This is a genomic window from Acidimicrobiales bacterium (assembly GCA_035536915.1).
Taxonomy (GTDB): domain Bacteria; phylum Actinomycetota; class Acidimicrobiia; order Acidimicrobiales; family JAHWLA01; genus JAHWLA01.
In genome coordinates, this window is the sequence record DATLNE010000047.1 from 1 (window position 1) to 57,671 (window position 57,671).

General features: G+C 70.3%; 43 protein-coding genes (1 of these 43 running past the window's edge). 27 read left to right on the forward strand and 16 right to left on the reverse strand.

Going from position 1 to position 57,671, the window contains the following annotated elements:
- The first annotated feature begins 11 nt into the window (after positions 1–11).
- Both VM938_14310 and VM938_14315 read left to right on the forward strand, forming a co-directional pair.
- Positions 12–8,750, forward strand: a complete 8,739-nt coding sequence (locus VM938_14310; GenBank protein ID HVF76207.1) for an RHS repeat-associated core domain-containing protein — start codon at positions 12–14, stop codon at positions 8,748–8,750.
- Positions 8,751–8,758: 8 nt separating this feature from the next.
- Positions 8,759–9,118: a hypothetical protein gene (locus tag VM938_14315; protein ID HVF76208.1), complete on the forward strand. Its 360-nt coding sequence runs from the start codon at positions 8,759–8,761 to the stop codon at positions 9,116–9,118.
- A gap of 11 nt (positions 9,119–9,129) precedes the next feature.
- Here the strand turns inward: VM938_14315 and VM938_14320 are convergent, their stop codons facing one another.
- Both VM938_14320 and VM938_14325 read right to left on the reverse strand, forming a co-directional pair.
- On the reverse strand, positions 9,130–9,705 hold the full coding sequence (locus tag VM938_14320; protein ID HVF76209.1) for an IS110 family transposase: 576 nt from the start codon (positions 9,703–9,705) through the stop codon (positions 9,130–9,132).
- Between the two features lie 127 nt (positions 9,706–9,832).
- Complete coding sequence (locus VM938_14325) at positions 9,833–10,000, reverse strand: hypothetical protein (GenBank protein HVF76210.1); 168 nt, start codon at positions 9,998–10,000, stop codon at positions 9,833–9,835.
- 172 nt (positions 10,001–10,172) lie between these two features.
- On the opposite strand from VM938_14325, the gene VM938_14330 reads away from it, so the two are divergent.
- A complete protein-coding gene (locus VM938_14330; GenBank protein ID HVF76211.1) occupies positions 10,173–10,637 on the forward strand; it encodes an SUKH-3 domain-containing protein in 465 nt (154 codons plus the stop codon).
- A gap of 757 nt (positions 10,638–11,394) precedes the next feature.
- Here the strand turns inward: VM938_14330 and glgP are convergent.
- Both glgP and VM938_14340 read right to left on the reverse strand, forming a co-directional pair.
- Complete coding sequence (glgP, locus tag VM938_14335) at positions 11,395–13,929, reverse strand: alpha-glucan family phosphorylase (GenBank protein HVF76212.1); 2,535 nt, start codon at positions 13,927–13,929, stop codon at positions 11,395–11,397.
- A gap of 19 nt (positions 13,930–13,948) precedes the next feature.
- Positions 13,949–14,515 carry a hypothetical protein gene (locus VM938_14340; protein HVF76213.1) on the reverse strand — a complete coding sequence of 189 codons (567 nt, stop codon included), beginning with the start codon at positions 14,513–14,515 and terminating at the stop codon, positions 13,949–13,951.
- A gap of 95 nt (positions 14,516–14,610) precedes the next feature.
- Here VM938_14340 and VM938_14345 point away from each other — a divergent pair, with 95 nt between their 5' ends.
- The 5 genes from VM938_14345 to VM938_14365 all read left to right on the forward strand — a co-directional run bounded on the left by VM938_14345 (position 14,611) and on the right by VM938_14365 (position 22,786).
- Complete coding sequence (locus tag VM938_14345; GenBank protein ID HVF76214.1) at positions 14,611–15,228, forward strand: hypothetical protein; 618 nt, start codon at positions 14,611–14,613, stop codon at positions 15,226–15,228.
- Positions 15,229–15,273: 45 nt separating this feature from the next.
- Positions 15,274–16,932 (forward strand): maltose alpha-D-glucosyltransferase, encoded by a 1,659-nt coding sequence (gene treS / locus VM938_14350; GenBank protein ID HVF76215.1) that lies wholly within the window; start codon positions 15,274–15,276, stop codon positions 16,930–16,932.
- Positions 16,929–18,212 carry a hypothetical protein gene (locus VM938_14355; GenBank protein HVF76216.1) on the forward strand — a complete coding sequence of 428 codons (1,284 nt, stop codon included), beginning with the start codon at positions 16,929–16,931 and terminating at the stop codon, positions 18,210–18,212. The genes treS and VM938_14355 overlap by 4 nt, the downstream gene beginning before the upstream one ends.
- A gap of 14 nt (positions 18,213–18,226) precedes the next feature.
- Positions 18,227–20,410: a 1,4-alpha-glucan branching protein GlgB gene (gene glgB, locus VM938_14360; protein HVF76217.1), complete on the forward strand. Its 2,184-nt coding sequence runs from the start codon at positions 18,227–18,229 to the stop codon at positions 20,408–20,410.
- 90 nt (positions 20,411–20,500) lie between these two features.
- Positions 20,501–22,786, forward strand: coding sequence for a DUF3536 domain-containing protein (locus VM938_14365; GenBank protein ID HVF76218.1), 2,286 nt, complete (start codon positions 20,501–20,503; stop codon positions 22,784–22,786).
- A gap of 1 nt (position 22,787) precedes the next feature.
- Here VM938_14365 and VM938_14370 read toward each other — a convergent pair whose 3' ends face one another.
- The gene (locus tag VM938_14370) at positions 22,788–23,207 is read right to left on the reverse strand and encodes an SRPBCC family protein (GenBank protein HVF76219.1); all 420 of its coding nucleotides are present in this window, start codon (positions 23,205–23,207) and stop codon (positions 22,788–22,790) included.
- Positions 23,207–24,190, reverse strand: coding sequence for an HIT domain-containing protein (locus tag VM938_14375; GenBank protein ID HVF76220.1), 984 nt, complete (start codon positions 24,188–24,190; stop codon positions 23,207–23,209). Before VM938_14375 ends, VM938_14370 begins: the two co-directional genes overlap by 1 nt.
- Positions 24,191–24,451: 261 nt before the next feature.
- Between VM938_14375 and VM938_14380 the strand changes: the two genes are divergently transcribed.
- Both VM938_14380 and VM938_14385 read left to right on the forward strand, forming a co-directional pair.
- A complete protein-coding gene (locus VM938_14380; GenBank protein HVF76221.1) occupies positions 24,452–25,669 on the forward strand; it encodes a helix-turn-helix domain-containing protein in 1,218 nt (405 codons plus the stop codon).
- Between the two features lie 182 nt (positions 25,670–25,851).
- On the forward strand, positions 25,852–28,416 hold the full coding sequence (locus VM938_14385) for a hypothetical protein (GenBank protein HVF76222.1): 2,565 nt from the start codon (positions 25,852–25,854) through the stop codon (positions 28,414–28,416).
- 226 nt (positions 28,417–28,642) lie between these two features.
- Here VM938_14385 and VM938_14390 read toward each other — a convergent pair whose 3' ends face one another.
- The 3 genes from VM938_14390 to VM938_14400 all read right to left on the reverse strand — a co-directional run bounded on the left by VM938_14390 (position 28,643) and on the right by VM938_14400 (position 31,818).
- Positions 28,643–29,086 (reverse strand): hypothetical protein, encoded by a 444-nt coding sequence (locus VM938_14390; GenBank protein HVF76223.1) that lies wholly within the window; start codon positions 29,084–29,086, stop codon positions 28,643–28,645.
- Positions 29,087–29,574: 488 nt separating this feature from the next.
- Complete coding sequence (locus tag VM938_14395) at positions 29,575–30,639, reverse strand: sigma-70 family RNA polymerase sigma factor (protein ID HVF76224.1); 1,065 nt, start codon at positions 30,637–30,639, stop codon at positions 29,575–29,577.
- 132 nt (positions 30,640–30,771) lie between these two features.
- Positions 30,772–31,818 (reverse strand): sigma-70 family RNA polymerase sigma factor, encoded by a 1,047-nt coding sequence (locus VM938_14400; protein HVF76225.1) that lies wholly within the window; start codon positions 31,816–31,818, stop codon positions 30,772–30,774.
- Positions 31,819–32,030: 212 nt separating this feature from the next.
- Between VM938_14400 and VM938_14405 the strand changes: the two genes are divergently transcribed.
- Positions 32,031–33,107 carry a cysteine desulfurase family protein gene (locus VM938_14405; GenBank protein HVF76226.1) on the forward strand — a complete coding sequence of 359 codons (1,077 nt, stop codon included), beginning with the start codon at positions 32,031–32,033 and terminating at the stop codon, positions 33,105–33,107.
- Positions 33,104–34,138, forward strand: coding sequence for a tRNA 2-thiouridine(34) synthase MnmA (mnmA, locus tag VM938_14410; GenBank protein HVF76227.1), 1,035 nt, complete (start codon positions 33,104–33,106; stop codon positions 34,136–34,138). The genes VM938_14405 and mnmA overlap by 4 nt, the downstream gene beginning before the upstream one ends.
- 186 nt (positions 34,139–34,324) lie before the next feature.
- Here mnmA and VM938_14415 read toward each other — a convergent pair whose 3' ends face one another.
- Complete coding sequence (locus tag VM938_14415) at positions 34,325–35,164, reverse strand: hypothetical protein (protein HVF76228.1); 840 nt, start codon at positions 35,162–35,164, stop codon at positions 34,325–34,327.
- Between the two features lie 93 nt (positions 35,165–35,257).
- Here VM938_14415 and VM938_14420 point away from each other — a divergent pair, with 93 nt between their 5' ends.
- Both VM938_14420 and ligA read left to right on the forward strand, forming a co-directional pair.
- On the forward strand, positions 35,258–36,295 hold the full coding sequence (locus VM938_14420) for a hypothetical protein (GenBank protein ID HVF76229.1): 1,038 nt from the start codon (positions 35,258–35,260) through the stop codon (positions 36,293–36,295).
- A gap of 15 nt (positions 36,296–36,310) precedes the next feature.
- Positions 36,311–38,329, forward strand: a complete 2,019-nt coding sequence (gene ligA / locus VM938_14425; GenBank protein HVF76230.1) for an NAD-dependent DNA ligase LigA — start codon at positions 36,311–36,313, stop codon at positions 38,327–38,329.
- A gap of 6 nt (positions 38,330–38,335) precedes the next feature.
- Here ligA and VM938_14430 read toward each other — a convergent pair whose 3' ends face one another.
- Genes VM938_14430 through VM938_14440 form a run of 3 tightly spaced genes read right to left on the reverse strand, consistent with a single transcriptional unit; the run spans position 38,336 to position 39,442 of the window.
- Positions 38,336–38,767 carry a hypothetical protein gene (locus VM938_14430; GenBank protein ID HVF76231.1) on the reverse strand — a complete coding sequence of 144 codons (432 nt, stop codon included), beginning with the start codon at positions 38,765–38,767 and terminating at the stop codon, positions 38,336–38,338.
- Complete coding sequence (locus VM938_14435; protein HVF76232.1) at positions 38,757–39,107, reverse strand: hypothetical protein; 351 nt, start codon at positions 39,105–39,107, stop codon at positions 38,757–38,759. The genes VM938_14430 and VM938_14435 overlap by 11 nt, the downstream gene beginning before the upstream one ends.
- Positions 39,104–39,442 (reverse strand): hypothetical protein, encoded by a 339-nt coding sequence (locus VM938_14440; protein ID HVF76233.1) that lies wholly within the window; start codon positions 39,440–39,442, stop codon positions 39,104–39,106. Before VM938_14440 ends, VM938_14435 begins: the two co-directional genes overlap by 4 nt.
- Positions 39,443–39,504: 62 nt before the next feature.
- On the opposite strand from VM938_14440, the gene VM938_14445 reads away from it, so the two are divergent.
- From VM938_14445 to VM938_14465, 5 genes are all read left to right on the forward strand, one after another.
- Entirely contained in the window at positions 39,505–39,909 is a 405-nt protein-coding gene (locus tag VM938_14445) for an antitoxin Xre/MbcA/ParS toxin-binding domain-containing protein (protein ID HVF76234.1), read from the forward strand.
- 71 nt (positions 39,910–39,980) lie between these two features.
- Positions 39,981–40,472 (forward strand): RES domain-containing protein, encoded by a 492-nt coding sequence (locus VM938_14450; GenBank protein HVF76235.1) that lies wholly within the window; start codon positions 39,981–39,983, stop codon positions 40,470–40,472.
- Between the two features lie 9 nt (positions 40,473–40,481).
- Positions 40,482–42,341 (forward strand): PASTA domain-containing protein, encoded by a 1,860-nt coding sequence (locus VM938_14455; protein ID HVF76236.1) that lies wholly within the window; start codon positions 40,482–40,484, stop codon positions 42,339–42,341.
- Positions 42,342–42,357: 16 nt separating this feature from the next.
- Positions 42,358–43,266, forward strand: a complete 909-nt coding sequence (locus VM938_14460) for an SDR family oxidoreductase (protein ID HVF76237.1) — start codon at positions 42,358–42,360, stop codon at positions 43,264–43,266.
- A 175-nt stretch (positions 43,267–43,441) separates the two neighbouring features.
- A complete protein-coding gene (locus tag VM938_14465) occupies positions 43,442–44,971 on the forward strand; it encodes an MFS transporter (protein HVF76238.1) in 1,530 nt (509 codons plus the stop codon).
- Here VM938_14465 and VM938_14470 read toward each other — a convergent pair.
- Genes VM938_14470 through VM938_14480 form a run of 3 tightly spaced genes read right to left on the reverse strand, consistent with a single transcriptional unit; the run spans position 44,961 to position 47,273 of the window.
- Complete coding sequence (locus tag VM938_14470) at positions 44,961–45,371, reverse strand: SCP2 sterol-binding domain-containing protein (GenBank protein HVF76239.1); 411 nt, start codon at positions 45,369–45,371, stop codon at positions 44,961–44,963. The two genes, VM938_14465 and VM938_14470, sit on opposite strands and share 11 nt — an antisense overlap.
- Positions 45,372–45,381: 10 nt before the next feature.
- Positions 45,382–45,930 (reverse strand): hypothetical protein, encoded by a 549-nt coding sequence (locus VM938_14475; GenBank protein ID HVF76240.1) that lies wholly within the window; start codon positions 45,928–45,930, stop codon positions 45,382–45,384.
- Positions 45,927–47,273: an MFS transporter gene (locus VM938_14480; GenBank protein ID HVF76241.1), complete on the reverse strand. Its 1,347-nt coding sequence runs from the start codon at positions 47,271–47,273 to the stop codon at positions 45,927–45,929. The genes VM938_14475 and VM938_14480 overlap by 4 nt, the downstream gene beginning before the upstream one ends.
- 146 nt (positions 47,274–47,419) lie before the next feature.
- On the opposite strand from VM938_14480, the gene VM938_14485 reads away from it, so the two are divergent.
- The 8 genes from VM938_14485 to VM938_14520 form a co-directional block, all read left to right on the forward strand.
- Positions 47,420–47,731, forward strand: coding sequence for a 4Fe-4S ferredoxin (locus VM938_14485; GenBank protein ID HVF76242.1), 312 nt, complete (start codon positions 47,420–47,422; stop codon positions 47,729–47,731).
- Complete coding sequence (locus VM938_14490) at positions 47,724–48,488, forward strand: alpha/beta fold hydrolase (GenBank protein HVF76243.1); 765 nt, start codon at positions 47,724–47,726, stop codon at positions 48,486–48,488. Before VM938_14485 ends, VM938_14490 begins: the two co-directional genes overlap by 8 nt.
- A gap of 82 nt (positions 48,489–48,570) precedes the next feature.
- The gene (locus VM938_14495) at positions 48,571–49,509 is read left to right on the forward strand and encodes a type IV toxin-antitoxin system AbiEi family antitoxin domain-containing protein (protein ID HVF76244.1); all 939 of its coding nucleotides are present in this window, start codon (positions 48,571–48,573) and stop codon (positions 49,507–49,509) included.
- A gap of 11 nt (positions 49,510–49,520) precedes the next feature.
- On the forward strand, positions 49,521–49,826 hold the full coding sequence (gatC, locus tag VM938_14500; protein ID HVF76245.1) for an Asp-tRNA(Asn)/Glu-tRNA(Gln) amidotransferase subunit GatC: 306 nt from the start codon (positions 49,521–49,523) through the stop codon (positions 49,824–49,826).
- Positions 49,823–51,238, forward strand: a complete 1,416-nt coding sequence (gene gatA, locus VM938_14505; GenBank protein HVF76246.1) for an Asp-tRNA(Asn)/Glu-tRNA(Gln) amidotransferase subunit GatA — start codon at positions 49,823–49,825, stop codon at positions 51,236–51,238. Before gatC ends, gatA begins: the two co-directional genes overlap by 4 nt.
- Complete coding sequence (gatB, locus tag VM938_14510) at positions 51,235–52,650, forward strand: Asp-tRNA(Asn)/Glu-tRNA(Gln) amidotransferase subunit GatB (GenBank protein HVF76247.1); 1,416 nt, start codon at positions 51,235–51,237, stop codon at positions 52,648–52,650. The genes gatA and gatB overlap by 4 nt, the downstream gene beginning before the upstream one ends.
- A 131-nt stretch (positions 52,651–52,781) precedes the next feature.
- On the forward strand, positions 52,782–57,392 hold the full coding sequence (locus tag VM938_14515; GenBank protein HVF76248.1) for a PKD domain-containing protein: 4,611 nt from the start codon (positions 52,782–52,784) through the stop codon (positions 57,390–57,392).
- A gap of 10 nt (positions 57,393–57,402) precedes the next feature.
- Positions 57,403–57,671, forward strand: partial view of a hypothetical protein gene (locus VM938_14520; protein HVF76249.1) — the 5' portion only. 574 nt of this gene lie beyond the right edge of the window; only the first 269 of its 843 coding nucleotides appear in the window; its start codon is at positions 57,403–57,405; its stop codon lies beyond the right edge, outside the window.

Consider the following 57,671-nt stretch of genomic DNA (forward strand, 5'->3'; position numbering starts at 1 on the left):
CGTGGGCCGCGGTGGCGGGCAACACCGTCACCGGCGCCTATGCCGACGGGGTCGAGTTCGACGCCTGGTTCAACCAGCCCAAGGGCATCGCGTCGGACGGCACCGCCCTGTTCGTGACCGACGAAAACCGCCGCCTGCGCAAGCTGGTCCCGGCGGCGCCGCCGGCGCGCACGCTGCCCACAGGCACGACGACGGTCGAGCTCAACCCGGCGGCCACGACCACGGTGGCCGGCAACAGCACTTCGGCCAACACCGACGGCACCGGCACCGGGGCGTCGTTCCACGGCTACATGGGCGGCGTGGCCATCCACGGCGGCAACGCCTACGTGGCCACCACCGGCCACCTGCGCAAGGTCGAGCTGGCCACGGGGGCCACCACCACCGTGGCGGGCTCGACGACCACGGGCTGCTCCGACGGCGCCACGGGCGCCGCCTCGCGCTTCGCGCTGTCCCCCGGCCAGATCGCCACCGACGGCGTGCACATCTACAGCATCTGCTACGAATCGTCGGTCAACACATACCTCCGGCGGACCTCGATCGCCACCGGGGCGACGGCGACGCTGCCGGGCGCCGGCACCGGCCTGGTGCTGGCCTCTGACGGCTTCCTCTACACCACAAGGAACGCCGTGGTGTACCGGGTCAGCCCCCAGACCGGTGCAGTAACCACCTTCGCCACCGCACCGAGCGGCCTCGGCTTGGGGAACCTGGCCGCCGACGATCAGGCCCTCTACATCGTCGCCGGAGCATCATCCAACCATGATCAAGTGCTGCGGGTGTCGCTGGCCGACGGCACGGTTGACACGCTCCTCCCGAGCTCGGCCGGGATCACCAACATCAACGAGATCACGTCGGCGGGCGCCTTCGTCTACGTGACCGCGTCGAACCAGCACCGAGTGGTGCGCATCGCCAAGGCCAACGGCGCGTGGGCGGCGGTGGCAGGCAACACCTCCAACGGCGCCTATGCCGACGGCGTGGAGTTCGACGCCTGGTTCAACCAGCCCAAGGGCATCGCGTCGGACGGGACTGCCTTGTTCGTGATGGACGAGAACCGCCGCCTGCGCAAGCTGGTCCCGGCGGCGGCGCCGACCCGCACGCTGCCCACAGGCACGACGACGGTCGAGCTCAACCCGGCGGCGACGACGACGGTGGCGGGCAACAGCGGGTCGACGAACACCGACGGCACCGGTACTGCCGCGTCGTTCCACGGTTACATGGGCGGCGTCGCCGTCCACAGCGGCAACGCCTACGTGGCCACCACCGGCCACCTGCGCAAGGTCGAGCTGGCCACGGGCGCCACCACCACCGTGGCGGGTTCGCCGACCACCGGGTGCAACGACGGGGCGACGGGCGCCACCTCGCGCTTCGCGCTGTCCCCCGGCCAGATCGCTACCGACGGCGTGCACATCTACAGCATCTGCTACGAATCGGCGGTCAACACATACCTCCGGCGGACCTCGATCGCCACCGGCGCGACGGCGACCCTGCCGGGTGCGGGCACGGGCCTCGTGCTGGCCTCTGACGGCTTCCTCTACACCACAAGGAACGCCGTGGTGTACCGGGTCAGCCCCCAGACCGGTGCGGTGACGACGTTCGCCACCGTGCCGTCGGCCGAGGCGTCGTCGATTTCGAGCCTCGCCGCCGACGACCAGGCCCTCTACCTCGTCGCCGGCGCGTCGTCGAACAACGATCGAGTGTTGCGCATGTCGCTGGCCGACGGCACCGTCAACACGCTCCTCCCGAGCTCGGCCGGGATCACCAACATCAACCACGTCGCGTCAGCCGGCGCCTTCGTCTACGTGACGACGTCCACCCAGCACGGAGTCGTCCGCCTGTCCAAGGCCACCGGCGCCTGGGGCGTGGTGGCGGGCAACACGTGGCAAGGCGCCTACGCCGACGGGGTCGAGTTCGAGGCCTGGTTCAACCAGCCCAAGGGCATCGCGTCGGACGGCAGCGCCCTGTTCGTCATCGACGAGAACCGGCGCCTGCGCAAGCTGACCCCGGCCCCGCCCGTTACCCGCACACTGCCGATTTCGTCACTTGTCGACCTCAACGTCGACACCGGCTACGTGCTCACGTACGCCGGCAACGGGGACTCCACTCATGTCGACGGCAACACAATCGACTCGTCGTTCCACGGCTACATCAACGGCATCACCATGGCGGGCACGTCGTTGTACGTGGCGGAGACGGGGTACCTCCGTCACGTCGACCTGCTTTCCGGGGCGGTGACGACGCTGGCGGGCTCGACAAACTACGGCTGCAACGACGGTTCCGCCTCGAATGCGAGGTTCGGGCTGTCGCCTGGGCAGCTCGCCAACGACGGTGCGTACATCTACAGCACCTGTCAGGCGGACACGTGGACGTCATACATCCGGCGCACCTCGCGCGCCACCGGCGCCACCATAACGTTGTCGGGCGGCGGCGGTGCCGGGCTGGTGCTCGCGCCCGACGGTTACCTCTACAGCAGCGGGCGCACGACAGTGCAGCGCATCGACCCGCACACCGGTGCGACCACGGCCTTCGCCACCTTGCCTACTGAACTGGGGTCGTCGTTCGGCGTGCTGGCCGCGGACATCGACGCCCTTTGGGTCATTGCCTCGGGAGCGACCAACGGAGACCGCGTGCTGCGAATCTCACTCGCCGACGGTTCCATCTCCACGCTGTTGGTGGCGGGGGCCGGCGGGTGGCCGACAATGCAGGGGATCACCTCGGCCGGTGCGTTCCTCTACGCCACCACGGGGAGCGAGCCCCACGGCGTGCTGCGAATCGACAAGGCGACAGGTGGAGTGACGCACATCGCCGGTTCATCGCCGCCGCCCGACATGCCGAGCTACCGCTACAGCGACGGCCATGTGGACGCCGCCAAGTTCTATTCGCCGACCGGCATCCTGTCGGACGGTGCGAACCTCTGGATCGCCGACCAACAGAACCGTCGTCTGCGTGTGCTCACCTCCGACGGCTCCATCGTCGGTGGCGTGAACTACGCAGCCCCCGATGCCTACGCCGGCTCCGACGGCGACGTGAACACCGGGGCAGGCGCATTCACCACCACCCATGACGATCTGAAAGTCGCCGGCGCCGGCCCCGACCTGGACCTGACACGCTCGTACGGCAGCAGGGATACCCGTACCGGGCCGTTCGGTGTCGGGTGGCATCACACGTTCGGCGGTAGTTGGCGAAAGGTCGGCGACACGGCGATCTCCGTCACCTACGGGAACGGACGCACCGAGGTCCACAGCCGCCGAGCGGACGGCACGTACGCCACGGCGAACGGGTACCACTCGACATTGACGGCCGTCGGCCAAGGGTTCGTCCTCGAGACCCGGGACCGGGCCCGGTACCACTACGCGGGCGACGGCAAGCTCACTGCGATCACCGACCCGAACAACAGGCAGTTGACGCTCACCTACAACGGGTCCGGCCGGCTCGTGACAGTCGCCGCAGCCGGCGGGCGAGCGCTGACGTTCGCATGGGAGGGCTCGCACATTGTGTCTGCCTCGACCAATGCCGTCAGCGCCCATGGGGGACCGCTCACGTGGCGGTACTACTACGCCGGTGACAACCTCGTGAAAGCGTGCGATCCGCGGGACAACGCCGCCACCGGTTCGTGCATCGTCTACACGTACACCGGCGGCAAGATCACCAAGGTGGCTCGGCCGAAGGGCAACGTCGAGGCCGAGGCCGGCTATCGAGCCGACGGCCGCATCGACTGGCGACAGGACGGCGTGGGTGACCGGACGCGCTACGAGTATCCGTCGCCGCAGGTCACCCGGGTCGTCGACGCTCGCACCAACGTCACCGTCCAGGAGTTCGACGTCTTCTACCGGCTGGTCAAGGAGACCGACCCAGCAGGCAAGGTCACCACGTACAGCTACGACGGCGGAGGCAACCAGTCGCACGTCGTGAAGCCGAACGGCGCAACGACGGTCATGGGCTACGACAGCGCCGGCAACCCGACGTCGGTCAGCGACGGCCTCGGGAACACGACATACAGCAGCTACGACGCGGCCGGGAACCTGCTCGCCCGTCGTGACGCGCGGTCGACCAGCAGCGGCGACGACCGGTACAAGACCGCCTACACCTACGACAGCGCCGGCAACCGCTTGACGGAAACCGGGCCTCCGACCGCCGACTTCCCGGCGGGCGTCGGCCGCCGGTGGACGTACACCACCGCGGGCGAACCCGCGGTGGGCGGGGGCACGACCCCGGCCGGCCTCCTTCGCACGGAGACCGACGCACGCGGCAAGACGACGTCCTACCGCTACAACTCGGTCGGAGACGTCGTCGAAAAAGTCCAGCCTGAAGGACTTCGGACGACGTGGTCCTACGACGAGCTCGGTCGACGGACGGCCGAGACGGTGTTCAGCGACGCCGTCCCCTCGGGAGCGGCCACGACGTTCGCCTACGACCGGATGGGCAGCCTGGTCGAGCGGCTGGAGCCCTCGACCACGAACCCGGTGATTGGGACAGCGGCGCAGCGTCGCACCCGGGTGGAGTACGACGCCAACGGCAACCAGGTGAAGGTGACGGTCGACGACACCCAGCAACCCGGATCGGAACGGGTCACTACCCATGCCTACGACAACGCCGATCGCGAGCTGTCGGCCACCGATGCTCAGGGCGGCACCGTTTCCCGCACCTACGACCCGGCCGGGAACGTCGCCACCGTCACCGACCAGGAAGGCAGGGTCGTCCAGGCGACGTACGACAACCGCAACCTGCGGACGGCGATGGTCCTCAAGAACTTCGTCGACGACCCGGACGTCCCCACTGCGCCCCGCGACGTCACGCTGGCCACGTTCGCCTACGACGAGAACAAGCGTCGGGTCGACGAGACGGACGCGCTCGGTCGTACGACTCGAACCCAGTTCGACAAGGCCGACCGGGTCCTCTCGCGCACGCTCCTCGACTTCGACGACAGGACGGGAGGCACGAGCAACATCACGCTGGAGACGTACGGCTACGACGGGATTGGAGGCGTTGTCAACGAGACCCGGCCCGGTCGGTCGACGACACACACGTACGACCAGGCAGGGCGCAGGACGCTGACCGTGGTGGACCCGGCTGGTGTGAACCGACGGACCACGTTCAACTACGACGAGGCAGGAAACCTGGTCCGGGCGGTGTTGTCGGAAGGTTCTCGGGTGGAGGAGCGCCGCTTCTCCTACGACAACGAGAACCACCGCACGTCGGAGACGGTAGAGAACGGTACGACAGACCTTACGACGACGACCGCGTTCGACGAGCGCGGTTTCGAGGTGCGCCGGACAAGCCCGCGAGGCAACCTCGCAGGAGCCGACGCAGCGCGGTTCACGACCGAGGTCTCCCGTGACGCCTTCGGGCGGGTGACCCAAACCGTCGCCCCCCTCGCCGAGCTCAGTGAGGACGGGACCTCGACGACGACTGGTCGTCCTACGACGGTGCGCGGCTACGACGCCTTCGGCAACGCTACGCACGACAGGGATGCCCGAAACGCGCTCGTTGTCACGTCGTACGACAAGCTCGATCGGCGAACCACGGTGCAGCACCCGTCGTACACCCGAGCCGACGGCGGCACACTGTCGCCCGCCGAGCACTTCACCTACGACAAGGTGGGCAACCTGCTCACCTCCACCGATCGTCGCGGCAGCACGACGACGTACCGCTTCGACAAGCGCAACCGCTCGTACCTGAAGCTGGACCCGCTACTCCCCGGAGAGGCGGCCCAGGGCACCACGCGCACCGAGTTCGACGCGGTGGGAAACCCCACGAAGGTCACAGACCCTCGCGGTGCCACCGTCGAGCGGACGTTCGACGATCGCAACCAACTGCGCACGGAAACCGAGGTCGTCCGTCAAGCAGGCGGAGCGACGGCCCGGCACACCACCACGTTCGACTACGACGACCGCGGCAACCCGACGTACGTGCGCTCGCCGCTCGGCCACGAGCGCCGGAGTGAGTTCTCGCCGCTCGACGAGCTCGTCAAGGCGATCGACGCGCTGGGTAAGGAGACGCACAGCCGCTACGTCGCCGGGCGAGTTGTCGAGGTGACGGACCCCCTGGGCCATCGGGTCGTTCGTGACTACGACCTTGCCGGTCGGCCGACCAGCGAGAGCCGGTTCGCCGCCGGGTCCTCGACGCCGTTGGTGACGGCAGGGACCTCGTACGACGCGGACGGCAACGTGGCCTCCACGTCCAGCGCCGAAGGTCGCACGACGACGCTGTCGCACGACGGGCTCGGACGTCTGAGCAGCGTGACCGAGACAGGTGCGGCCGGCGTTCCCATGACGACCGCCTACACGTACGACGCCAACGGGAACCCGACGCGCACGACCAACGGCCGCGGCGCGGTGACCACGGCGCACTACAGCGCCTGGAACCAGATCGAGCACTACACCGAGCCCGCCACGTCGGCCCATCCCGATGTCGCCGACCGCCGCTACACCACGCTGTACGACAATGGCGGGCTGCCCGTCGAGCAGCGGCAACCGGGCGGCATCTCGATCGCCCGTTCCTACGACGTGCTCGGCCTGCTGCGCACGGAGACGGGCACGGGCCCCGGCACTCCTTCGGCCGTGCGCACCTTCGGCTACGACCGAGGGGGCCTGCGGACGACGGCGAGCCATCCCAACGGGACGATCACCCTGGCATGGGACGACCGCCGGCTGCTCCAGTCGGTGGGTGGGCCTGCCGGTTCGAGCTCGTATGTCTACGACGCCGACGAACGCTTGGTGCACCGCGACGACCCCGCCGGCGGCCACGACTTCACCTGGACGTCTCGCAGCGAGCTGTCCACGGCGACCGACCCGCTGACGGGGACCACGAGGTCCTACCAGTGGGACGACGCGGGCCGCCTCGCTGCGGTCGCCTACGGGCCCGACGGTGCGCCGCGCCCGCAGCGGACCCTGGCCTGGGACGCCCTCAACCGGCTCACGGCCGACACGCTCGTCGACGTCGGCGGAGCGCAGCAGGCCCGGCATGCCTATACCTACGACGACGACGGCAACGTGCTCACGCAGTCGGTGGACTTCGCCGCCGGCGCCGCCAATGCCGAGGAGGGCACGCACCAGTACCGCTACGACGGTGCGGGCCGCCTGGCCGGATGGACGCGGCCCAACGGCGCCGATGTCGCCTACGGCTACGACGCCGCGGGCAACCGCACCTCGGCGGGAGCCGACACGTTCGCCTACGACGAACGCAACCGGTTGGTGAGCGGGCCCCAGGGCGCCTACACGTGGACGCCGCGTGGCACCCTCGCCTCGGTCACCAGCGGCACGACCACGACGACACACACGTTCGACGCTCTCAACCGGGCCGTCGCCGCAGGGTCGACGGCCTACGAATACGACGCGCTCGACCGCATCGCCAGTCGCGACGGCCTGGCCTTCGGCTATGCAGGCCTCGACCTCGACCCGACCCACGACGGCTCGCAGACCTACAGCCACGCTCCCTCGGGTGATCTGCTGGCGTGGTCGGACGGCTCGGCCGCCCGGCTCGTGGGGGAGAACCGCCACGGCGACCTGGCGTACCTGTTCGGCACGACGGGCACCGTCGAGGCCAGTCGGGTCTTCGAGCCCTACGGCAAGGTCGTCGGCGAGGCCGGGACGCTGGAGCCGTCGCGTGCCTTCCAGTCCGACTGGACCGACCCCGCCAGCGGCGAGGTGTGGATGGGGGCGCGCTGGTACGACCCCGACGACGCCGTGTTCACCGCCCGTGACACCTACGCCGGCGCGGCGCGCACCCCGGTCTCGCTCAATCGCTACACCTACGCCAACGGCGACCCCATGGAGTACTTCGACCCGGACGGCCGCAAGTCGAAGAAGAAGCAGCAGGGCGACATCTCCGACGCCGAGGCCGACTATTGGCTGTCCATGTCGCCCGAACAACGCGACGCCGAGGCACGCCTTGCCAACGTGACACTGCTCAAGGGCGTCGGCCTCCCCAAGCCGCCGCAGTGGGACGGGTGGTCCTCCAACGAGCGCAAGCGGTGGATGGACAGGAACTGGGCCGAGCGTGCCGTCCCCATCCAGGACTGCTCCTACGCCTGCGAGTTCAAGAAGAACACCGTCAAGACGTTCAAGACGGTGGCCAAGGTGGGGCTGTCCGTAGCGGCGGGGGCCGCCTGCACCGCGGTCGCGGGCGTGGCCGCCGGGGCGGTGTGCGCGGGCATGGCCTACCGGGCGGCCGACAACGCCATGAACGGCAGGCCGATTATGCAGGGCGTCTTCAGCGCCAAGGCCATCGTCCGCGACGCCGTGATCGGCATCGGCACGGCAGGGCTCGGCCGCCTGGCGGCACCTGCGTTCGCTCGCCTCGGCGCCCGCCTCGGCATCGGCAAGGGCGGTACGATCGGCCATGCAGGAGGTTCCCGACTCCGTGCCGGTTCGTCCCCGAAGGGCGGGGCAAGTACGACTCACCGGTCAACGCCAGCCCCAAACACGGCACGGGGGCCGGACTTCGTGGCAGGCCCGATCGGGAGCGCGCCTCCGGTCCCGATCAGCCAGAGCCGTATGGCGGCGGGCCTCGACGACGCGGGCTTCCCCCGGCAGCCGACCACCTCGCCCGGGATGGACTACACGCTTCCGGACGGTTCCCACGTGCGCTTGATGGATCCGGCGGGCACGGCAGGAAGGCGTGCGTCGTTCACTAACGCCAACGGGCAGCCGATCAACCCGTTCACTGGCAAGCCGGTCCAACCCCCACCCGGGCTGACTCCGGCCGAGCGGCTCGAGTACGTCCGTGTCCGAACCCACGTGGAGCAGGGTCTGTGAGGAGCTCGATGGCTACACAGATCGCTTCACGGCTGCCGTTGCACATCGACGAGGCCGAGTTCAGCGATCCCACGCTGGTGGTGAGCGGAGAGAACTGGGCACTGGCAGTTACGTGCCCCTGGCGCATCACGAGCAGATCCGTCGTTGAGGTGTCGTGGACATCGAAGGACGCCGTCGACCGAGTTTGGGACCTCATCGGGCAGACGATCGTGGCGATCCGGGACGAGGGCCGCGATCCCATATTCGACCTGTCCGGGGGCGCGCAGCTCGAGATCTTCAGTGACACCGACACCGACCCTTGGGTGTTGCGCTTCGAGGGCCAGACGTTCGTGGGTCCATTGCGAGTGCGAGACGACGAGCAGTCGTGAGTAGCCCTATGTCAAGCGGTGCCCGCCAACAGCCGCTGGGAAGCGCCGTGCCGGGCGGGGTCGTAGGGCACGCCGTCCTGCCAGCAGCGCCAGATCACGTGGAGCCAGGCGCGGGCCAGGACCCGCTCGGCGTGCGGGTGGCGCTTGCCCTCGGCGCGCAGCCGCCGGTAGCGCTCGGCGGCCCACTCGCTGCCCCTCATGCTGTCGCCGGCGAAGTCCATCACCGCATCGCGCAGCTTCTTGTCGCAGGCCCAGCGGAAGGTCACGACGCGGTGTCTCCCCGACTCACGCGTCGAGGGCGTGGCCCCGGCCAGGCAGGCGAGGGACTCGGGCGTGGGGAAGCGGGCGCGGCAGTCGCCGATCTCTGCCAGGAGCGTGGCGGCTCGCACCGTGCCCGAGCGCGGCAGCGACCGGAAGACCGGCCCGTCGGGGTGGGCGTCGAGCAGCTCGGCGATGCGGGCGTCGAGCTCGTCGATCTGGGCGCGCACCGACTCCAGCACGGCGACGAAGGCGACGGTGACCGAGCCCATGGCGTCGCCGCCGTCGCCGAGGAGGCCCCGAGGTGCGCCGTCGAGGCGCGCCCACATCTCGGCGGGGGTGCGACGGCCGCAGTAGCCGTTGGCCCGCAGCCACGACCCGAGCCGGCGCTCCGAGAGCCAGGCGGCGCGCGCCGCGGACGGGAAGCGGCGCAGGAACCGCAGGCTGACCGGGCTGTCACCCTCGCTGTCTCCGCACGCTCGACATGATCGGCCTGCCGTTCATGGCGTTGTCGGCCGCCCGGTAGGCCATGCCCGCACACGCGGCCCCGCCGGCCACGCCTGCGACCATCGTGCAGGCGGCCCCTGCCACGAAGGACGCCCCCACCTTGACCACCGTCTTCAACGTCCTGTTCTTCCCGAGCTCGCAGGCGTAGGATCTCGATGCAGGAGACGACGTGGCGGGCGAGGACGATCTCGACCGCCCGAGTGCGTGGAACAAACTCGCCTGCCCATGGCACGTCGACCCCACCATGCGCGTCGTGCCAGCACGTACTGGACAAGTTCGGGGTGGACTGGTGAGCCTCATCTCACTCGCAGCGGAGCATCCGGTCGTTCGGGCCACGCTCGTGGAGGCGGGATGGAGCGCCGTCCGCCGGCGTGACGCCTCAAGCTGGGATCGAGTGCTTCGCCAGGAAGGGTTCTCGGTCACCGAGCCCGCCATTGAGGTCCTCGAGGAGCTTGGTGGTTTGACCTTGAGCCCGCCCCGGTGGGCCGCTGCGGCCTTCGGGTCGGGTCCCATTGTCATGGACCCGATTATGGCGGCATCCGGAGAGGCGGCCCGGATCAAACAACGTGAGAGAGAACTCGGTCTTGTGCTCTGCCCCGTGGGCGAATGGATCGTTGAGTACGTACTCCTCGTCGCTGATGACAGCAGCGTGTTTGCTGAGACCACGTTCCAAGTTCTTCGTGTCGGCAGGAATTTCGGCGAGGCGTTGCGAGTCATGATCGTGGCCGACCCAGCGCCTGAGCCGATCGCGTAGCGGTGGTGGGGACCATCAGCACGCGGGGCACGGCACGAGGATCCAGCCCGGCGAACCGCAGCGACTTGTGATCGCGGCCGAGTTTCGGCGGAATGGCGGATCGGGAGCAGCAAACACGGCAGAGTGGATCCGTCGAGTCAGCTCGCTCGACGCAGACTCTGTCAATTGCGAATTCGCAACTGAGGCGACCCCCTCGGCAATCGGGATCACCGGACCCGACGAGACGACAACCCTGACGAGAGCGGCATTCCGGAACGAGGAGCAACTCGCTCGCGCGTTGCCGCATGAGCGCTTCCGCGTCGTGAACCAACTGCGGCAGGGATGCCATATCCCTCGTCCGTACGGAATGCGCGGGACTACGAGCGGGCGCGCAAGGGTTCGAAGACCAATGGTGGGCGAGCCATCCCCTCCACAACTAGGAGCGACGATGTCGACGTCACTACACGGATGCGGAGGCCACGAAGAATGGCTGGACGCCCTTCGGCATGCGCTTGATTCGGGCGACGGAGCGAACCAAGAGTGCCCTTGTTGCCGCCAGCGAGGCCTTCAGTTGCGTGTCACCGTCGATTCCGTCGACTCAGAACGGGGGACGATCTATTTCTGGTGTGACCGATGCCTCTGGGGCATGATGCCCAATGCTGGTCCTGTGGGATCCGCCACTCCTGTCGTCGAGGAGCAGTTCGACCCGCCGGACTATCGGATTGCGCAACCCTGAGAGCCCGCCAAGACGAGCAGGAGTCGTTGACCAGAAGCCGGTTCAGGCCCAGGCGACGAAGCCGAGTTCGGCGGGCGACGACAGGTCGGGGTGGGCCGGCACCACCCGCACGGTGAAGCCGTAGCGGCCGGCTTCTTCGCAGGCGAACCGGCCCACGTAGCGGTACTGGCCTGCCACGTCGTCGGGGCCGGCCAGGTCCATGGTCGTGATGGTGGGCTCGGCGATCTCGTCGTTGGGCCCCACCGGCCCGTGCACCAACTGCAGCGCCACGTCGTCGGCCGTCAACGACCCCAACGACACGCAGGCGTCGACCGTGCGCTCGGTGCCGAGGTCGGCCACGGCGGCGTCGCTGTCGACCGAGACCAGGCGCACGTCGCCCCAGCCCGCGCTGACCCGTTCCTTCCACGCCGCCAACGCACGAGCCCGGGCATGGCCGCCGGCCGTCAGCGCGTCGGCCTGGGCGGCGACGGGCTCGTACAGCTGCGTCACGTAGTCGCTCACCATGCGCGACGCCACCACCTGTGGGCCCAAGGTGATCAAGTTGTGCTTCACCTTGCGCACCCAGCGCCGCGGCACCGGCCCCTCGACCCGCTCGTAGAACAGAGGCACCACTTGGCGCTCGAGGATCTCGTAGAGCGAGTCGGCTTCCACGGCGTCGCGCCGTTCGAGGTCGTCGTAGGTCTCGGCCGAGGAGATGGCCCAGCCGTTGTCGCCGTCGAACATCTCGTCCCACCAGCCGTCGAGGATCGAGCAGTTGAGCCCCCCGTTCAGCGCCGCCTTCTCGCCGCTGGTGCCGCACGCCTCCTGCGGCCGGCGCGGGTTGTTCAGCCACACGTCGGAGCCCTGGTAGAGCATGCGGGCCACGGCGATGTCGTAGTCCTCCACGAACACGATGCGATGGCGCACCGCCGGGTCGCGGGAGAACTGCACGATCTGGCGGATGATCTCCTTGCCGATGTCGTCGGCGGGGTGCGCCTTGCCCGCGAAGACCAACTGCACGGGGCGGTCCGACGACAACAGCAGCGCATGCAGCCGCTCGGGCTGCGACAGCAACAGCGTGGCCCGCTTGTAGGAGGCGAAGCGCCGGGCGAACCCGATGGTCAGCGCCCGAGGGTCGAGCACCTCGTCGGCCCAGGCGGCGTCGGTCTCCGACGCGCCCCGCGACAGCAACGACTGCTTGAGCCGTGAGCGCACGAAGGCCACCAGCCGTTCCCGGCCCTGCTCGCGCACCCGCCACAGCTCGTCGTCGCGGCACTTCTCCAACCGCTGCCACGCGCCGGGCTCGGCCTCGCTCCACGACGGCAGCACGTAGCGGGTCAGCAGGTCGTCCATCTCGGGCGAGACCCACGTGTAGGCATGCACGCCGTTGGTCACCGACGTGATGGGCGCTTCCTCAGGGGGCACGCCCGGCCACAGCGGGTTGAACATGGCCCGGCTGACGGCGCCGTGCAGCTTCGACACGCCATTGGCCATGCCGGCCAGCCGCAGCCCCATCACCGCCATGTTGAACGGGGCGTCGGCCGCCTCGCCGGGGAAGTGGCCCAGGGCCATGAGATCGTCGAAGGGCACGCCACACTCGTCGGCCCAGCCCTTGAAGTACCGCTCCATCAGCTCGTGGGGGAAGCGGTCGATGCCCGCGGGCACCGGCGTGTGGGTGGTGAAGATCGTGCCCGCCCGCACGGCCTCGACGGCCTCGCCGAACGACAGCCCCTCGTCGAGGATGAGCCGGCGGATGCGCTCCAAGCCGAGGAACCCGGCGTGGCCCTCGTTGGTGTGGAAGACCTGCGTTTCCTCGCCCACCGCGTCGAGCGCCCGCACCCCGCCCATGCCGAGCAGGATCTCCTGGCGGATGCGGTGCTCGGTGGCGCCGCCGTAGAGGCGGTCGGTGACGAGCCTGCCTTCCTCGCTGTTCTCGTCGATGTCGCTGTCGAGCATGTAGAGCCGCACCCGGCCCACGTCGGCCCGCCACACCTGGGCAGCCAGCGGCACGCCCGCCAGCTCCACCTCGATGCGGGCGCCCTCCACCAGGGTGAGCGCCATGGCGTGCGGGTCGAGGACGGGGTAGCGCTCCTGCTGCCAGCCGTCGGCGTTGAGCTCTTGGCGGAAGTAGCCCTGGCGGTACAGCAGGCCCACGCCCACCAGCGGCACGCCCAGGCTGGACGCCGCCTTGAGGTGGTCGCCCGCCAGCACGCCGAGGCCGCCTGAGTACTGGGGCAGCGCTTCGGCGATGCCGAACTCGGGCGAGAAATAGGCGATGGCCCGCAACGGCCCCGAGCCCCGCGTCGACTGGAACCACTGCGGCTGCGCCAGGTAGCGCTGGAGGTCGCCGTGCACCTCGTCAAGGAACGACATGAACGCGGCGTCGGACGCCAACTGCTCGAGCCGCTCCCGCCCGACCATGCCCAGCAGGCGGACGGGGTCGTGGCCGGTGACCTCCCACGTGGCCGGGTCGACCCAGCGGAACAAGTCGCGGGTGCGCTCGTCCCACGACCAGCGCAGGTTCATGGCCAGCGTGTGGAGGGGGGCGAGGGGCTCGGGGAGCTTTGCTCGGACGGTGAAGCTGCGGAGTGCCTTCATCGGGCGACGACGCTAGTGGTCAGGGTGTGAGCTTCGGGTACGTCACCGTGAGGTCGCCGACGAGTGGGAACGTGGTGGCCGTGCCCGCTGCGCATTCGGCGGGGGGCGGCACCACGGTGAGGGCGCCGAAGACATCGCCCACCTCGCCCGTGGCGTGCCGACGGGCGTTGCCCCGAACCACCCACTCGGTCCCGACCGCCGTGAATGTGAACTCCAGCAGGTGCGCCTCGCCGACGGCGTCGAGCAGGCCGCCTGACCCTCGCCCCGTGGCCAAGCCGCAGTAGCCCCGGTATGCCAGCGAAAGGACGACCGAACACGGCGACGGCAGGCACGTCGCCTGGCTGAACGAGCCCATGCGCAGGGCGCCGCCTTCCACGCTGAACGGGGGGCCGAGCTTGCCGAGAAAGGGCGGCGGGCTGGGGATGATCGGCGGGGGGCAGGAGGCGGCGCCCGTGCACGGCGCCTGCACCGGCCCGTTCAAGGTGAGCGTGCCCGTCACCACCACCGTTGTGGCGCCCACGGCCTGCGCAGGCGGCGCCCACGCCAGTGCCGCCGCACATGCCGTCGCTGCCCAGCGAAGTCGCATCGCCCGCACCCCCCGTTTGCCTACAAGGGTACGCGGCCGGCGCGCCTTCCGCCTCCCGTGCACCGCTCGCCGGAACGCGCCATGCTCGCCCCGCCATGGACGACCCCGCCGCCCACATCGCCGCTGCCGACCCGGCGATGGCCGCCCTCGTCGACGAGGTCGGCCCGTGCACGATGACGTTGCGCCGGCAGGCGGGCGGCTACTTCGCTGCCTTGGCCCGGGCGATCCTCTACCAACAGCTCGCAGGCAAGACAGCAGCAGCCATCCACGGCCGCTTCCTTGCCCTGTTCCCGGGAAAGCGCCCCACCCCCGAGGGCGTGCTCGCCTTGGCCGACGAAGCGCTGCGGGGGGCGGGCCTGTCGAACGCCAAGATGCTGTCGATCCAAGACCTGGCCGCCAAGGTGCTCGACGGCACCGTCCGCCTCGACGGCATCAGCCGCCGGTCCGACGACGAGGTCGTGGCCCAGTTGTCGCAGGTGCGGGGCATCGGGCGGTGGACGGCCGAGATGTTCCTCATGTTCCAACTGGGCCGCCCCGACGTGTGGCCCACCGGCGACTACGGCGTGCGCAAGGGCTGGGCAATCGTGCACGGCAGGACCGACGCCCTGCCCACGCCCGTCGAGTTGGAGGCGGCCGGCGAGGCCTACCGCCCCTACCGTTCGGTGGCCGCGTGGTACTGCTGGCGGGCGGTCGACGTTTCACCTCCGGCGTAGGCGTGGTAGGCCAGTGGGAGTGATCCGTCTTCAGCGCGTTTGCCCATGAGCACCGAGGCGTCCATTGCCGACCCTCGTTGGTACCAGCGGGCCGTCTTCTACGAGGTGCTCGTCCGGGGTTTCTACGACGGCAACAACGACGGCACCGGTGACCTGGCGGGCCTGACCGAGAAGCTCGACTACCTCGAGTGGCTCGGGGTCGACTGCCTGTGGCTGCTTCCCTTCTACCAGTCGCCCCTGCGCGACGGCGGCTACGACATCGCCGACTTCTTCACCGTGCTGCCGGAATACGGCGACCTGGCCGACGTGGTGAAGTTCGTCGAGGAGGCGCACCGGCGCAACATCCGGATCATCGCCGACATGGTGGTCAACCACACCAGCGACGCCCACCCGTGGTTCCAGGAGTCGCGCCAGGACCGCACCAACCCCAAGGCCGACTGGTTCGTCTGGAACGACGACGACCATCGCTGGTCCGACGCCCGCATCATCTTCGTCGACACCGAGAAGTCGAACTGGACCTGGGACCCGGTGCGCGAGCAGTACTACTGGCACCGCTTCTTCAGCCACCAGCCCGACCTCAACTACGACAACCCCGAAGTCCAGCAGGCCATGTTCGACGTGGTGAAGTACTGGCTCGACATCGGCCTCGACGGCTTCCGCCTCGACGCCGTGCCGTACCTCTACGAACGCGACGGCACCAACGGCGAGAACCTGCCGGAGACCCACGAGTACCTGCGGCGGCTGCGCAAGGAGGTCGACGCCGCCTTCCCCGGCAAGGTGCTGTTGGCCGAGGCCAACCAGTGGCCCGCCGACGTCGTCGACTACTTCGGCGACGGCGACGAGTGCCACATGTGCTTCCACTTCCCGCTCATGCCGCGCATGTTCATGGCGGTGCGGCGCGAGCAGCGCACCCCCATCACCGAGATCCTGGCCCAGACGCCGGAGATCCCCGACGGCTGCCAGTGGGGCATGTTCCTGCGCAACCACGACGAGCTGACGCTCGAGATGGTGACCGACGAAGAGCGCGACTACATGTACGCGGAGTACGCCAAAGACCCGCGCATGAAGGCCAACGTCGGCATCCGCCGCCGGCTCATGCCGTTGGTGGAGAACGACCGACGGGTGGCCGAACTGCTCCACGCCATGTTGTTCTCCATGCCGGGCAGCCCGATCCTCTACTACGGCGACGAGATCGGGATGGGCGACAACATCTACCTCGGCGACCGCGACGGCGTGCGCACCCCCATGCAGTGGACGCCCGACCGCAACGCCGGGTTCAGCCGGGCCGACTTCGCCCGTCTCTACCTGCCGCCGCTCATGGACCCGGTGTACGGCTACCAGGCCGTCAACGTCGAGGCCGAGATGCGCGACCAGTCGTCGATGATCCACTGGATGCGGCGCATGCTGCAGATCCGCAAGCAGCACCCGCTGTTCGGTACCGGCACCTTCGAGGTCATCCCCGCCGACAACCCGGCGGTGCTCGCGTACGTGCGCCAAGAGGACGACGACATCGTGCTGTGCGTCAACAACCTGTCGCGCTTCGCCCAGCCCGCCGAGTTGCCCTTGCAGCGCTTCGACGGCAAGACGCCCATCGAGTTGCTCGGTCGGGTGCCCTTCCCCCGCATCGGCGAGCTGCCGTACTTCGTGACCCTCGGGCCGTACGCCTTCTACTGGTTCCAGCTGACCGACCAGGAGACGGGATGAACTTCGACGCACTCCTGCCCGCCTACCTCGGACGCCAGCGCTGGTTCGCGGGCGAGGAGCCCGAGAAGGTCGTGGTGCAGGAGGACGAGGAGCTCGTCCCCGGGCTGCACTGGCTGCTGGTGGAGGCCGACGGCGCCCGCTACCAACTGGTGATCGGCCTGCGATCTGCGGACGACCCGCCCGAGTACCTGCACGGGCACGAGCCCGCCATCCTCGGCGCCGTCGACGGCCAAGTGGCCTTCGATGCCACCATCGACCCCGAGTACGCCAAGGCGCTGCTCACTCAGGTGGCCCCCGACCAAGAGGTAACCCACATCCGGCCCATGAACGTGGAGCAGTCGAACTCCTCGTTGATCGCCGACGACCGCCTGGTGCTCAAGCTGTTCCGCCGCTTGCAGCACGGCCCCAACCCCGACATCGAGGTCACCGAGGGGCTGGCCCGCGCCGGCTTCCTCCACGTCGCCGCGCCCTTGGCCATGTGGGAGTTCGAGGGGTCGCACCTCGCCGTTGTGCAGCCCTACCTGTCGAGCGGCTCGGAGGGATGGGCACTGGCGCTCGGCAGCTTGCGCGACCTCTACGCCCGCGCCGAGGAGGGCCACACCGACCCGGCCGAGGCCGGCGGCGACTTCGCAGGCGAGGCGCGTCGGCTGGGCGAGGTGACGGCCCGCATGCACGTGGCGCTGGCCGAAGCGTTCGGCACCTCGCCGGGCCACCCGACGGGCTGGGCGGCCATGGCACGGGCGCAGTTGGACCGCTTGCGGCCGGGCGACATCGACGCGGGCGCGGCGGGGGCCTTCCTCGACCGCCTGGCGTCGATCACGGACGCGGGCGCCGCCATCCGGGTGCACGGCGACTACCACCTGGCCCAGGTGCTGCGTACCGACGCGGGCTGGTTCGTCCTCGACTTCGAAGGTGAACCCGCTCGGCCGCTGGAGGAGCGCACGCTGCCCAGCTCGCCGTTCAAGGACGTGGCCGGGATGCTGCGGTCCTTTCACTACGCCGCCCAGGTCACGCTGACCGAGCGGGAGCCGCTCCAGATGGAAGCGGTCGCCGGACTCGACGAGGCATGGGAGCAGCGCAACCGCCACGCCTTCTGCGAGGGCTATTTCGGCGTCGACGGAATCGAGCGGCTGCTGCCTGCCGACGAGGAGTCGCGGGCCGTGCTCTGCGCCGCCTTCGAGCTCGACAAGGCGGTCTACGAGGTCTTGTACGAGCGGGCCCATAGACCCGACTGGGTCGACATCCCGCTGCACGCCATCCGGCGCCTGCTCGCCGGTTAGAGGAGGTCCAGCACATGGCTGCCCAACGGGCGCGCAAGGTCGACCCGGTGGCCGAGGCCATCGGGCGGCTGGTGGAAGGGACGCACGGCGACCCGCACTCGGTGCTCGGCGTGCACGACGGCATGGTGCGGGCCTGGCGGCCGGGAGCCACTTCCATGCGCGTGCTGGTCGGTGGCGCCGTGCCAGTCGACATGGAGCGGGTGCACGAGGCAGGCGTCTTCGAGGCCAAGGTGCCCGACGGCACGACCGAGTACGTGCTCGAAGCCACCTACGGCAGCGAGACGCATACCTACGAGGATCCCTACCGTTTCTGGCCGACGTTGGGCGAACTCGACCTCTACCTGCTGGGCGAAGGCCGTCACCGCGACATGTGGCGGGTGATGGGGGCGCATGTGCGCGAGCACCAAGGCGTGCGGGGCACGTCGTTCGCGGTGTGGGCGCCGAACGCCCGGGCCGTGCGCGTCGTCGGCGATTTCAACATGTGGGACGGGCGTCTCATGCCGCTGCGCACCATGGGGTCGTCGGGGGTGTGGGAGGTGTTCGTCCCCGGCGTGGAGGCGGGCAGCCGCTACAAGTTCGAGATCCTCACCGCCGACGGCGACGTGAACCTGAAGGCCGACCCGTTGGCCTTCGCCGCCGAGCAGTCACCGGGCACGGCCAGCGTGGTGTGCGAGTCGTCGTACTCGTGGGGCGACGACGAGTGGATGGCCCGGCGCGACGCGGCCGACCACCTGGCCGAGCCCATGTCGGTGTACGAGTTGCACCTGGGCTCGTGGCGCCGGGTGCCCGACGACGGCGACCGCTCGTTGACGTATCGCGAGCTGGCCGAGCAACTGCCCGACTACGTGGCCGACCTCGGCTTCACCCACGTCGAGCTCATGCCCGTGGCCGAGCATCCCTTCGGCGGCTCGTGGGGCTACCAGGTGTCGTCGTACTTCGCCCCGACGTCGCGGTTCGGCAGCCCCGACGACTTCCGAGCGCTGGTCGACGCGCTGCACGCCCGAGGCATCGGCGTCATCGTCGACTGGGTGCCGGCGCACTTCCCCCGAGACGAGTGGGCGCTGGCCTGTTTCGACGGCACCGCCTTGTACGAGCACGAGGACCCCCGCAAGGGAGCGCACCCCGACTGGGGCACCCTGGTGTTCAACTTCGGGCGCAACGAGGTGCGCAACTTCCTCATCGCCAACGCCCTGTACTGGGTGGAGGAAATGCACATCGACGGGCTGCGGGTCGACGCCGTGGCGTCGATGCTCTACCTCGACTACTCCCGCAAAGAAGGGGAGTGGGTGCCCAACGAGTTCGGCGGGCGCGAGAACCTCGAAGCGGTGTCGTTCCTCAAGGAGATGAACGAAGAGGTCTACGGCCGCCACCCCGGCGTGATGACGATCGCCGAGGAATCAACCGCCTGGCCCGCGGTGTCGCGGCCGACATACCTGGGCGGGCTCGGCTTCGGGTTCAAGTGGAACATGGGGTGGATGCACGACACCTTGGAATACTTCTCCAAGGACCCCGTCCACCGGCGGTTCCACCACAACAACCTCACCTTCGGGTTGCTGTACGCCTTCACCGAGAACTTCGTGCTGCCGCTGTCGCACGACGAAGTGGTGCATGGCAAGGGCTCGTTGATCAACAAGATGCCCGGCGACGAGTGGCAGAAGCGGGCCAACCTGCGGTCGTTGTACGCCTGGATGTGGGCGCACCCCGGCAAGCAACTTCTGTTCATGGGTGCAGAGATGGGGCAGGTGCGGGAGTGGTCGCACGACCGCTCGCTCGACTGGCACCTGCTCGACGACCCCGGCCACCGCGGCATCTACGACCTGTTGCGGTGCCTCAACCGCGTCTACCGCAACGAGCCCGAGCTGTGGGAACGCGACTTCCAGCCCGACGGCTTCCGCTGGATCGACGCGGGCGACGTGGAGAACAACGTGCTGTCGTTCCTGCGTTACTCGGCTGACGGCTCACGGGTGTTGGCCTGCGTGGCCAACCTGTCGCCGGTGCCGCGCGACCGCTACCGCATCGGCCTGCCCTCCGGCGGCACGTGGCGGGAGGCCCTCAACACCGACGCCGTCGAGTTCGGCGGCAGCGGCGTGGGCAACGGCGGCGAGGTGTGGGCAGGCGACAGCTCCTGGCACGGCCAGCCCTTCTCCACCGAGATGACGCTGCCCCCGCTGGCCGTCGTCTGGCTCACCCCCGCCTGACCGCGGCCCGCCGAACTTGTGTAGCGATCGCGCCGTTTTCCGCGTCGTTCTGTCCGCAGCTTCGGGCGGGAGCCCGGTACCGTCGGGAGGGTGAGCAGTCCCACCCTCGTCGTCCACGGCCACTTCTACCAACCTCCGCGGGAGAACCCGTGGACGGAAGAGGTGGCTCGCGAGGTGTCGGCGGCGCCGTACCACGACTGGAACGCCCGCATCACCGCCGAGTGCTACCGCCCCAACGGCGTGGCTCGCATCGTCGACGACGCCGGGCGGGTGGTGGCCATCGTCGACAACTACGAGCACCTCTCGTTCAACATGGGGCCGACGCTGCTGGCGTGGCTGGAGCGCCACGCCCCTGACGCCTATGCCCGCATCCTGGCCGCCGACGCCAAGACGGGCGGCGCCATGGCGCAGGCCTTCGGCCACACCATCCTCCCGCTGTCGAACGAGCGCGACCTGCGCACCCAGGTGCGATGGGGGCTGGCCGACTTCGAGCACCGCTTCGGACGCCGCGCCGAAGGCATGTGGCTGCCTGAGGCGGCGGTCAACGACGAGGTGCTGTGCGTGCTGGTCGAAGAGGGCGTGCGTTTCACCGTGCTCGCCCCGGGCCAAGCCGCGCCGGCATTCCAACCGGTCGACACCTCGATCGTGCATCGCTGGGCGCACCCGGGGGGCAAGGGCGAACTGGCGATCGTCTTCTACGACGGAGACCTTTCACATGACGTCGCCTTCGGCCTGAGCACGCTCGCCCCGCAAGCCTTCCTCGACCGCATGGGCGGCGGCCTGGTGACGGTGGCCACCGACGGGGAGACGTTCGGGCACCACCACCGATGGGGCGAGCGCTTCCTTGCCTATGCGCTGTCGGTGGAGGCCCCTCGTCGCGGGGTCGAGGTGCAGAGCCTGGTGACGGTGGTCGCCTCCCGCCCGGCCACGCACGACGTGCAGGTGGCCGAGAGCGCGTGGTCGTGCGCCCACGGCGTGGGCCGCTGGCGCGACGACTGCGGTTGCTCGACGGGGGGCGAGCCCGGGTGGAACCAGCGCTGGCGGGCGCCGTTGCGGTCCGCCCTCGACTGGCTGCGCGACGAGGCGGCGGCTGTTTTCGAACGGCGAGGCGGCAGCGTCCTCAAAGACCCTTGGGCCGCTCGCGACGACTACGTGCGCGTGCTGGTCGGCGCCGAGTCGCGGAACGACTTTGCCGCGCGTCATGTGGTGGGCGACCCGGTGGAAGCGTTCACGTTGCTTGAGTCCCAGCGCCACGCCATGGCCATGTACACGTCGTGCGGCTGGTTCTTCAACGACGTGGCGGGCTTGGAAACCGTGCAAGTCCTGCGGTACGCCGCTCGGGTCGTCGACCTGCTCGTCGAGCTCGGAGAGCCCTCGCCGGAGCAGGCTTTCGTCGATCGGTTGGCGGCAGCGGAGAGCAACCGGCTGGAGGAGGGCAACGGGCGCGACATCTGGAGTCGACACGTCGTGCCCGCCCGGGTCGACGCCGCCCGAGTGGTCGCTCACCTCGCCCTGCTCGAACTGCTGGAGCGGCGGTCGCCCGCGTCGCGCATCGGTGCCTACGACATCGAGGTGCTCCACCACGACCACGCCGACCGCGGGCCGCTCGCCCTCTGCACCGGCGCCGTCCGCCTCACCCACATGCGAACCGGCCGCACCGCAGAGCACGTGTACGGGGCGCTGCACCTCGGCGGCCTGGAAGTGCTCGGCGCCACCCGCCCCGTCGACAGCCGGCTCGACGACGACGCCGCCACGTTGCTGCGCCAGGCCTTCGAACAAGGGGCGCCGGTGACGACTCTCCTGCGCATGGTCAGTTCGGGGTACGGGCCACACGAGTTCGGGCTGGAGGACGCCCTGCCCGACGCGGCCGACGAGATCCTGCGCAGCGCGGCGCGGGAGTTGGCCGACCGGTTCGCCGGGGCCTACGAGCGCCTGTTCGCCGACCACCACGGCCGCCTCGCCGCGCTGGCCGCCGCCGGCTACCAGCTCCCACCCGAACTACGGGCGCCCGCAGAACTGTCGTTGGCCCGCCGTTTCGAAGCCGAGGTGGCCGCCGCCGGCGGGTCGAGCGACCCGGCCGCCTACCAGGGAGCCGTCGCCATCGCCCGCCAAGCCCGCCGCGAGGGCTACCGCATCGACACCCCTGAAGCGCTCCAGACCATCGAACGCATCCTCACCGAGGCCGTCGAACGAGCGGTCGCCGACGGCGACGTCGATGCCCCGTTGGCGCTCCTGGCGCTGGCTGCCGACCTCGACCTGCGCCCCAACATCGAACCGGCCCAAGAGATCGTCTACGAAGCGGTGCAGCACGACGGTCTCACCGAGCACCTCGCCGCCCTCGCCCCCGCGCTCAGCCTCGCCGTCCCGAGTACATAGGTCACCGAAACGGTAACCTATGTACTCGGGACTGCAGCGTCCGCAGGTTGCGGCGCCAGACCCACACCAGCACCAACCGGGCCACCGGCGGCACCATCCACCACGGGAACTCCAGCGTCTCGTCCCACTCGAAGCGACAGCGCGACGGCCCCAGCGGCGTCAAGGTGAAACGGCCGGTGCCCTGCACGAGCCCCACATGGCGGATACCGATGGCCGAGCCCTCGACCCACTCCACGATCTCCATGCGGTCGACGGTCCGGAACGGGCCGACCACGGTGAGGCACTCGAAGGTCCGCTCCGAGGTGAAGGTGATGGAGCGGGCGTCGTGCATCCACTCGACGTGCGACGGGATGTCGGCCACGTAGTCCCACACCACCGAGGCGGGCGCGTCGAGATCGATGCCGACCCGCAGCCGCTGCACTACTGGATGGCGACTTCGGCCCGCAGGTCCGACGCCGCCTGCTCGGGCGGCACCACGTTGATGAGCACGCCGGTGCCGAGCTCGAAGCCGGCCGTCGTCGTCAGCTTGGGCGCGATGTGCACGTGCCAGTGGAACGTGCTCGACGTGCGGTACGGCGCCGAGTGGAACACCAGGTTGTACGACAGGTCACCGAAGCGCCGCCGCAGCAGCGCCAGCACGTTGCGCATAGCCCGCCCCACTGCGGCCAGGTCGGCGGGCTCGGCGTGGTGCAGGTGCGGGTCGTGGCGCCGGGGCACCACCAGCATCTCGTAGGGGGTACCGCTCCAAAAGGGGCAGATGACGAGGCACCGGTCGTCGGCGTAGACGACGCGGTGGCCCACCTCCTCTTCGGCCTCGGCCGCCGTGCAGATGAGGCACGACCCTTCGAAGCGGGCGAAGCCCCCCAGCTCGTCGGAGATCTCCCGGGGCACGAACGGCATGCCCATGAGCTGGCCGTGGGGGTGGTCGAGCGACGCCCCCGCCTCCCGCCCGAAGTTCACGATGGCCTGGCTGTACCGCAGCCCCGGTTGGGCGGCATGTTCTTCAATGCGGTCACGGATGGCCGCCATCACCAGGCCCGCCTGCGGGTCGGACAACTCGCTCCACGACAGGTCGTGGTCAGGCGAGATGACCAGCACCTCGTGGATGCCGCTGGCGGGCGCCTGCGTGAAGACCGGGCCGAGGTGGCTCACCACCATGGGGACCTTGCCCTCGAAGGCGGGGTAGAGGTTGGGCACCACCCGCACCAGCCACTGGCCGGTCGGCCCGTAGGTCTCCAGTGCAGGCGGCGTGGCCTCTTCGTTGCCCGGACAGAACGGGCAAGGCCGATCGGGGTCGCCGTGCACCGGCACCCAGCGGCTCTGGAAGGCCTGCGGCCGCCCCGCCCGCTCGTCGCTCATGACGACCCACCGACCGGTCAGCGGGTCAAGCCGCAGCTGGCTCATGCAGGGCGAGTCGTGGTCGGCACCGCTCCCCAACGTAGCGCTCTGCGTGGTCGTCGTTCTGCACCCTCGCCACCGCCCCTTGCGCGACCCCTGCCCGCAATGCCACCTTTTGTGCAGTTCCCGTGCATCGCCTGACGCGCACGAAGTGGGGGGCCAGTGCCCAACAGCAGTACGACAGCCGCACCGCCCGCCGATGTCGATGCCTTTCGGCTCGAAGTACTGCATCGGTTGCAGGGCACGTTCGAGGGACTCGTCGAGTCCATGTTCGACGACATCGTCGGCCATGTACCCGCCTATCAGGACGTCATCACGCCCGCCGAGATGCACGACGTACGCAGCGCCCTGCGCCGCGCCGGCGGCTTCTTCCTGCGCACGTTGCAGGAAAACCGACCGCTCGATTCAGGCGAGGTCGTGGCCTTGCAGGTCATCGGCGCCCAACGAGCCCGCCACGGCCTGCCTCCTGAAGGGCTGACAGCGGCGATCCAGGCGGCCATGCGCACCGGCTATCGCCGCCTGTTGGAGTGCGCGCTGGAGGTCGAAGCGCCCACCGATGTGGCCGTGCGGGCCATGGGCGCCTTGTCGATGCGCCTCTTCGAGTTCGTGCAGGACGCCACAGGGGCACTGGTAGCCGGCTACATGGGCGAGGAGTCGCAGCGCCTCAGTTCCCGCCTCCGCGAACAAGCGGCGCTCGTCGACCGGCTGCTCGAGGCCAGTTGGACGGACGAAGACGAGATCCGCGGCCACGCCAAAGAACTCGGGTTCAGCGTCGAGGCGCCGCTCACCTTGCTCCTCGTCGCCAACGGTCGTTTCCAAGAGACGACGCCGTTGCGCTCCGCAGCCACACGGCTCGCCGAGCGCCTGCCCGGCGCCATCGAAGGCCCGGCCCGCCCGTCGCCGGTGCCCCACGTCATCGTGGTCGTACCGGAAGCGGCCGCCCACCCGTGGGCGACGTTGTTGGCGACATGCGACGAAGTCGCCGCCGGCGAAGCCGTCTACGTGGGGTGTGCCACGCCGGTGGGGCAACTCCTGTCGCTGTCCAGCGCCTACCGACGGGCGCAGGGCGACCTCCTCTACCTGTCGGCGGCGCGCACCGGCCACGGTGCCGTCGCCATGAAAGACGTGAAGGCCTATCGCATCCTGGCCTGCGCGCCCTTGGAAGACCGCCTCGACTTCGTGCGCCAGACGCTCGGGCCCATCTTCGACCTCTCCGAAACAAAGGCGGTCGAGCTGCTCGACACGCTCGAATCGCTCTACGACAACCAGGGCCATTGTGCGGCTGTGGCGGGCGAATTGGCCGTCCACGAGAAGACCGTCCGCTACCGGCTGCGCCGCGTGCAGGATCTCACCGGCCTGGCCATCGACGTGCCCGCCGACCGCCTGCAGCTAGACATGGCGGTGCGGCTTCGCAGGCTGGCCATGACGGAGGTGTCACCGTTCGACGATCCGGCGTGGGGCCCATCGTCGAGACGGCGCCGTTAAACGGGTAAAACACCCCCCTAAGCGTGCGGAAGTTTGTCCGAATGGACAGAAACTGGATGTTCAATCCTGACGGGACGAAACGTTTTCGCTGACGGCAATTGCCACTTCCGGGGCGACGTCTAGCGTCCTCGTCACCCATGCCGAAGCCCTCCGGCCACCGGGGTTGTCGTACCCGCGAACTCTTGCTCGCGTGTTCGGTCGACGACCTCCGGCATGTGTTCGAGCACGCCTCGGGCGACGAACTGGCGCCCGTGCTCTCGGCCCTGGGTGTGCAGAGCCGCTCGGCCGGTCGCAAGGCACCGCAACTGCTGCGTTCCCGGCTGCGCACGTTCGGCCACGAGGCGTGCCACGACGTCGCGTGCGTGCTGACGCAGCCCGTGATGCGGGCGCTGGAGGCCCTCGTCCCCGACGCCGACGGCGACCTGGAGCCGCAGCTGCAGGCGGGCGCCTTCGACCAGCTCCGGCGCGCATGGCCTGCCCCGCTCGTGCGCTTGACGGTGGAGACGCTCTGGCACCTCGACGACCTCGACCTGGCCCAACGCGACCGCTTCCTGGCGCTCGTCGAACAGCCACCGGCGGCGCCCCCCGCCGACGCCCCCGCCGACGTCCCTACCGGCGTGGTCGACGAGCCCGTCGTGGCGCCCCCGGCCCGAGAGCCCGACGCCCTTGACGCCGCCACCACTGCGCTCGACACCCTGCTCGCCGCCGCCATCGCCCGAGCCCGGGCGGGCTCGGCCGCCCTCGGCCACCTGGCGTCGTTGCGCATCGCCTTGGAGGAGCTGATCGCCCTCGACCCGGCGCGGCCCGCCGCTTGGTACCACTACGGCCTGATCTCCGCCGTGATCGGTGACGAAGCAGGGGAGGTGTTGCAGCCGCTCCCCGGCCCGGCCCGCCTCTCGTTCGTACTCGGCCAGCTGCGAGGGCTGGTCGACACCGACGCCACCGACCGTCTCGTGCGCATCGTGCGGCGCGAGCAGTCGGTGGTCGACGAGTTGCTTCGTCGACCCGAAGGCAGCGCGGTGGCCGGGCGGGTGGTCGTCGCCCACTTGGACGACATCCGTGCCGCCGCCCGTTTCCTGGGACTGGCGGCTGCGCCCTTCGACGGGTGGCAGGACGCCGCTCGCGAGGTCCATCGTCGCGTCGACGCCTTGGTCAGCGCGGGGTCGGTGGTCGACGCCGAGCTGTTGTTGCGAGCGCTCGAAGAAGCGTTGTGGCAATGGGCCGCGGCCGGCGACGGACGGGGCCGCGGCTTCGAGGAAGCGGCCACCACCGCCCTGCTGCGGCGCGTGGTGTGCCGTCGTCGTCGCAGCGACTTCGTCGGCGCCTCGCGGCTCCTCGACACTGTCGAGGACGCCTTCTTGGCTCCTGACGCGCGCGCCGCGGCCGCGTGCGAACGAGCCCTCATCGGCGCTGAGATCCCCGGGTTGGAAACGGTTCGTTTTCCACGCGGCGACGCCGAGCGAGCCCGCTTCGTCGAACGGCTCCGGCCGGTGGCGTCGCACCTGGCCGCGGCAGTCGACGCCGACCCCACGCTGGTGACCGCCAACGTGTTGCTCGGCATGCTCCTCCACGCCGAGGGCGACGTCTCTGCTGCTCCCGCGCTGGCCACGGCGGCCGCCGGGTTGGCCGAGGCGCCCGAGCCGTTGCCCTTGGCCACAGAGGTCGACTTCCACGCCGCCCTCGCCCGCCTGCGCCTGCTGGAACCGGGTACCGACGAGGCCGCCTACCGCGACATGGCTCGTGCCCTGGACGCCGGTTACGTGCCCGGCGCCGAAGACCTGGCCTCGGCGGTCGTGGCCTTGGAGGCGCACGGCTCGCCGCACGCGGGCGCCTTGTTGGCCGCTGCGCTGCGGGTGGCGCCTGCCGCGCCTGCGCTGGTGGAGTTGGTCGTCGGCCGCGCCCGCACCGGCGACGAGGCCGCCTGCTCCACGGCCGAGGTGGTGGCGGCCGACTCGGGCATGGCCCTGTCCACCCGCGTCGACCTGCTCGACGCCGCCCTGGTCGGCGCCGGCCTGCGCCGCGACACCGAAGCCGCCGAACGACTGGCGGGCTCGCTCGACGACGTGCTCGTGCGGGCGGGCGACGCCGCCCTCGACGCCCGCTTCGCTGCCCTCCTGGGCGCCGACGAAACCCTGCGCGCCGCGCTCGACCCCGCCGCCGCCGACGCCTTGCGTCTGGAGGTGCTGCGGCGCATCGGGCGCATCGAAGAGGCGCGGGCCATCGCTTTGGCCATGTTCTACCGAGCCGCGGGCGGGGGGTTGCGGGGCTTCGACGCCGCCGACCTCTTCCACGTCCTCGTCGAGCTGGGCCTTGCCCCGGCCGAGCTCGACGACCTGGCCCGGCTCCTCCCCTCGCCCCCCGACGGGGGGGAGCCGGCCACTGGGCTCGACCGCCCCGTGCACGTGCTGTTCGTCGGCGGCAACGAGACCCAGGACCGTTACCGCACAGCCATCGACGCCTCGGTCGCCCTGCGTTACGACGGCAAGGTCCGCATCACGTGGTTCTTGTCGGGCTGGCGGTCGAACTGGCACACCGATGCGGCCCGCATCGAGGCGGCCTACGGGCAAGCCGACGCCGTGGTGCTCATGACGTTCATCCGCACCCACCTGGGCCAGCGCGTGCGGCGCAGCGCCGGTGATGCCGGGCTCCCGTGGGTGGCGTGCACCGGCCATGGCCGCGAGGCCATCGAGCGCGCCGTCGACCGTGCCGTCGCCATCGTGGGCGACCAGGTGCCCTCGGCCGGGTAGCCCCGGTCGAGGCGGGTGAGCCCAGCCCCCACGGGGCTCACCCCGCCACGAAGTCACCGCGCCGCCGGGCGTGCGGACGTCCCCCCGTTCGTCCGCACAACCCGGCCCCCCGCACTGCACGCAGTGCTCGGCGCGGTTCCCGGAGCGGGTGGGCCACCCCCCGACGGCCCGACCCGCTCCGGTTCCGTTTGGCACCGATCCCCCCGGCCGGTGCCCGTCGGAAACCTCAGCTCCCGCCAGGGGCCGCTCGCACGGTTCCTGCCGAGAGTTCCTCTGCCACCAATGCCCGCAGCCGAAGGTATTCGGCTGCCTCCGTCGTCGATATGTGGAGGGTGAGGATGCCTTCGAAGGTGGCGTCCATCATCGTTATGTCTCCCGCCAGGAACCGGCCGACGTCGCCAGGAGGGCCGTGGATCTCCATGTGCGGGTTGAACTCCGGTCCCGAGCGGGTCATGACGTGGCCCTCTCGGGTGAAGGTGATGCGGTACGACAACGGCGGGTTGCCCAGGTCGATCGCCACGCGAAGCGAGCGGCCACCCAGGGCATCGGCAATGGCGTCGCGTCGGAGGCGCAGGCGGTCGAGGCAGGCACGGACGACGGCATCCGGCGACGAACAGTCCCGGAATTGGTTCGTCTCGCCTGCATCGTCCATCCGCTCTCCCACACGCATAGGTTTCATCTAGTACTTCGCAAATCGTCCGAAAAAGTGTCGGTCACCCACGAAATAATCCTGTGACCAGGACTTTCGTGCGTGAGCGTCGAAGTTTTGAGGAGTCGGGTCGCCTGGCGAGCCTCGACGCGAACCCCCTGAAACCAGCGCAGTGCTCCCCTGGAGCCTGCGCGTACAGAGAGGAACCCCCTCGTGTCTCGCAGCCCTCTTCGACGGTCGCGGCTTCTTGTCGTCGCCGCGCTGTCCCTGACCGGCGCTCTGCTCGCAGTTGCCGCGCCGCCCGCACAAGCGGACTGCGCTCGGGCGTCGGTGTGGATCTACAAGTCGAGGCAGGGCCGTGAGTACAAGTACGGCCCCTACCAGTGCGTGGGTCCGAACAACGGGCATCCGAACACCGGCTATGCAGGCTGGGGGACGGGCGACAACACATACCCATATGGGGTGCCGTCCGGAGGCGGCGCCGAAGTTTGGGTGCCCTTGCCGCTGCCCTAGTCGATGGGCGGCGGCGTCCCAATCTCGTCGACGGCAGCGCAGCCGGTCGTCCGGACTGCGCTGCCGTTGCACTCGATTGTGACGATTCCCCAGGTCCAACGGTCCGTGCCTGGGGTTGTGACCTGCGAGTCGAACTGCGCGCCAGCCTGATTGCCTGTACGGCCGATGCTTGCCGATGTCGTGACACCGGTCCGGTCTGGCTGCGGGTCCGTTGACGTGACTCCATCGCTTCCCGCTGTGGCCGTAACGGGAGCCACGGGGCGCGGTTCGTCGGTGAGGTTCGTCTGGGAACTCGGTTGCGCAGTGCTCGTTTGCACGCGCTCCGTCGCGCTCGTGGGGGCCGTGCGCACCGCGGGGACAGCGGCGATGGCAACGACAGCCACGGTGGTCGCCGCCGCGCCAACGCCTGCCATGTGGCCGCCGACAAACGCCTGGTAGCGCTGCAGCCGCTTCCGCATGCGGTTGAGCAGGCCGAGAACCATGAAGCCGCCGAACAGCCCTGATTCCCGCTCGAAGCCCATGTAGCTTGTCTTGAAGTTCGTGCGGGCACGAGCGAGCGCCGACTTCACGGCGTCGGGCGTCATCTGCTCGGCATTGGCCACGCCCTCGTAGCTCATGCCCTCGATCGTCACCAGTTGGAGCAACCGCCGCTGGCGCGTGTTGAGGCTGGCGAAGGCGTGCTTGATGCCGACCCGTCGGGCTCGGTTGAGCAGTTCTTCCTCCACCGAGTCGAGCGACGCCACGTCGATGTCGTCGACGGTCTCGTCGGCCGTCTCCAAGGTGCGGAACTGCAGGCGCTGCAGGTCGGCTGCGGTGCGCAGCGCGATCGTGATCAGCCACGGCTCGATGGGCCGACTCGGATCGATCGAGGCCCGGTTCTTGAACGCCCGCAGGAAGGTCTCCTGCAGGACGTCGTCGGCCAGTGCGGTACCGACCCTGCGCTCGACGACGCGGCGCAGCTTCGGCGCGTGCATGTCGTAAAGAAGCTCCCAGTCGAGTTCGGGCGCCACCTCGCCCGCTACGACGTGCACTGCATTCCCCGACGGTGCGAACTTGGCCATGCGGCCACCTCCCCGAGCCCCCGCCACCGTATGGCTCGTCACCCGGTTGGTTCAAGCCGGAATCGCCGTATTCCTCCTATCTGTCGGTTCGTAGGCGACGATCCGTCTCACTCTGATGGCTATGCATGGCGGTCAGGGGGCGAGCCCTCCTGGCGCTCTGACGCTCTCCGGCGGACGTGCCGCAAAGCAGGCCGTCCGACTGACCGTGCCGCTTTGGCAATGCACTGTGGACTCGCTTGTATCCCGAGTGTCGTGGGTGCCGCCTGCTGTCCGCAGCTTCGTCGACACCGAGAACTCCTCGTCGTCGTTGACGGTCGTGACGTCTGCCTCGGTCGTGTACCCCGCTGTTGTAACCGGGCGAAATGCCTCGGGGGAGGCCGCGCCGTCGACTGCGGGGCCGTCACCTGGCCGTGCGGCCGACCCGCGGTTCGACGCCTGGGGCACCAACGCCTTTGCCTGATTCCCTTCGGCCGGCGATGACGACCGAGCGACTGCCGGCAGCGCAGCCTCGGGTGACGCGACTGGCGGGCGTGCGAACGAGGCAGCCCCGCCGCCGCTCATCAGGACCGACAGGCCGAGCGCCCCAGCACATGCGGCGGGCACCAGACCGACCTGGTCTGCCAGTGCCTGCAGGCGGGCGAGCCCCGCTCGCAATCGGCCGGTCAACGAATAAGCGAGCCCGCCCGTTCCGAAAACCCCGGTCTCACGGGAGACGGCCAGATAGCGGGTGCGAAACGCTCGCCGCCCGCGGGCGAGGGCGGACTTCGTCGCAACCGACGAAGAGACCGCGCCCGGTTCCATAAAGGCGGCGATCAGGGCTTGGCGCTGCCGCACGGTCAACTCGCCGAGGACGTCGGAGATCGCCTCACGGCGGATGCCGTTGATGACGGCGTCCTCGACGCCCTCGTGGCGCGCGTCGAGGTCGACGACCTTGTGCAGCAGGCGCGTGCGGGCGTCCTCGTTGCGGACCGCGTCGATCGCTGCGCGGCGGGCGACGGTGGTCAACAACGACCGCAGCGGCCTTCCGGGCTCGATCGTGTCGCGACGGCGGTAGACGCGGAAAAACGTCTCTTGGACGACATCGTCGGCAACCGCCTCACCGGCGAGCCGCCGCGCGAGCCGGCGAAGCCGCGGGGCCTCGGCAATGAAGACAGCTGTCCAATCAGGTTCTTCGGCCATCTCCCCTCCGTTCGGCGCCGTCCCCGAGGCAGGGTGGGTTCCACGTGCCGATGCGGATGTCCTCCTGTGGTGGGCGTTCCGAAAGAGATTGGAGAAATGCCGACCCTTTTCGCCCTCCTCGTACGAACAGGAGGCACGCGGGAGCGAAGGTCCGCGAGGTAGTTCGACTCGCGGGCCGCGCTCCCGTCGCGGCCCGCCGTAGCCTGGGGGCGATGCCTGCCTACCTCGATCACGCGGCGACGACGCCGTTGCGGCCGGAAGCCGCCGAGGCGATGCGTCCGTTCCTCGACGGCCGCTTCGGGAACCCGTCGGGGTCGCACGCCGTCGCCCGAGCGGCCAAGGCCGCCATCGAGGAGGCCCGCGACGTGGTGGCCGACTGCCTGGGTTGCCGTCCCCACGAGGTCGTCTTCACCGGTGGCGGCACCGAAGCCGACAACCTGGCCGTCCTCGGCGCGGCGGGTGCGGGCGAGGTCGCGTGCAGCGCCGTCGAGCACCACGCCGTCCTCCACGCCGTGCAGTCGCTCGGCGGCCGCATCGCCCCGGTCGGCGCCGATGGGATCGTGCAACTCGACGGCGTGCTCGACGAGAGCGTGAGCCTGCTCAGCGTCATGCTCGCCAACAACGAGACGGGGACGGTCCAGCCCCTCGACGAGCTGCGCATCGGCGCCGCTCTGCTCCACACCGACGCCGTCCACGCCTTCCCGTGGATCGACGTGCGTGGCACAGCGGCCGACCTTGTCTCCGTGAGCGCCCACAAGTTCGGCGGGCCGCAAGGTGTCGGCGCTCTCGTGGTGCGCGACCACGTGAAGCTGCAGCCGACCACCCACGGCGGGGGACAGGAGCGCGACCTGCGCAGCGGCACCCACAACGTCGTAGGCATCGTCGGCATGGTCGCCGCCATGCAGGCCACCGTCGAGCAGCGAGCGGCAACCAACGACCGGGTCGGCCGCCTGCGCGACCGGTTGGCCGACGGCTTGCTCGCCGCCGTCCCCGGCGCCGTCGAGACCGGCGACCGCGCCCGCAAGACGCCGGGCAACTGCCACATCCGCTTCGAGGGCGTGGAGAGCGAGGCGCTGCTCGTCCTCCTCGACGACGCCGGCGTCTACGCCAGCGCGGGCTCGGCGTGTGCCAGCGGCGCCATCGAGCCGTCGCACGTGCTCACCGCCATGGGCCTCAGCCGCGACGAGGCGCTCAGCGCCGTGCGCTTCTCTCTCGGGTGGAACACCACCGACGCCGATGTCGACCTGGCGCTGGCCGCCGTCCCTGAAGCCGTCGGACGGCTGCGATGAAGGTGCTCATGGCCATGTCGGGCGGGGTCGACTCGTCGGTGGCCGCCGCGCTGTTGGCCCAGCAGGGCCACGAGGTGGTCGGTGCGACCATGAAGCTCTGGGGCGGGGCGTCCGACTCGGGTTGCTGTTCGGTGGCCGACGTGGAAGACGCCCGACGGGTGGCCCAGCAGCTCGGCATCACCCACCACGTCTTCAACTTCACCGACGACTTCGACGCCCATGTGGTCGACCCGTACGTCGAAGCGCACGCAGCGGGCCGCACGCCGAACCCGTGCATCGAGTGCAACCGGCACCTGAAGTTCGACCGCTTCCTGCGGCGGGCCACGCAACTCGGCTTCGACGCAGTGGCCACCGGGCACCACGCCCGAGTGGTCGACCGGCCCGACGGGAGCCGGCGCATCGCCCGCGGCGCCGATGCCAAGAAGGACCAGTCGTACGTCCTCTACATGCTCGGTCAGGACCAGTTGGCGCGCACCCTGCTGCCGCTCGGCGCGATGACCAAGGCCGACGTACGGCGCATCGCCGACGAGCTCCACCTGCGCACGGCGGCCAAGCCCGACAGCCAGGACGTGTGCTTCATCACCTCGACCGGCGGCCGCCAGGCGTTCCTCGGCACCCGGATCCCACTGCGCCCCGGCCGCCTCGTCGACAAGGACAGCGGCCAAGAGGTCGGCAGCGTCGACGCGGTGGAGCTGGTGACCGTAGGGCAGCGCCGCGGCATGGCGACCGGTGGCAGCCCCAGTCGGCGCTACGCCGTCGACGTCGACCTGGCCACGGCGACGGTCACTGTCGGCCCGCTTTCCGACGTCATGACGGAGCGGCTCGACCTCACCGGCGCTGTGTGGGCCGACGGCCCGCCCTCGCCGGGCACCGACGTGCACGTGCAGGCCAGCGCCCACGGACGGCCCACCCGAGCGACCTGGGACGGCGCCGGGTTGCGGCTCCACGAGGCGCAGCGCCGGGTGGCGCCGGGGCAGAGCGTCGTGCTCTATGACGGCGACGAAGTGCTCGGCGGAGGGATCGCCGCGTGAGCGACCGCACCCCGCGCGAGGCCACGCCAGGCATGGCCCTCATGGCAATCGCCTTGGTGTTCGTGGTCGGCCTCGTGCTCGGCTTCGTCCTCGGCCGCACGCTGTAGCCTGCGCCCCCGGCCGTCGATTTCGCGTAGTTACACGCCCCCTTGTAACTACTGCGAAATCAACGGTGGGACTCGACGGCTAACGCACCAGTCGCCGGCGCGCCGCCTCGGCCAGCACCGCACCCGGCCGGGTCGGTGAGAACAGCAGGCGGGCCGACGACCCCGGCTCGCCCCCGCGGTTGCCCGGCGTCGTCAGCACCATGGGCACCTTCTCCCGCAGGAGCAGTTCCACCGCAGGTCCCAGCGCGCCCTTGGTCAGGTCGAGCGAGTCGGTGTCGGCGGGAGCCAGCCGCACGGCCTCGACCACCTTGCGTTGGAACAGCACGGGGTCGGCCAGCGCCATGCCGTCGTGCAGCACCAGCCCGGCGGGCACGAAGACGACCCACCGACGCGACAGCCCGTGCAGTGACCGCACCAGCACCACGGCGACCGCCACGGCCACCACCAGCACCGCCGCCCCCGCCGCCCCCCGACCCGCGCCGATCAACAACACGCCTGCCACCGGCCCGCCCACGGCCAGTGCCCACGCCAACTCGACGGTGCCGAACAACAGGAAACCCGGTGGCCGCAACGGGAACCGCCGCTCGTTCGGGTAGGCCGAGCCGTTCACGAACTCGACGCCCGTCTCCGCCGCGAAGGCAAGGCCCACCGTCACCAAGCCGGCCACTGCCCCCAACGGCGACCCCGACCACAACGCAACCCCCACCACGGCAGGAGCGGCCACACGCAGCGCCGTCAAGCTGACCGGGTGCGGGACCAGCGTCGCCACCAACACGAGCGCCCACACCCCCCAGCCCAGCGCCGAGCCCGCCACCTGCACCCCGCGCACCCGCTCGTCGAGCGCCGCGGCGAGGCCGCCGCCGACGGTGAACGGGAGCAGCGCCCATGTTGCGCGGAGGGCAAGGAGGAGCAGGCGCATGGCCGCAGGACTGTGGCAGGGGCGCCCGCCGATTTGCCACTCCGCCCGCTCGGTCGGTACGAAGGAGTGACGCCGATTGGGGGGCGCTGTTTCGTGACGACCCAGGAGACGACCAGGCAGGCCACCGGGCGACCGGTGCTGCCGACTGCGGCAGCGACCGCCGTCGGAAGCTTGCCTCACGTCGACCCGGCGGCCGCGGTCGACGCCATGCTCGCCCTGCTGCCCGACCTGCCCGCCGCACCCCAACTGCCCAAACGGCACGGACGCGAGTCGATGCTGGCCCAGGCGGTCGACGGCATGGTGGGCATCGACGTCGACGAGGAACACGGCACCATCGCCGTCGACCTCGGCCGCTTCGACCCCGACGCCCCGGTCGACACCTCGTTCGCGGGCGAAGCGTGGACGACGCTGCGTGCCTTCTTCGACGCCACGCGCACCCGCCGCGGCCCGGTGAAGCTGCAACTCACCGGCCCGCTCACCCTCGGCATCGCCTTGGCCGACGCAGGTGTCCCCGCCGCCGCCGCCTTCCGGGCCGCGGGCAATGCGGTCACTGCCCGCGCCCGCGCCCTCGTCTCCTACGCCCGCGAAACTCTCGTCGCTGCCGGCCTCGTCGTCGTGCTCGACGAGCCGGGCCTGGCCGCGTGGGGCACCGACCGCCTCCCCCTCAAGGGCGACGACGTGGTCGACGTGTTGTCGAGCGGCTTGGCCTCGCTCGGCCCCACAGTGCTGACCGGCGTGCACTGCTGCGGCGAGATCGACTGGAAGCTCGCCACTGCCGCGGGCCCCGACCTCCTGTCGATGCCGGTCGGCCGCAACCTGGCCGCCGCGGCGCCGACCCTGGCACCGTTCCTCGAACGGGGTGGCCTCATCGCCTGGGGCGTGGTGCCGACCGATGGTCCCGTGGGCGACGACCCCGACCCGCTGTGGCGGCGGCTGGCCGACCTGTGGTGCGACATGACCCGGGGCGGCTGCGACCCCGTGCGCCTCCGCCAGCAGGCGCTGCTCACCCCTGCGTGCGGCCTCGCCAACCACGATCCCCACCAGGCCGCCCACATCCTCGACCTCACCATGGGCGTGGCCGAGCGGGTGCACAGCCAGGCCGTGGCGATCCGTATGTCGGTGGGCGCCTGACCTAACGTCGGCCTCGTGTCGACGCAGAACCCGGCGGAACGGGCCGACGAACTTCGTCGGCTGATCGAGTACCACAACGTCCGCTACCACCAGTTGGACGAGCCCGAGATCAGCGACGCCGAGTACGACGCGCTCGTCCGCGAGCTGAAGCTGATCGAGGAGACCAACCCCGACCTGGCCACCCCCGATTCGCCGACGCAACAGGTCGGCGCTGCACCATCCACGCTGTTCGCACCGGTCGAGCACCGCGTGCGCATGATGTCGCTCGACAACGCCATGTCGTTCGAGGAGCTGCTGGCGTGGGGCAAGCGCATGGAGCGGTTCATCTCCGGCGACGTCGACTACGCGTGCGAGCTCAAGATCGACGGCGTCGCCATCTCCTTGCTCTACGAGGACGGCCATTACGTGCGGGCCGCCACCCGCGGCAGCGGCGCGGTGGGGGAGGACGTCACCGAGAACATCGCCACCATCGAGGCGATCCCCGAGACCCTCACGCTCGACGACCCGCCCGCAGTGCTGGAGGTGCGGGGCGAGGTCTACATGCCGGTGCCCGCCTTCGAGGCGTTGAACCGCAAGCAGGCCGAAGCGGGCCAGCGGCTGTTCGCCAACCCTCGCAACTCGGCGGCCGGGTCGTTGCGCCAGAAGGACGCCAAGGTCACCGCCAGCCGCGAACTGAGCTTTTGGACCTACCAGATCGGCGAGCTCGTCGGCGGCCCGTCGTTCACCCGCCACTGGGACACCTTGCAATGGCTGCAAGAGGCGGGCTTCCCCATCAACCCGGAAGTGAGCGTCCTCCCTACCCTCGAAAAGGTGCACGACTTCTGCCGCCGGTGGCAGGAGCACCGCCACGACCTCGACTACGAGATCGACGGCGTGGTGGTGAAGGTCGACGACCTGGCCCAGCGGGGCGAGTTGGGCTCGACCTCGAAAGCGCCGCGGTGGGCCATCGCCTTCAAGTTCCCGCCCGAGGAGCGAACGACCGAGCTGCTCGGCATCGACGTGTCGATCGGGCGCACCGGCCAGGCCACGCCCTTCGCCCGCATGGAGCCGGTGTTCGTCGGCGGCTCCACCGTCGGCGTAGCCACCTTGCACAACGAGGACCAGGTGCGGCTCAAGGACGTCCGCCCCGGCGACACGGTCATCGTGCGCAAGGCGGGCGACGTGATCCCCGAAGTGGTGGGGCCGGTGTTGAGCGTGCGGCCCGAGGGAACCGAGCCGTGGTCGTTCCCGAAGGACTGTCCGGTGTGTGGCACCGAGCTGGTGCGCCAAGAAGGGGCGAGCGCCACCTTCTGCATGAACGTGGAGTGCCCGGCGCAACGACGCGGCCGCATCGAGCACTTCGCCTCGCGCGGCGCCATGGACATCGAGGGCCTGGGCGAGCGCACCGTCGGCCTGTTCGTCGACGAGGGGCTGCTGCGCGACCCCGGCGACATCTACTCGCTCGACTTCGACCGCGTCCGCCAGATGGAGGGCTTCGGCGAGATCAGCGTGCGCAAGCTGCACGACGCCATCGAGGCCTCGAAGTCACGCCCGCTCGGCAACCTGCTCGTCGGGTTGTCGATCCCGCACCTCGGCTACACGTCGTCGTTCGTGTTGGCCCGCGCCCTCGGCCACCTCGACCGCATCATCGTCGCCACCGCCGACGACGTCGCACAAGTGGAAGGCATCGGTCCCACCATCGCCTCGAGCGTGTGCGGGTTCTTCGCCAACGAACAGAACCAGGCGGTCATCGAGAAGCTGCGTGCCGCGGGCGTGAACTTCGAAGGCCCGGCGGCGCCGTCGGAACCGCAGACGCTGACGGGCAAGACGATCGTGGTCACCGGCACCCTGGCGGGATACACCAGGGAAGGCGCCGAGGAGGCCGTCCTGCGGCGCGGGGGCAAGTCGCCCGGCAGCGTCTCCAAGAAGACGACGGCGGTGGTGGTGGGCGAAGGGCCGGGCGCCGCCAAGCTGGCCAAGGCACAGGAGCTCGGGGTGCCGATCCTCGACGAGGCCGCCTTCACCAAGTTGCTGGAGACCGGCGAACTTCCCTGACGACCGTCAGTGCTGCACCACGAAGCACCAACTGAACTCCTGCAGCGCGGCGTCGACCCGCGTGGTGTCGGCGAACTCCACGATGGCGCAGCGCCGTCCGGCGTCGAGCCGCTTGACCTGCTTGCCCTCGCCGGGCGTGTAGCTGTAGCGGTTGAGCCCTGTGATCACGTCGAGGTCCTGGGCACCGATCTGTTCGCCGGCATCGAAGCGCATGGTGCGCAGGACGAAGCCGGGCTGGAGCTCGATGAACACTGTCGAGCGCTGTGTGGCGTGCTCGCCCTGTTCCGGTGCGACCGCCCGCACGGCCGAGTTGGTGTAGACGACGGGGCGGGGTTCCTCGTGCATGGTGAAGGCCACGATCATCCCGCCCACGGCCGCGGCCAGGAGCACGGAGAGGACGGCCCGGCGAAGGGTGAACAGCGGCGCCTTAGGAGTCATGGGGAGTCAGCCTCACGGTGGGGAAGAGCGACGAGGCGGCGGCCAGCAGGCCCACGACCGTGCCCGCCACAGCCAGCTCCACGAGCCGGAGGGGGAGCGGGGTCGAAGGCGCCGTCACAGCAGCCAGCATTCCGGCGATCTCCCACAACAGCAAACCGAACCAGGCGGTGGGCGAGCGCCGCACCACCAGCACGCAGAACGGGAACTTGGCCGCCATCATGGGGATGAGCAACGGAGCAGCCGATCGCCCGCGCACGGCGAGCACCGCGATGATCGTGGCCGCCTCCAGTGCGGCCAGCACGGCGGCTGCGATCAGCGCCCACGGCCGACCTCCGTTCACCCCGGGCGCTCTTCGACCAACCGGCGCGACAAGCGTCGGTTGAGCACCTCGATGCGGGTGCGCATCTCGCCGTCGGGCAGCCCGTCGCGAGCCGCCTCCATCACCTTCCAGATGCGCGGGTAGAGGATGCCTTCCACGTCGTTCGCCATGCGGGTCGGCACCTCGCCCATGCTCAGCCGCACCAACAGGGCGCGCAACGGGTGGGCCAGCAAGGTGGGGATGGGGTCGTCGGCCTCGGCCTCAAGCCGTTCGACCAAGGCTTCGAGCTCGGGCCGGTCCCACAGCGCGCCTCGCCGGATGAACTCCTCCAGCTCGTCGACCAAGGCGGCTCGCATTCCCGCCATTGTGGACTGCCACCTGCTGGACGGCAGACTGCCCGACAGTTATTGTTGGGTGCATGGCAAAGGCGGCGCGGAAGCTCAACGAGCAGCAGCCCCGGCTACGGGTGTTGAAAATCGACGACGACGCCACCGCCCTCTTCGACGTGCCCGGCGAGGTCGAGCGGGTCGTGGCCGCCCTCGGGTCCAACACGGTGGCCGAGTTGCTCGGCGTCTCGCGCTCGCAACCCTCGCGCTGGCGCACCGGCGCCGAGGGCATCTCGCCCGCCAACCGGGCCCGGCTGGCCGACCTCGACTACGTGCTCAACCGCCTGCTCCAGGTGCTGTGGCCGCAGCAGGCAGGCGCCTGGCTCACCGCACCCAACCCCCACCTCGGCGGTCGCCCGGTCGACGTGCTCGCCGTGCGGGGGGCGGCACCAGTGGTGGCCGCCATCGACGCACTGACGCAGGGGGCGTACGCCTGAGCATCACGTTGTACCGGGTCTTCCCCTGGTTGGCGAAGGCCCGACCCGGACAACCCGGCCATCCGCTGTTCGTGCCTCGCGGCGCCGCAGGCCGGGTCGACAACCCCGAGCAGTACGACGTGCTCTACCTGTCCGACGGCCCGGGCGGCGCGTGCGCCGAGACGTTCGCCTACCTCTCGGTGTGGAACGACCTGTTGCTGCTCGGCTCGCCGCTCCTGCCCGACAGCGTGGCCGCCATCGCCACCTACGCCCTCGACGCCGCCGTGTGCGACCTCGACGACGCCGCCCGCCTGGTGGCGCTCGGCCTGCGCCCCTCCTCCGTGGTGACCCGGGAGCGGCCCGTCACCCAGGCGTGGGCGCTGCGGCTGTTCGCCGAGGGGCGGTGGGCGGGCGTGCGCTGGTGGTCGTACCACGACCCCCGATGGGGGAGCCACGGCATCTGGGACATCGGCGCGCTCCGGCTGGAGGGCGTCGAGCCCGTGACCCTCGACCACCCCGGCGTGGGCGAGGCGGCCGAGGTGCTGGCCCGCCCGGTCCACGGCCGCAAGGGCGGCGGACGGTAGCCTCGGAACGTGGCCACGTCGCGCATCGTCGACCACGTGGGACGCGTCCTCGGCGACCGCTACCGACTCGTCGCCCCCGTCGGCACAGGAGCATCGGCGCACGTCTTCCTGGCGGACGACGTGTCGTTGCGCCGTCGCGTCGCCGTCAAGGTGCTGCACGCCGCGCTGGCCGACGACGAGTCCTTCCTGCGCCGCTTCCGGGCCGAGGCCCAGGCGGCGGCGGCCCTCAACCACCCGCACATCATGCGGGTGTTCGACTGGGGCGAGGCCGACGACGGGCCGTACGTCGTGCTCGAGCACCTGGCGGGCGGCAGCCTGCGCGACCTGCTCGACCGCGGCGTGCTGCTGAGCCCGGAGCAAGCGGTGCACGTCGGCCTCCAGGCGGCGCGGGGGCTGGAGTACGCGCACCGCCGCGGCCTTGTACACCGCGACATCAAGCCCGCCAACCTCCTGTTCGACGACGAAGGCAGGCTGTGCATCGCCGACTTCGGCCTGGCCCGGGCGCTGGCGGAAGCGGCATGGACCGAGCCTGGCGGCGCCGTGCTCGGCACCGCCAGGTACGCCTCGCCCGAGCAGGCCCAGGGCTCCTCGGTCGACGGCAAGGCCGACGTCTATTCGCTCGCCCTCGTGCTGGTCGAACTGGTCACCGGGCGGGTTCCCTTCGCCGCCGACACCACCATCGCCACCCTCATGGCCCGGGTGGGCGCCACCCTCGACCCGCCTGCGGAACTGGGGCCGCTCGGTCCCGTCGTGCAGCAGGCGGCCGCACCGGAGACAGCCGAGCGCCTCGACGCCGCCGGGTTGGTGACAGCCCTCGAACGGGTGGCCGCCGAGCTCCCCGCACCCGAGCTGATCCCCGTGGCCGTGGCAGGCGACGAGTTGACCGTGCCCGTCGCCGTGCCCAAGGACCTCACCGAGCACGGCACCACCCGCGCCCGTCTCTACGACCACGAAGCCGACGCCGCCCCGGCGCTGTCGCCCGAGGCCGTCCGTCGCCGTCGCCGGTGGCCGTGGGTCGCCCTGCTCACGGTTGTCGCCCTGCTGGTCGCTGCGGGCGCCGCCTTTGCCGTCATCGAAGCAACCAAGCCCACCCACGCCGTGCCGTCGCTCCGGGGCAAGACCGTCGAGGCGGCGCGCGCCGAGGTGGCCGACGAGAAGTTCAAGGTGCGAGTCGCCCGCCAGGAGTTCCACGAGACGGCACCGGCAGGCGAGATCCTCGACCAGGACCCGTCCTCGGGGAAGCTCAAGGAAGGCGACACCATCAAGGTGGTGGTCTCGCAGGGCCCGTCGCCGCGGCAGGTGCCCGAACTGGCGGGCCTCGACGAAGCGGGCGCTACCGCGCGACTCACCGCCGAAGGCTTCGCCCCCAAGGTGGCCCGTCGTTACGACGAGACGGCGGCCAAGGGCGCCGTGCTCGACTGGCAGCCGCGGGGCATGCAGGCCAAGGGCACCGAGATCCTGGTGACGGTGTCGGATGGCCCGACGCCCAAGCCGCTGGCGGAGCTGACAGGCAAGGCCTACGACGAGGCAGCCAAGGCGCTCACCGACGCCGGCCTGGTGCCCGTGCGCAAGGACGTCTTCTCCGACGAGGTCGAGACGGGCAAGGTGGTGTCGACCACGCCGCCGGGCGGCACGCCCGTCACCAAGGGCAGCCGCATCACCGTCAACGTGTCGAAGGGCCCCGAGACCGTCGCCGTGCCCAACGTCATCGGCCAGACCATCGACCAGGCTCGCGCCGCCTTGGAAGCTGCAGGCCTGCAGGTGGCCGGGGTGTTCGGGCCGCCCAAGGCCACACGGGTGTTCCAGAGCGACCCCGGTCCCGGCGTGAAGGTGAAGAAGGGCACGGCCGTCGCCCTGTACGTGCGCTGACCGCTAAGTTCCCCGGATGGCTACGAGCAATGGGAACGCGGGCGCCCTCGACGGGCGCGTTGCCATCATCACCGGCGCCGGTCGCGGCCTGGGGCGGGAGTACGCACTGCTCTTCGCCGCCGAGGGAGCGCGTGTGGTGGTCAACGACCTCGGTGGCGCCATCGACGGCTCCGGCGACGACCGCACGCCGGCCCAGCAGGTGGTCGACGAGATCGAGGCGGCGGGTGGCCAGGCCGTGGCCAACGCCGACAACGTGGCCGATTGGGACGGCGCCGAGCGCCTGATCGAGGCCGCCGTCGAGGCCTTCGGCGACCTCCACGTCCTCGTCAACAACGCAGGCATCCTGCGCGACCGCACGCTCGTCAACATGAGCGAAGCCGAGTGGGACGACGTCATCGAGGTACACCTCAAGGGCCACTTCGCCCCGACCCGTCACGCCGCCACCTACTGGCGTGCCCAATGCAAGGCGGGCAACGACGTGCGGGCGTCGGTGATCAACACCTCGTCGACGTCGGGGCTCGTGGGCAACCCGGGCCAGTCCAACTACGGCGCCGCCAAGGCGGGCATCGCCGCCTTCACCCAGATCACAGCGCAGGAGTTGGCCCGCTACGGCGTGCGGTGCAACGCCATCGCACCGGCCGCTCGCACCCGCCTCACCGAGGCCACGCCCGGCCTGAGCGACGTGGTGCGACCCCCCGACGACCCCGACCACTTCGACGTGTGGGACCCTGCCAACATCGCCCCCTTGGTGGCGTGGCTGGCCAAAGAGGACTGCCCGGCCACAGGGCGCGTCTTCTTCGCCCAGGGGGGCAAGGTGCAGCTCTTCCAGCCCTGGACGCTGGCCGACACCGTGGAGCGCAACCACCGCTGGACGGTGGCCGAGCTCGACGGCGAGCTCACCCGCCTGCTCGGTAGCAGGCACTAGTCCGTTCGGGTCATTCGCGATTTGGTGCTGTCCGTTTGCAGACCTCTTGTCGTATCGTCAGGAATGTCAGCAGGGCCCAAGAGGGCGGTGTTGCTGAGGCAGCGTTCCCCAGCCGCTGCCGGTGCCGCCGCCCCCTTGGGCCCTGCGGCGCGCCTGCGCGGCGATTGAGCCGCTGATGGCGCCCGACCGCGACGACGCCTTGAACATCGGCCCCGTCGGGGGCGAGGAGATCGTCGTCGTCCCCTGGCCGCTGCTGCTGCGGCGGCGAGTGGCTCGGCGCATCCGCAGCGGCGACCGCTTCCGGTGGTGGGTGCTGTGGTCGGTGTTGGCCGGGCTGTTCTCGGTCTATGCCGTGTTCACCCTCATGGCCGTCGCCCTGCCTCGCATCGCAGGCGAGTTCGACACCACCACCAGCACCATGACGTGGGTGGTGACGGGGCCGCTGTTGGTCTTCGGCGTGGCTGCCCCGTTGTTGGGCAAGTCGGGCGACGTGTTCGGGCACCGCCGCCTTTACCTGATCGGCATGGCCGTGGCCTTCGTGTGCGCGGGGCTCACGGCAGTGGCACCCTCGGCCGCCACGTTGATCGCCGTCCGCATGGTGGCTGCCTTGGGCAGTGGTGCCGTGGGCTCCGCCTCGATGGCATTGATCTTCACCGTGTTCGAGCCGCACGACCGGGTGAAGGCCATGGGCTTCTGGTCGCTGGTCGGCGCGGGCGCCCCGGTCATCGGGGTGGCCGCGGGCGGCCCCCTCGTGGAAGCGGTGGGGTGGCGGTGGGTGTTCGCCGCCCAAGCGCCGCTGGTGGCGCTGGCCGCTTTGTTGTGCCTGGCCGTGTTGCCCGAGACCACTCGCTCGGCGTCGCGGGCGCTCGACTGGCGCGGGGTGCTCACGCTGTCGGTTGCGGTGACGAGCCTGCTGCTCGCCCTCAACCGGGGGCCGGCGCTGGGGTGGACGAGCCCGTTCGTGCTCGGCGGCTTCGCCTTGGCGCCGCTGGCCGCCGCCGCCTTCGTCTACGTCGAGCGCCGTGCCGTCGACCCGTTGGTGCCGTTGCAGTACTTCCGGCGCCGCAACTTCGTGTTCCCGGCGGGGGCTCTGGCGTTCTCGCAGTTCGCCTACATGGGCGGGTTCATCCTGTCGCCGCTGCTGCTGGGCGGGCCGATGTTCGGCTACGGCGAGTCGCGCATCGGCTTCATCGTGTTGTCGCGGCCGTTGTCGTTCTCGATCATCGCTCCCATCGCCGGCTACGTCGCCGTGCGCGTGGGGGAGCGCTCGGCTGCGGTGGTCGGGACGGCGGCGATCGCCGTGTCGATGGCCGTGTTCGCCGTGGTCGGCCCGGGCGACGTGGGGATCGTGGTGGCCGCCTTGTTGTTGTCGGGCTTGGGCAACGGCATCGCCTCGCCGTCGCTGGCCTCCAGCGTGGCCAACACCGTCAGCGACGAGCACCTCGGGGTGGCGGGCGCCGCCCAACAGCTGCTCGTCCAGGTCGGCGTGGTGGCCGGCATCCAGGTCATGCAGACGGTGCAGGCCTCGCGTGAGGCGGCTGTGGGGGTCGAGCAGTCGTTCGGCGACGCCTACGTGGTGGGTGGCGTGGCCGCCCTGCTGGCCGTGGCCTGCGCGGTGTTCGTGCGCAGCGCCGTGCGCGACGAGGGCGCCCCTGCGGGCGCCCTCGAAACTGCTCCAGCCTGTGGCGAATCGCTCAGGCGGTGATGTCCTTGATGCGGCCTGCGATCTCCAAGGTGGTGGGGTCGGGCGAGGTCTGCTGCATGGCCATGAGCTTGGTCATGTCGCCCTGCACCTTGATCTTGCCTGCCATGAAGGCCTGCATCCCGGCCTGCGGGTTGCCGTCGACGAAGATGGCCTTGGCCGTCTCGTAGTCGAGGGTGACGGTCACATCTGCTGTATCGAGGTGCCCGGTGTCCATCTCCATCTCGCCGCCCGAGGTGTCCATGTGGGCGTTGACGGTGCCTTCGCCGAAGGGGACGTCGGTGATGATCTGGTTCATCTTGACGGCGTGGGTCGGCGCCGCTGCCTTGCCGCGAAATTCTTCGCGGATTTCTTTGGCAGCGTTCATCCACTCGTCACTCAGGAAAGGGTGCTTGTCGGCCATGCCGCGGACCTTACCCGGTTGGTGCACTGTTCGTGCTGGTTGGCTGGCGGTCGATGAGGAAGATCGACCCCCCGGTCAGGACGATGCTCAAGGCGAAGGCGATCAGCCAGTGCGTGGCGTTGGCCCGGGCGGGCCGGTCGCCACCTTCGGACGGGACGGCCTCGCCTTCGATGCGGGGGACGACGTCGACCACCCGCCAGTCGCCGTCGTGTTTCACGAGCACGGCGACCGCGGAGCGCTCCCGCCGCTCGCCACCCTTGATGCGGGCGGTGACCCGGAAAGGCACTCGGGCTTGGTCGACGTCGACGGCGGCCTTGCCCACTTCGAGGTCGCTGAACATGCGCTCGTCCGGCTCGGCGTCGGGGGGCTTGACGTTGGCGGTGGCGGCGGGCTCGGCCAGTTCGTCGGCCCGCTTGGCGCCTTCTTCACGAAGGCCGTCGCGGCCTTGTTCGCTGACAGCCTGGAGCCATCGTTCGGTCACGCCCGACGGGCGGGCCTCGCTGCGGCCGCAGGCCGAGGTGGCCAGGAGCAGCGCGGCGATCACCAGCAGGCGCTTCATGCGTGCACCCCCGTGATGTCCTCCAGCTCCATGCCTTTGGTCTCGGGGATGTAGCGCCAGACCACGTAGATGCCTGGCAGCCACAGGACCATGAGCAGGCTGACGGAGTCGCCGATGCTGCCGATGGCGCCGGTGGAGTGGTCGCCCAGGACGCCGACGATCACCGGGCCGAACACGTAGCCCGCGATCTCGAAGATGTTGCGCACCCACGCCGCCGACTGGGCCCGGATGTCGGTCGGAAAGAGTTCGCTGGCGAAGGCGCCGAGCACGGGCGCCGCGCCCAGGCCGAAGAACACGGCGAGGATCAGCGCCGGGAAGGCCAGCGTCTTGCTCTCGACCTGGAACAGGACGATGGCCCAGAAGGCGCCCATGGCGAAGTAGATGGTGGCGGTGGGACGGCGGCCGATGCGCTCCATGAGCCGTCCGCACACCACGTAGCCGATCACGCCGAGGCCGTAGGCGAAGATGATGTAGAAGCCGATCTCGGCCGAGGTGAAGCCCCGTTCTCGTTCGGCGTAGAAGGCCCACCACGCTGTCGAGGCGATGAGGGGGAGCGACCGGCCCAGGTGGATGAGGCCGACGGCCATGAGCATCTTGCGGTTCGAGGGCCGCCACGACTCCCACATCGACTGGCGTTGCGGAAGTTGGCCCGCGGCGCGGCGCTGTTGCTCCTCCTCGAAGCGGCGGGTCTCCTTGATGCGGGTGCGGAACACCGACAGGAGGGCCAGCGGCACCAGCCCGACGAGGTAGAGCGTGCGCCATTCGAGGGGGCCGTCCTGCACGCCGAGTTGGAGCAGGACGCCGATGACGATGACACCGAGGGCGGCGCATGCCAGCAAGGTGCCGAGGGCGCGGCCCCGGCGTTCGGCGGGGAACTCCTCGACGACCATGGTGACGGCCGCCGCGTACTCGGCCCCGAGGAAGATGCGGGCGATGAGCTGGAAGGCGGTGAACGACCAGATGTCCCAACTGAGGGCGGTGAGCGCGGTGAAGACGGTGTAGCCGACGACGCTGTAGAGCAGCAGCTTGCGCCTGCCCAGGCGGTCGCCGATGCGGGTGAAGAAGAAGGCGCTGGCCGTGCCCAGTTCGATGACGCCCCGGGCCCAGCCCAGCGTCGACTCGGGCACGCGGAAGGTGTTCTGGATGTCGCCCAGCAGCAGGCTGAGGATGGAGTTGTCGTAGCCCTCGAAGAACGTGGCGCTGACGAGCAGGATCAGCAGCGTCTTGAGGTATGTCGGCGTGCGGGGGCTGCCGGGCGGGTGGACCTCGCCGATGGGCGGCTCGCCGTAGGCGCCCTCCCCGGGCTCGATCCACGTGGCCTTGTCGTCGGCCGTGTCGACCACGCGGTCGACGGCCGCCGCGGCGGCCGCGTCTGCGTCTGTGGGCCGACGTGTGCGTCTGGGCCTCTGTCCTGCTTCCAACGACCCCTCCCCAACCCCCGTGACATCGCTGTCAGAAGTTTCCGCAGGCTACCGGGTACAGTCCGTCCATGGTCGCCGCCACGCGGGGGGAGCGGATCGCCGCCCGCACTCGCAACCCGAAGTGGCAGCACGCGCCGCTGCGCATCGAGATGTCGGAGTGCATCAACTGCGACACCTGCTTGCGCCATTGCCCGCCCCAGTTCGGGGCGATCTTCAACCACGGGATCGACGTGATCATCGTGCCCGAGCTGTGCTCGGGGTGCGGGAAGTGCCTCCCGCCCGTGTGCCCTGTCGACTGCATCTACGAGGACCCGAGCTGGTCGCCTGCCCCCGCCGACTGGTGGGAGGAGCCGCTCGGGCCGGAGGACCCCTATGTCTGAGCCTGAGATCGCTGTCTTGCCGGGCGCCGAGCCGTGGTCGTTCACCGGGTCCGACGACGGGGTGCTGGTGCTGCACGGGTTCACCGGCAACCCCAATTCCATGCGGGGGCTGGCCGAGGCGTTCGCCGCCGCGGGCTTCTCGGTGGAGATGCCGCTGCTGCCGGGGCACGGCACCACGGTCGACGACATGAAGGCAACGGGGTGGGCCGACTGGGTTGGCGCCGCCCTGGCGGCCTACGACCGCTTGGCCGCCCGGTGTTCCCGTGTGCTCGTGGCGGCGCTGTCGATGGGCGGCGGGTTGGCGTGCCGGGTGACGCTCGACCGGCCCGAGGTCCTGGGCCTGGTGTTGGTGAACCCGATCGCCGAGCCGCCGGGAGAGGCGCTGTTCGACATCCTGCGGCTGTCGTTGGAACAGGGGGTCGAGGTGACGCCCGGGATCGGGTCCGACATCGCCCGGCCGGGGGTCACAGAGTCGGCCTACGACGGGTCGCCGCTGGCGCCCGCGCTGTCGATGTACGAAGGGGTCCGGGAGATGGCACCCCGGCTCGGGGAGATCCGCTGCCCCGTGCTGCTGTTCACCTCGCCCCAGGACCACGTGGTGCCGCCCTCGAACTCCGACTACCTCGCCTCGGTCGTCGCCGGGCCGGTGGAACGGGTCACGTGCGAGCGGTCGTACCACGTCGCCACGCTCGACTGGGACCGCGACGACATCGAGCAACGCGCCGTCGACTTCGCCCGCAAGCTCACCGCCTCGTAGGTCGTGCAAAAAGGGTCGCCAGGCGACCCTTTTTGCACATGGAACCCGATCGCTGTCACACCCCGTCTGTTGACTGGTCGGCATGGAATCCGAGTTCTCCCGCCACGCGCGGCGCCAGCACGGCCTCGTCACCCGTGCCCAGGCCATGGCCGCCGGGTTGTCGCCGTCCGGAGTCGCCCGCCGTACACGTGACGGGACGTGGCGGCGCGTCGCCGCGGGCGTCTATGCCGTTGCCTCCTCTCCGGCGACTTGGCGGCAACGGGTGCTCGCCGCCTGCCTCGCCCTCGGCGCAGTCGCGTCACACCGCACCGCCGCTGCACTGTGGGGACTCTCGGGCTTTCGCCCCGGGCCGGTCCACGTACTCGTCGCGGCGCCTCGTAGCGCACGAAGCACGCTCGCCATCGTCCACCGGACGGTCGAGCTCCCGCGGGCCGACGTCACCACCATCGACGGGATCCCGGTCACGCGGTTGGCCCGCACGCTGATCGACCTGGCGGGCACGGTGCCCGCTCGCGCCTTGGAGGAAGCCGTCGACGACGCCCTGTGCCGTCGCCTCGTCACGCTCCCGCGCCTCGACCGCCGGGCCACGGCGCTGCTCGGCAAAGGGCGGGCGGGCTCGGCCGCCTTCGCCGACGTCCTCGGATCGTGGCGCGGCGACCAGCCGTTGCCGCAGGAGGTGGCCGAAGCGCGCCTCCTGCGCCGGCTCGTCCACGCCGGGCTGCCGCCGCCGATCCCGCAGCACGAGGTCTATACGCCCGACGGCCGGTTTGTGGGCAGGCTCGACCTGGCGTGGCCCGACGTACGAGTGGGCTTCGAGCTCGACGGCTTCCGGTGGCACGGCTCGCCCCGCGCCTCCCAGCGCGACCTGGCCCGCCACAACCGGCTCAAAGCCCTGAGCTGGACGGTCCTGCAAGCCATGCCCGCCGACTTGGCCGCCGACGGCGCCCACCTGGCGGAGCTGGCCCGGCCCTTGCTCGCCTCCCAGCGTGACCCACCGATGGACGAGCGGCGCCCCGCCTAGCATCGGCGGGCATGCCGCCGGAACGCTTGACGGCCGCCGACGTCGCCCACGTGGCGAAGCTGGCCCGTCTCGACATAACCGAGGAGGAGACCGACCTGTTCGCCGAACAGCTCGCCGCCGTCCTCGACCACGCCGCTGACGTGGCTGCCCTCGACACCGCCGGGGTACCGCCGACGGCCCACCCCTTGCCGCTTCAGAACGTGCTGCGGCCCGACCAGCCGCGGCCCGGGCTCGACCGCGACGAGGTGTTGGCCCAGGCGCCCGACGCCGAGGACAACCGCTTCAAAGTGCCGCGCATCCTCGGGGAGTCCCCGTGACGACGGCCCGCGAGATCGCTGCGGGCGTCCGCACCGGCGGCCTGACGGCGCGCGAGGTCGTGGAGCAGGCGCTGGCGGCAATCGCCGAACGTGAGCCGGAGCTGCACGCCTTCAACCACGTCATGGCCGAAGAGGCGCGCGCCGCCGCCGCCGTCGTCGACCAGAAGATCGCCACCGGCGAGGACCCCGGCCCGTTGGCGGGCGTCCCTGTCGCGCTCAAAGACAACCTGTGCACCCGGGGCGTCCCCACGACGTGCAGCAGCCGCATCCTCGACGGCTGGCTGCCGCCGTACGACGCCACGGTGGTCGAGCGCGTGCGCAACGCGGGCGGCATCGTGGTGGGCAAGACGAACCTCGACGAGTTCGCCATGGGCTCGTCGACCGAGAACTCGGCTTTCGGCCCCACCCGCAACCCGCACGACCCCGGCCGAGTGCCCGGCGGGTCGAGCGGCGGGAGCGCGGCGGCGGTGGCCGCCGACTTCGTCCCCCTCGCCCTCGGCTCCGACACCGGCGGTTCGATCCGTCAGCCCGCCGCCTTCTGTGGCGTCGTCGGGGTGAAGCCGACCTACGGCGCCGTCTCCCGCTACGGCCTCATCGCCTTCGCCAGTTCACTCGACCAGATCGGCCCGTTCGCCAAGAACGTGGGCGACGCCGCCCTCCTGCTCGAGGTCGTCGGCGGCCACGACCCGTGCGACAGCACCTCGATCGACGCGCCGCCGATGCCGCTGGCCGACCACCTGAGCCGTGGCGTCGACGGGCTGCGCATCGGCCTGGTCACCGAGTTGATGAACGGCATCGAACCCGATGTCGAGGCCAAGGTCAGGGAAGCGGCCGACAAGCTCACCGCCGCGGGCGCCAAGGTCGAGGAGGTGAGCGTTCCCGCGGCCATCCACGGCCTGTCGGCCTACTACCTCATCGCCCCGGCCGAGGCGTCGAGCAACCTGGCCCGCTACGACGGCGTCCGTTACGGCCTGCGCAAGCCCGCCCCCGACATCACGACCATGTACGGCGCCACCCGGGCCGCCGGCTTCGGCCCCGAGGTCAAGCGCCGCATCATGCTCGGCACCTACGCCCTCAGCGCCGGCTACTACGACGCCTACTACGGCCAGGCCCAGCGGGTGCGCACGCTGATCATCCGCGACTTCGAGGCGGCCTACGCCGACCACGACGTCCTCATCTCCCCGACCACGCCGAGCACGGCCTTCGCCTTCGGCGCCAAGAAGGACCCGCTGTCGATGTACATGAGCGACGTGTGCACCATCCCGTCGAACCTGGCCGGCCACCCCGCCATGAGCGTCCCCTTCGGCGCGGGCGACGACGGCATGCCCGTCGGCGTCCAGGTCATGGCGCCCGCGCTGGGCGAGCAACTCATGTTCCGAGTGGCCCAGGCACTGGAGGACGCAGCCCGATGACGGCGTGGGAGATGGTGATCGGCCTCGAAGTCCACTGCGAACTCAAGACGCAGACCAAGCTCTTCTGCGGTTGCCGCAACGCCTTCGGCGACGAGCCCAACACCAACGTGTGCCCCGTCTGCCTCGGCCTGCCCGGGTCGCTGCCCGTCCTCAACGAGCAGGCCGTCGAGCTCGCCATGCGCATCGGCGAAGCGCTGGAGTGCACGATCAAGCCGAGCATCTTCCACCGGAAGAACTACTTCTATCCGGACATGCCCAAGGACTACCAGATCAGCCAGTACGACGAGCCCATCAACGTCGACGGCCGCCTGGAGCTGCCCGACGGCAGCGTCGTGGGCATCGAGCGGGCGCACCTGGAAGAGGACACCGGCAAGACGACGCACCTGGGCGCCACCGGCCGCATCCAGGGCGCCGACGAGTCGTTGGTCGACTACAACCGGGCCGGCATTCCACTCGTAGAGATCGTCAGCCGCCCCGACATCCGCGGAGCCGAGCAGGCCCGCGCCTACGTCAGCGAACTGCGCTCGATCCTCGTCGCCACCGGCGCCTCCGACGGCAAGATGGAAGAAGGCAGCCTGCGCGTCGACGCCAATGTGTCCGTGCGCCCCGACGGCACAGCCCCCTACGGCACCCGCTGCGAGATCAAGAACCTCAACTCCCTGCGCAGCCTGGGCCGGGCCATCGAGTACGAGGCCGCCCGCCAGATCCAGCTCCTCGAAGCAGGGGAGCGGGTGGTGCAGGAGACCCGTCACTGGAACGAAGGCGAGGGACGCACGGTCGGCGGCCGCTCCAAAGAAGAGGCCTACGACTACCGCTACTTCCCCGAGCCCGACCTCGTCCCCGTGGCGCCGGCGGCCGAATGGATCGACCAGGTGCGCAAGGCGCTGCCCGTGCTCCCCGCCGCCCGTCGCAAGCGGCTGGCCGAAGCGGCCGGCACCACGCCCGCCGACGTCGCCGTCGTGGTCGAGCTCGACCTCGACACGCTCGTGTTCGGCGCCATCAGCGCAGGCGCCGACGCCAAGCTCGCCATCAACCGGGCCGCCAACGAAGTAGCCGCCAACCTCGACGGCATCACGCACCTCAGCCCCGACGCCTTCACCCGGGTGCTCAAGATGGAGGGCAACGGCGACCTGACCGCGACCCAGTCGAAGCAGGTACTGGCCGCCCTCCTGGCCGGCGAAGGCGACGACCCCGAGGCCATCGCCAAGGAGCGGGGCTTCGAGGCCATGGCGGGCGACGCTCTCGCCACCGCGGTCGACGAGATCATCGCCGCCAGCCCCGCCGAGTGGCAGCGCTTCAAGGACGGCGATCAGAAGGTCACGGGCTTTTTCGTGGGCCAGGTCATGAAGGCCACCGGCGGCAAGGCCGACGGCAAAGCCGTCACCGCCCTGCTCCGCCAACGAGCCACCTAGCACTCGTTCGTTCGAACGAGCCCCCGGCGCCGCTAGCCTGGACTGCGCAGTCCATACCAACGGCTCCGGCAGGCGGCGGAACGGGGTCGGTCGCAGCGCTGCGATCGGGGCCATGGCACATGGGAGCCTTCATGCCGCTGTCCCTGTCGTCCCGCCTGAACAGGCTGACGATCGCCCTGCTCGCCACCGCCCTGGTGCTGGTGGCCCCAGCATCCCGGGCCAACGCCCCCCAAGCGGTGGAACGGGCCACCACACACGTGGCCAGCGGGTGGGACCTCGTGAAGTACATCGTGCCCCAACCGGCCTGCAACGGCGGCGGCTTCCGTTCGTCGCCGTACTTCGACGAGCTCGACTGCGGGTGGGTCGATTTCAACGTGGCAGGCACCACCGCGGACTCCGACGTCGAGGTCGGCTTGTTCGCCGAGGACGGCACAGAGTTCGAGCGCGTCACCGCCACCTGGCGCACCACGGCGCCGACATGGCGGGTGATCTTCCGCCCCGAGAGCAACTGGCCTGCGGGCACCGTCACCATGCGGGCCTTCACCGACGGCGAGGACGAGCCCGGCGGCGAGGTCAAGTTCCACCTCAACCGCCTGGGCGCCACCATCCAGGCCACCCCCAAGAGCGACGGCACGCCGTACCAGCCAGGTGAGGACATCCCCGTCACCGGCACCCTCTTCGAGCAGGACTCCAATGCCGGCCAAGTGACCAAGACCGACGTGGCGGGCACCTTCAAGCTCCGCGTCGGCGAGACCGTGCTCGGCCCCTTCACCGCCGACAAGGGCGGTGCCGGGCAGATCAGCGAGACCATCCCGGGCGCAGCAACCGCGGGCCTCACCGCCGGGCCCGAGACCGACTTCCGCCGCACCATCGCCGTCGAGGTGATCGACGCCGCCTACACCGACCCCACCACCGGCGAGTGGGGAGCCGCCCGCGCCGGGGCAGGCTCCGTTCGCCTGCGCACCGTGCCCGACGCCCTCGTCCTGCAGAACAGCTTCACCTCGGCCGTGGGCTGGGTGAAGCCGGGCGACGCCTATCCCTTCCGCATCCTGGTCAAGAACCCCACCGACGAATCGGCCGCCGGCATCACGGTGACGGTGCCGCCGGTCGAGGGCACCACCTTCACGGCCGTGGCCCCGAGCACGGGCTCGGCCGTCATCAGCGGCGGCACCGTCACCTGGTCGATCCCGAGCCTGGCCGCGGCCACCGGTGACGCCAGCACCACGGCCACCCTCGTCGTGCAGGCCCGTGCCGACACCACCGAGCAAGACCCGCAGATCGTATGGAAGGACCTGTCCACCACCGCCACGCTGGCCACGCCCGGCGACGACCCGGCCACCGCCACCAGCCACGGCCCCAAGGTCATCCCGCCCGGCGGCACATACGACACCGCCCGGTACGGCGACCGCCCGTTCCCGGTGGTGCCCGTCGACTACCAGGACTTCCAGCACAGCGACGACCACACCGGCGAGCGCCTCGACGAGGTCATCAACTCGCCCGACTACCCGGGCTCGACCTTCAACCTGTTCCAGGAGATGTCGTACGGCCAGCTCCATCCGAACGGCACCGTCCCCTCGGCGTCCATCGCCACGGCGGACTGGGACCCGGCCCTCTACAACGGCGGCTACCGCTTCACCGAGCTCCAGCCCCAGGGCACCTGCCACGGCGTCACTTTCAGCGACTCGCCGGGCACGCTCGGGCGCCCCCGCATCGACGGCGGTTGGTACCAGCTGCCCGGCACCCGCGACTACTACGGCGACGACAGCGTGGGCAGCGGCCTCACACCGTTGAGCGACATCGACGACGCCTGCGGTCCCACAGCCAAGGCCGTGTGGGACGCCGCCCACATCGCCGACCCGGAGATCGACTACTCCGACTACGACACCGACAAGGACGGCGTCGTCGACTTCTTCATGATGGTGTTCCAAGGGGAGGGCGGCAACGGCGTCTCGCAGACCAGCGCGCCGCCCTACGACAACATCTGGCCCCACAGCTCCAGCCTCGAGTTCACCTACAGCGACGAGGCCACCGGCCTGAAGGGTTACATCTCCGACGACCCGCTCAAGGACCACGAGGGCAGGCGCCTCTACTACACCGACGAAAGCCGCCTGGCCACCACGACCACCGCCACCGAGTGGCCGGTGTTCGTGCGGGTCGGCCCCTACAACGTGAACCCCGAGTCGGCCATCGACTTCGCCAGCGTGATTTCGCACGAGTACGGCCACTCCCTCGGCCTGCCCGACTTCTATTACAACGACGGCATCCCCGTGGCCGACGAGCACGACGCGTACGGCACGTGGAACCTGATGGCCAGCGACTACTCGCAGCACATGGACGTCTACGGCCGCCAGGAGATGGGTTGGGTGGTGCCCCGCGTCCTCGCGCCCGGCGAGACGGTGGTCGACAACTGGGCCGGGTCGAAGATCGACACCGACCGCATCGACTGGGTGCAACCCGACGGCACCCCCTACACGCTGAGCGGCCCCGGGGTCGCCAACGGCGAGGCGTACGTGGCGCGCCTCCCGGGCCGCACCATCGTCACCCAGGAGCACCTCGACACCGCCGAGGAAGGCAACAAGAAGGCGTGGTGGTCGGGTTCGGGCAACGACTACGGCTGCCCGCCCACCGGCGGCCACAACTTCGACATCCACCTGCCCGAGCTGGCCGACCTGCCCGCCGACACGCCGGTCAAGGTGACGATGAAGTCGGGCTGGGACATCGAGTGGGACTTCGACTACGGCTACGTCATGACGACGACCGACGGCGGCCGCACCTTCACATCGCACCCGTCCGACAACGGCACCACCTCGACGTCGAACCCCCACGGCAACTCGTGCCAGGGCGACTACAGCAACGGCATCACCGGCTCCAGCGGGTCGTACAAGGCGGGCACCGAGGAGATCGACCGCGGCTCGGCGACCACGGCGTACCCCTCGATGGAGTTCATCGACGACTCGTTCACGCTGAGCGACGTGGCAGGCAAGGACACCGTCCTGCGCTTCTCCTACACAACCGACGCGGGCTTGGCCCGTCCCGGCTGGTTCGTCGACAACGTCACCGTCACGGCGGGCGACACCGTGCTCTACGAGAACGACTTCGACACCACCGCCGACGACCCGGCTGTCTACAACGGCGGATGCGAAGACGACTTCCGCGTCGTCATCCGCTGTACCCCCGGGTGGACGACAGTGGCGGCGGGCGCGGCCAGCCAGGCCGACCACGCCTACTACTTGGAGATGCGCGACCGCAGCGGCTTCGACTTCGACGCCCGCGGCCAAGCCGACCGGGGCGAGATCACCTGGCTCCCCGGCTTGTCGCTGGCCTACACCGACGAGGCCCGGGGCTACGGCAACGCGGGCTATCCCGACCCGCCGCGCCAATCGGTGCTCGACGCCAACCCCGACCCCCAGAACCGGGCCCCCGACCTCGACGACGCGGCGTTCCGCTTCAACGACGTCAAGGCGTACTCCGACTCCGGCGAGGGCCACGTCGACAACTACCCCGACGACTCCCGCGACGACGGCAACTGGCGCTTCGACTACGACTGCTTGACCTTCGAGATCCTTTCGATGACAGGCGACGACGTCGGCCCGTCGGAGCCTGCGGGCAACCTCACCGGCGACGTTCGCCTCACCAACGGGGAGGGGTGCGGTTCGTTCGACTACGGCTACGGCACGGCGGCGGCCAACACGGCGCCGACGGCCGACGCCCAGGCTCGTCCCACCACCATCGTCGAGGGCGACACGGTCACCCTCGACGCCAGCGGTTCGAGCGACGACAACCAGGCGAGCGAGGAGCTCACCTACCGCTGGGACGTCGACGGCGACGGCACCTACGACGTGAACGGCCGAGAAACACTGCATCGTTACGACGTGGCGGGCACCTACCAGGCAACGGTCGAGGTGCGAGACGCCGAAGGCCTCACCGACACCGACTCGGTGACCATCACGGTGACACCGAGAGGCGACGGCATTCCCGATTGCGCCGAGTGCGACGGGTACTGGCTGGGCGCGGCCGACGGCGGCGTGTTCAGCTTCGGCGACGCCACCTTCTACGGCTCCATGGGCGGCATGGCCCTCAACCAGCCCATCGCCGACATGGTGGCGACGCCCGACGGCGAGGGCTACTGGTTGCTCGGCCAGGACGGCGGCGTGTTCACCTTCGGCAATGCCGGCTTCTTCGGCTCGGGCGCCGGCGAGGAGTTGGCCGGCGGCGCTGTGGGCATCACGCCGACGTCGACGGGGGAGGGCTACTGGATCGCCACCGCGGCCGGTGAAGTGCTCGCCTTCGGCGACGCCGAGTTGCTCGGCTCGTTGGAGGACGTGCCGCTCAACGCCCCGATCACCGGACTCACCGCTACCGCGGACGACGACGGCTATTGGCTCGTGGGCCAGGACGGCGGCGTGTTCACCTTCGGTGAAGCGGGCTTCTACGGCTCGGCAGCAGGCACGCCGCTGGCCCGGCCGGTGCGCGATCTGGCGGCGACCACCGGCGACGGCGGCTACTGGCTCACCGCCGAGGACGGTGGCGTGTTCGCCTACGGCGACGCGCCGTACCGGGGCGGCATGGCAGGGCGCCCGCTCAACGGTCCGGTCGTCTCGCTCGACGGCACCCCGACCGACAACGGGTACTGGCTGGCGGCCACCGACGGCGGCGTGTTCGCCATAGGAGACGCGGGCTTCCGAGGCTCCGCCGCCGGGCTGCCGCTCAACGCTCCCGTCGTAGCCGTCACGGCGCCGTAACATCGCCTCCATGGGGAGGAAACTGATCGCGCTGCTGGCCGCTGTGTCCTTGAGCACGGCGGCCTGCGGTGGCGGCGACAAGAAGGAATCCGGCGCTACCGACACCACCGTTGCGCCCGGTGACACCACCACGACCACGGCCGCCGGGACCGGCGACCCGCTGACCGCAGGTGGCAACCCCGCGGGCGGGCAATCGGGCGGCACCGCCTCACCGTCATCGCCCGGTGCGGGCGCGGCCGGTGCCACCACCACCACGGCCAAGCCTGCCAACACCACGTC

Bases quoted from the DNA above. Each gene is read 5' to 3' on its own strand.
- VM938_14315 (HVF76208.1), top strand. From the start codon at position 8,759: ATGGCTACACAGATCGCTTCACGGCTGCCGTTGCACATCGACGAGGCC.
- VM938_14320 (HVF76209.1), bottom strand. From the start codon at position 9,705: ATGTGGGCGCGCCTCGACGGCGCACCTCGGGGCCTCCTCGGCGACGGC.
- glgP (HVF76212.1), bottom strand. From the start codon at position 13,929: ATGAAGGCACTCCGCAGCTTCACCGTCCGAGCAAAGCTCCCCGAGCCC.
- VM938_14340 (HVF76213.1), bottom strand. From the start codon at position 14,515: ATGCGACTTCGCTGGGCAGCGACGGCATGTGCGGCGGCACTGGCGTGG.
- VM938_14345 (HVF76214.1), top strand. From the start codon at position 14,611: ATGGACGACCCCGCCGCCCACATCGCCGCTGCCGACCCGGCGATGGCC.
- treS (HVF76215.1), top strand. From the start codon at position 15,274: ATGAGCACCGAGGCGTCCATTGCCGACCCTCGTTGGTACCAGCGGGCC.
- VM938_14355 (HVF76216.1), top strand. From the start codon at position 16,929: ATGAACTTCGACGCACTCCTGCCCGCCTACCTCGGACGCCAGCGCTGG.
- glgB (HVF76217.1), top strand. From the start codon at position 18,227: ATGGCTGCCCAACGGGCGCGCAAGGTCGACCCGGTGGCCGAGGCCATC.
- VM938_14375 (HVF76220.1), bottom strand. From the start codon at position 24,190: ATGAGCCAGCTGCGGCTTGACCCGCTGACCGGTCGGTGGGTCGTCATG.
- VM938_14380 (HVF76221.1), top strand. From the start codon at position 24,452: ATGTTCGACGACATCGTCGGCCATGTACCCGCCTATCAGGACGTCATC.
- VM938_14390 (HVF76223.1), bottom strand. From the start codon at position 29,086: ATGCGTGTGGGAGAGCGGATGGACGATGCAGGCGAGACGAACCAATTC.
- VM938_14395 (HVF76224.1), bottom strand. From the start codon at position 30,639: ATGGCCAAGTTCGCACCGTCGGGGAATGCAGTGCACGTCGTAGCGGGC.
- VM938_14400 (HVF76225.1), bottom strand. From the start codon at position 31,818: ATGGCCGAAGAACCTGATTGGACAGCTGTCTTCATTGCCGAGGCCCCG.
- VM938_14405 (HVF76226.1), top strand. From the start codon at position 32,031: ATGCCTGCCTACCTCGATCACGCGGCGACGACGCCGTTGCGGCCGGAA.
- mnmA (HVF76227.1), top strand. From the start codon at position 33,104: ATGAAGGTGCTCATGGCCATGTCGGGCGGGGTCGACTCGTCGGTGGCC.
- VM938_14415 (HVF76228.1), bottom strand. From the start codon at position 35,164: ATGCGCCTGCTCCTCCTTGCCCTCCGCGCAACATGGGCGCTGCTCCCG.
- VM938_14430 (HVF76231.1), bottom strand. From the start codon at position 38,767: ATGACTCCTAAGGCGCCGCTGTTCACCCTTCGCCGGGCCGTCCTCTCC.
- VM938_14440 (HVF76233.1), bottom strand. From the start codon at position 39,442: ATGCGAGCCGCCTTGGTCGACGAGCTGGAGGAGTTCATCCGGCGAGGC.
- VM938_14445 (HVF76234.1), top strand. From the start codon at position 39,505: ATGGCAAAGGCGGCGCGGAAGCTCAACGAGCAGCAGCCCCGGCTACGG.
- VM938_14460 (HVF76237.1), top strand. From the start codon at position 42,358: ATGGCTACGAGCAATGGGAACGCGGGCGCCCTCGACGGGCGCGTTGCC.
- VM938_14465 (HVF76238.1), top strand. From the start codon at position 43,442: ATGGCGCCCGACCGCGACGACGCCTTGAACATCGGCCCCGTCGGGGGC.
- VM938_14470 (HVF76239.1), bottom strand. From the start codon at position 45,371: ATGGCCGACAAGCACCCTTTCCTGAGTGACGAGTGGATGAACGCTGCC.
- VM938_14475 (HVF76240.1), bottom strand. From the start codon at position 45,930: ATGAAGCGCCTGCTGGTGATCGCCGCGCTGCTCCTGGCCACCTCGGCC.
- VM938_14485 (HVF76242.1), top strand. From the start codon at position 47,420: ATGGTCGCCGCCACGCGGGGGGAGCGGATCGCCGCCCGCACTCGCAAC.
- VM938_14490 (HVF76243.1), top strand. From the start codon at position 47,724: ATGTCTGAGCCTGAGATCGCTGTCTTGCCGGGCGCCGAGCCGTGGTCG.
- VM938_14495 (HVF76244.1), top strand. From the start codon at position 48,571: ATGGAATCCGAGTTCTCCCGCCACGCGCGGCGCCAGCACGGCCTCGTC.
- gatC (HVF76245.1), top strand. From the start codon at position 49,521: ATGCCGCCGGAACGCTTGACGGCCGCCGACGTCGCCCACGTGGCGAAG.
- gatB (HVF76247.1), top strand. From the start codon at position 51,235: ATGACGGCGTGGGAGATGGTGATCGGCCTCGAAGTCCACTGCGAACTC.
- VM938_14515 (HVF76248.1), top strand. From the start codon at position 52,782: ATGCCGCTGTCCCTGTCGTCCCGCCTGAACAGGCTGACGATCGCCCTG.